This is a genomic window from Paenibacillus sp. YSY-4.3, from assembly GCF_054767475.1.
The window spans coordinates 1-57,671 of the sequence record NZ_BAABMC010000003.1; the positions used below are offsets into that span (position 1 = coordinate 1).

Below are 57,671 nucleotides of genomic sequence, written 5' to 3' on the forward strand. Positions count from 1 at the left end.
GTATGTCCATAAGCGACTCATATGTCTTGCCTTGGCACGCAAATGTTGCGAAAACACCACACATACAGCACTCAACTATATTACACATATTCAATGAATATATTGTATTATCTTACACCCTATCCTTTTGCATGTACCTTGCGCCTACATCAGAACACTGCACCACGCCATATATCTACCCCCTGTACCCGCACCCTTTAGCCTCCCCTAGAGCCCTGCCACTCCTACGCCCTATCTCCTATACCATGTATCCGGAACCTAGTCCTCCCCTTCACCTTGTACCCTTAATCCCTACTCCCCACTCCCCCATCTCTTCTCACCTTCAACTAGTTCCATTCTAAAAAAACACCTCCCCAATCTCGCACCGGTCGAGCTGCTCTCGAACGTGCTGAAATCGGAAAGGCGATCTTACGTGTAAATCCATCTACCGCTCACGTACGAGCTTGCGCTCGATATAGACGACGAGCTGATACATCGCGGTGGCTACAAGTGCGATAATAACAAGGCTGGACAACACCAGCGTGAAATTGAATACTTGGAAGCCGTAGACGATCAAGTAGCCTAGGCCTATTTTGGCGACCAGAAACTCGCCGACAATAACGCCTACCCAAGCCATGCCTACATTTACTTTGAGTGTAGAAACAATGGTCGGGAACGAAGCGGGCAATATCGCTTTGCGGAAAACGTCCTGGCGGCTGCCGCCGAAGGTACGTATCACTTTCGTGTAGTTGGCATCAACTTCATTGAAGCTCGTGTATACGACAAGCGTCGTGACAATGACCGTAATAGACAGTGTTGTGACGACGATCGCAGTAAATCCGGCACCGAACAACACGATGAAAATCGGGCCTAAGGCGACCTTCGGCATACTATTGAATACTACCATGAAGGGATCAAGCACCTTGGACAGAAACGGCGACCACCAAATGATGACGGCGAGCAGTGTCCCAATTAACGTACCTAGCAGGAAGCCGACCACGGTCTCGGATACGGTCATGGCAAGATGCGGCCAAAGCTCCCCGCTGACGACATCTTTCACGATTTGCTGGCCGACCTTAGATGGGTAGCTGAAAATCAGCACATCGATCCATCTCAGTTGTCCGGCCATTTCCCATAGGAGAATACACAGTAACAATATGCTTGCTTGGACTGCGATTACGGCCCGTTTCATTCCGCGTTTGGCCTGCAGATGCTGCTGCCATTTCTGCTCCAGCCAAGTCTCCGAATCCAGATTCCCCCGGTTATGGCGATCCTTAACGGCTAGGAAATTTAAAGGCTTCTCCACACTCATCAGACTCGCTCCCTTCTCTCGGATGCCTCGAATTCTCCCCAAATTTCATGGAACAAGGCATTGAATCCCGGCTCATCCCGCGCATAGAACGGCTGCGCATCACGGATATTCTGCGGAACCTCAAACATGCTCCGAATTCTGCCCGGTTTGGAGCCTAGCACGATGACCCGGTCGCTCACTGCAATGGCTTCGGACAAGTCATGCGTAACGAGGATTCCGGTCTTTCTGCGCTGCTTCAGCGTATCGACTACAAGATCCTCAAGCTGGAGCTTCGTCTGGTAGTCGAGTGCGGAGAAGGGTTCATCCAGCAGCAGCAAGTCCGGATTCGTCGCCAGCGTTCTAGCCAGCGCAACTCGCTGCCTCATGCCGCCCGACAATTGATGCGGGTACAGATGGGCCGTCCCTACCAGCCCCATCCCCTCCAGCAAATCCTCGGCCAGTTCCGCGCTTTGTTTGGTTAGACGATTCGTTAATTCAAGCCCCAGCAGGACATTATCGATAATACTCCGCCAAGGAAATAGATAGTCCTGCTGCAGCATATAGCCTACCTCGGGCGTAGGCCCGGTTACAGGCTTGCCATGGAGCAATACCAGCCCCCTGGAGGGGGCGATCAGCCCGGCCATGAGAGACAGCAGCGTCGTTTTGCCGCAGCCGCTCGGACCGACCAAGCTGATAAACTCCCCGTCCTCCACGGACAGATTCATATCCTGAAGTGCCAGCGCCGCTGCACGGTCCGTTACATAGGCAAGATCAACATCCTGCAGTTGAATGACAGGCACCATACGGTTGATCACCGTCCTCTCCTTATGGCGACGGGGATGTCTGAACGGCGGTTTTCGCATATTTGTTGTTCGCCAGTTCATCCACAGATACCCGTCCTTTTAATTCCCCTGCCCCTTCCATGACGTCCAGCAGATTATTCCATGCCTCCTCGTCGATGGCCGGCGATTCAGCATATGAACCCTGTTCTAGATAACGCTTCACAGAGCTCTCGAGAATATCCAAATCCGTATCCTTGAAAATAGGAGAGATCACTTCGGCCGTTTCCGCTGGCGTATGCTCCTGCACCCAATTTTGCGCCTTGTGGACCGCGTTCGTGAACTTCTGGACGATCTCGTCATTTTTCTTCATGTAGCTCTGCTTTGTCATAAATACCGTATAAGGCAGCCGGCCGCTCTCCGTACCGAAGGAAGCGATGACATGGCCCTTGCCCTCCCGCTCAATAATCGAAGCCTGCGGCTCGAAGAGCTGGACGAACTGCCCCGTTCCAGAGGCGTAGGCGGCAGCGATATTCGCGAAATCGACATTCTGGATCAACTCCAGATCACTTTGAGGATCAATGCCGTGCTTGCGCAGCGTAAACTCTCCGGCCATTTGCGGCATACCGCCCTTGCGCTGCCCGAGAAATACCGCTCCCCGAAGCTGTGACCAGTCAAAATCATCCATCGGCTCCCTGGATACTAGAAAAGTGCCATCTGTTTGCGTCAGCTGAGCAAAGTTGATCACCGGATCTTCCGCCCCCTGCTGATAGACATATATCGAGGTCTCGGCCCCGACCAGCGCCACGTCAATCGCACCGGACAGGAGAGCCGTCATCGTCTTATCGCCTCCGGCTGTCGTCTGCAGCTCCACGTTCAAACCTTCCTCTTTGAAAAAACCTTTCTCCAAAGCGACATACTGCGGAGCATAAAAAACAGAGCGCGTCACTTCCCCGATCCTAACTTTATGCGTCTGTCCGTCCCCTCCGCAGCCGCCAAGAAGCGCAAGGAAGAAGAAAAGTGGCGCAACCCAGCATACGGCATAACGTATATACCTCATTTCCGTCACCTCTTTCTAATTGAAGCTTTAGTAAAGAATATGCGAATGCCCTTGTTTTGGTTATGACATGCACAAAGAAGCCGCCGCTAACGATATGTCATATACCCTTAGCGACGGCCCCTGGTTTGGAGTTTGAAGCCTATGCAGCTTCAATCCTGTATTCTATTGTTTCCATTGATCTAGAGGTCATTGCAGCCCATAGATCGCTTTATACTTCTGCTCCAAATATTCGGCCAAATAATCCGGATTCAAGTCCTCGCCTGTTACCCGTTTGATGATTTCGGCCGGTTTTTGGCTTTTTCCATATTTGTAGATTTGCTCGGTCAGCCACTCCTTGATTGGAGCGAAGTTCCCTTCCGCGATCAGCTCGTCGAAATTCGGCAGCTGTTTGCGCATCGTATGGACGATTTGCGCCGCATACATATTGCCAAGCGCATAGGATGGGAAATAGCCGAAGCTACCGCCGGACCAATGCACATCCTGCAGTACGCCAAGGCTGTCGTTTGGCGGAGTTAGCCCAAGGTAAGCCTGGTACTTCTCGTTCCACACCTTCGGCAGATCATTGACCGACAAGCCTTCATTGAACAGCTGCTTCTCGATTTCATAGCGGATAATGATATGCAGGTTGTAGGTCAGCTCATCCGCCTGGATGCGGATTAATGAGTTCTCAACCCGGTTGATCGCCTTGTAAAATTCATCTACAGTAACGTCCTTCAGCTGCTCTGGAAAATGCTGCTGCAGATCGCCGTAGTAGCGCATCCAGAACTCCCGGCTCCGGCCGATGAAGTTCTCCCACAGGCGGGACTGGGATTCATGGATCCCCATCGAGGCCCCTTCTCCAAGCGGGGTTCCCGCAAGATCAGGGCTCACATTTTGCTCGTATAGCGCATGCCCGCCCTCATGCAGGGAGCTGAACAAGGCAAAGGTCACGTCATCCTGCATATAACTCGTCGTAATCCGGACGTCTCCCTGATTCAGCGTAATCTCAAATGGATGAACGCTCTCGTCCACGCGTCCCGCCTCCAAATCATATCCGATCTGTTCCAGCATGAACAACCCGAATTTCTCCTGCTGGCCTTTATCGAACAATTGATTCATGAAAGAAGCTTGCGGCTGGCTGGATGCCTCGTTGATCGCTTCCACCAATGGCACAAGACGGTCTCTTAGCTGCCCGAATACTTGATCCAGCTTCTCTACCGTCAAATCCGGCTCATACAAATGGAGCAGCGTATCATAGCGCGTCGCCTTCGGCCCCCAGTAATCGATAAATTCACTGGTCTTCTCTACGATTTGCCCCAAATAAGGCTCGAATCCGGCGTAATCGCCTTTTTCCTTGAAATCCTCCCATAGCGTCTCCGCTAGGGCGGTAAGCTCCGTGTATTCCTGGTATTTTTGAGGCGGAATCTTCACGCTGCGGTCATATTCCTCCTGGGTGACCGTAATGATCCGCTGTTTAATTTCATCAAGCTCGCCGAATACGGCCGGGGAATTCAATTCTGTGAGCATTTTTCCCATTTCTTCCGATGTCTGAAGCTTGAACGCTTCCGTCATCAGTACGCCGATCGCCTCGGAGCGGCCCTGCGCCCCTTTCTTCGGTGCACCGGTGCGAAGATCCCAATGCATCAGCGCTACAGCTTCATGATAGCTTTTAATTTTGTGTAGTAGTGCTTGAAATTGTTCCCAAGTTGAAGCGGTTGTCTGATTCATATTGTTTCCCACCTCTATCCAGAAATTTAACTCCTCCTCTTGATGATACTTTTTACAGAACGTATAATCAAATTTTGAAGCCATGTTTTTTGTGATGATTCCGATGCGAATGATCTTATTAGTCGCAACCTAAGTAAAGGAGCTTTCCCATGAAAATGACTCTGGATTCCGCAGCAGACAGCATCATATACGAGTTCCTGGGCGAACGGCCAGGCCATTTGCGCCTCGTTTATGATATGGAAGGCTGCGGATGCGGAATGAGCGGCATCCCGGGGCTGGAGCTCGTAAGCGAGCCAGGTCCGCATGATATCAAAGTGGACTGCGATTCGTATCCCATTTGGATTGACCGTCAACAAGCCGTTTTTTTTGAGGAAAAATTGTTCCTTCAAGGGGATCAGTCCAGCAGAACCTTCCGCTTAGATGGCGTATCCCAACTTTACAAAGCGAATATGCGTCTTGTCGATCGTCGTCAGGAAGTAAGTCAGGAGTAAATTAACAGCAATAAGGAGGCAACAACTATGAGTCAAATCGAAATGATCATGGAGCATAACAAGAAATTCGTCCAGGACAAAGAATACGAAGCGTATATCACGGACAAATTCCCGGACAAGAAAATCGCCATCGTTACCTGTATGGATACACGGCTAGTCGAGCTGCTGCCCAAAGCCATGAACCTGCGGAACGGCGACGCGAAAATCATCAAAAATGCCGGTGCTGTCATTTCCCAGCCTTTCGGATCCGTCATGCGGAGTCTGCTGGTCGCCATCTATGAGCTTCAAGCGGAGGAAGTATTCATCGTCGGTCACACCGGCTGCGGTATGGCTTCATTGAACTCGGAGCATATGATCGGCGAAATCAAGGCACGTGGAATTTCCGACGACGTGCTGAACACTTTGGAGAACTCCGGAATTAAGCTGAGAAAATGGCTGCGCGGCTTCAGCAACGAAAAAGAAGGCGTCACCCATACCGTCGAAATTGTGAAAAAACACCCGCTGCTGCCGCCAAACATCCCGGTTCACGGTCTGCTGATCGATTCCATGACCGGAGAGCTGGAGATCGTGGTTGACGGAAGCGAAGAAAACAGCAATTCATAATCTAATATTTCTATAGCTACCGTGAATAATTATTCTCAATAGTGAATATTTATAAATCAGCTGTCGGCCTCGCGCCGGCGGCTGATTTTGTTGTTATTCGTTTGAATGTGAAACGTATCACTTTGTTATGAATCCTTCATAATGTGTTCATATTGCGTTCATTTAACCGTGCTATACTCTCCGTAAAGTTAGAACGAACTACTGTTAAAGGGGAGACTCCATCATGAAAAAATTGTATTATACGTCCTTCTTCTACGCGATTCTTGGCCTGTTATCCGGCGTAGCCTATCGCGAAATCACCAAGCATAGCGACTTCACCGGGCAGACCGTCCTCGTGGCCCTTCATACGCATATTTTGGTGCTGGGCTTCCTCTTCTTCACCGTCGCCCTGATCCTCGCCAAACTGTTCCAGGTGCATGAAGCAAAATCCTTCGGGGCCTGGTATATCGTGTATAACCTCGGACTTATTATTTCCATCGCCGCCATGGCCGTTCGCGGCATGCTGCAAATCAACGGCACCGACATCAGCTTCCTGTCCCACATCGCCGGACTCGGCCACACGATTCTGGCCGCAGGCATCATCTGGCTGCTGGTCCTGCTGCGGAAGAGAATTCAATAGATTTGAAGCAAGCGGATGCTGAGGACAGCAGCCGCTTGTTTTTGGATTTTTATTCAACTATTCAGACGCTAGCGCTGCATGTGAATTCGTACAAATTAGTTGGCCAATTTCTCTCTTTCAACTATGAATTACTAGTGATACGATAACATTATGATTTCAACGAGAATAAGGACGTAGGTGACTTCATTTCACATGATAAAACTGGATAAAAAAGTTGGACAAGATGTACGCGTCGCTAGATCATTAAGAAAAGGAACGATCGTTGAATTAAGACCAAGTCAAGATCATGTTGGCACCGATGTTTATTATGGCTCAGCATACATTGGGTACATTAATCGGCCCTACGAGGCTCCCTTTGCAAGAATTGTTGCTACTGAAAAATTAGTTACAACCTATAGTTTCAAATTTCAACTGATCCACAAAACTGCGGAGCAGTTAAAAGAGGAAGAGGAACATTTGAAGCAACTTTCCCAAAAGCGGCAACAGGAAAGAGAACAAAAACAACGTGATATTGCCGACCGAAAAGAGGCAATGCTCATACATTCACGCAGCTTCTATACCATTTTACAAAGATGCCTCTTTGCTATTGATAATGGCGCTGGCCCTTCCCTCATTAGTGGTTTCTTTGGGAAGTCTGAAACAACAGCTCAGTATTACCAATGATTTCTACAGGGGTTACTTGATTCAGAAATATCATAGTGCAAGAGATGATAACCTACTTCAATTATCAGAATTGAATAAAAGAGGTGAGTTATATCCCCGGATTTTACAACACAGAGGAAAACTCATTGAGCAACAACGAAATCGGAAACCTATTTCGATTTATTGTTGGAAATGTAAATCAGGAACGGTTGATCGAAAAAAGACTTGTTTCTTTTGTACTTGGGGAAAATGCACCTCATGCGGGGCATGTAAACCTACTTGTATCAAAGAGGGTATATTTTAAAGCAAAGATTCACTAACCATTATTATGGATTGAACATAGAGTGCGGAATGCGCTCAGGCATCGATTTACATATAGTAACCCTGTTTAATTACAAGCAGGTTTCTCAGCAATTGACCCTCCAGGGCTGTTTCGGTAGCCCTTCTTAAGTGTTGTAAACATCTCTATTGCAATCATCAAATACAAGTTACTCCTTTCCATCCAATACCTCGATCATCATCAGAGCACCGATTTTAAAGCCATGGATAAATGACGCGGTGGAATACATAGAGTAAGTCTTCCCATATAAATCGATGATGCCTTCAATGAATCTAAAGTCATTTTCGGAGAATCTCTTCTGACATTCCTCCATGAGATCAGAGGTTTGCTTCGTAAGCTTGCGGTATTCGGGATCTTGTGGATTTATGTACGCGTCTGGCTGCAGCGATCCATTATAGATTTTTTCTATAATGCTATCCATTGACGTTACATCCCCCTTATAAATAAATAATAGTTGATTGCATTCTCTATGTATGAACTGCCATGAGTTGCCTTACACCCAAAATTATACGAAAACTGCATAAAAGTCAATATGCGGTTATTGCATAAGTTAAACTTGGCTTGGGTGATATTCATGTATAAAAGAATAAGAAGTTTACGAGAAGATAAAGATTTGACTCAAACTCAATTGGCTGACTATTTAAATATTACACAGGCAACATATTCGCGGTATGAAAGTGGAAACTTAGATGTTCCCAGCCTAGTACTGATAAAGCTATCAAAGTATTACAACGTAAGTATTGACTATATATTAGGGCAAACTGATAATCCTAAGCGAGCTTAATACAATGAGCAATAAAAAAAGGCAGTTCACTTATGAACTGCCTCAGATGTAACCCCCAAAACTTCGTAAAGGAAACGAGGCACTCTTTCATTACTTCATCATGCTGTTGTTTCTGCTCTTTACGTAGTGGCAAGAAATGAATTTCGGCTCTTCGCATATGAAATGCAATATTCGGTAGACCCACAGAAACTATTACAGTTCAAAGGTAACATGTTCACGATTCCTGCGCCCTCTTGCTCGGAAGTATTCGGGCTCTCGTTTATCAGTATCAAAACCCGAGATCCAACCTTTGGTTTTGAATGTGATTAGTATCTTCTCATTAGTATCGTTCTTTTCTAATTTTGGCCATTTACCAGAAAATAGACCTACTATATCCAACATACCCAATAATCGAAAACAAATTATTGCTTGTTTTTCATTTAAGTCGACAAGATGAGAGAGCAACAAATCGGTTTTATTTGATTCCTCAATCATATCCGATCCAAGGAATTCAATTAGAAGAATGTACGGAACTTCATACTCATCAAGTATAATTTTTTCGATATTTTGAATAAAGATAGTTTCAAACACTATTTTCAATTTTGGACTGCAACGATCATAATAACTTATTAAATATGGAATATCGTCGATTTCTAAATTATTCTTCAAAATGTGTAGTAAGATACTTTCGGAATACTTCTTTCCTTTCACTGTTATTGGTTCAGAAGTATATTCTAGTAATCTCAGTTTGTAAGTATCCTGAATATCTTTATCTAACAGTCTTAGCAACTCGAATAACTCGAAATTTTCATTATTAATAACTTCCATAACATATTGTTCAATATTTGAAAAAATGAAGGATATTAGTTGCACCGGATAATTAGCTCTCATGAACTGCAAATTTATTTCATTCATAGAAATGATATTATACTTAATTAAAGTTTCAAGCTTACTACCAGAAATTCCCTCGAAAGTAAAATCTTCATACTTCCAATTATTACTGCTTTTGATAAAATCCTCATATTTCTCATCCATTAACTCATTACACTGTATAATATCTTCATATAAAGCCTCAACTTCGCTTATTCCAAAGTTAGCTTTAATATTACCGTAATCCATACTTATACTTGTAACATCGCCATTAATGAATTCGATAAGATTATCATCCAGCTTGTTAGCATAACTAAAGTAGTATTGCAAAATATTATATTCTGAATATAGCACGTTCCTATGTTGAAGCAAGGCTGACCAAAATTCTTGATCGACAACACTATCAAGTTTTTCGATTGTTGTTTGAAGATATTCAATATAGGTTAGCTTTGGATTAGCACTAATGTCAGCATTATTAAGAAGTTCAAGAGCGGCATTTTCATCATCTGTAATTATCGAATTGCAATGATCAAAAATTATCTCGATATAATGCTCAATATTGTTCTTTACATACCTAACCAAGCTTTCTTCAGGTTTAGAGCTCACTAAAGTATAGTTTTTATGTTGATAGTTCTCATTTTCCGGAAGTCTATATATCTTGTTTAGAATAAGATAAATCATAGAGATGTTTAATTGATAAAGATTATTTCCGTAAACTGTCTTAAATAGAGATGGGTCTGAAGTTTCATAATCGATTTGCTTGAATTTCACGTCTAACAATCGCAATTTGGAAATGATTTTGGGTATATCTGGCTCGTCAATATTCAAAAATCTCTTATTGTTTGATATATACCTGGTCATGCATTGATCAACGTTAAGTTCAATAATATCTTTATCCGTGGAATAGTATAAAGTATCAAGAGCATATTGTTGTTTATGGTTTTCTGAGAAATGATCGCTAACTAATATTCCCTTCCATACAAGCGGCCAAGCGTGATTTAGTGACTGTATAAATGTCGGTTTTTCTTGACCTCTACTCCAATATTGCCAAATGAAGTCAAATCTCACATTATCCCTTAGTTGATTGAGAAATCTGCTCAAATTCTTATGATTTGACTTTAACAAGTAATCCAATAAGTAGAAATTAAGAGATTCTTCGCTGTCAAAATCAACATCCCTAAGTCGAGAAACCACTAAAGCTGGATCTTTCAATTGGTAAGTAAACTCTTTTGCAATTTCATCAGTCACACTACGCAGAAATATCTTGTCTACTCTGCTAAGACTATGTTCATAGAAATAAGTCATATAATCAGAATAGCTCTCATCAATATAGCCATTCCGAATTAGGTATTTTATTAGCGGAAAATATGGGCTCGATTTAACATCGTTGAAGGAGAATTCTTCTCCGATTTCATTAGTGAAAGTTGTAATGAAAATCTTATTTATATTTTGCTTATTGATTATTTCACGAAGCTTCTTACTTTCTAACAACGTCTTTGTTTCTTGTAATTCGCTGACTTCCTGTTTTAATTTACCGAGCATTGAAACAGATTTATTTTGAGTAGACTGTTTTCTTTCGATATACTTAGCATCTTGGGACATCTTGTTATATTCTTCATTAAAATTGAATCTATACCTATTTCCATGTATATTTCTCCGATAAATATTATCAGGATTATTTTTCATTGCTCGTATAAACGCTGCTCTAGATTTGTAACTTCCCTCTCCAGCGCCATCTATATCCAACAATCCGTCAAATTGAAAAAAAATAACATCAAGTTCATCTATTAGAATACAAACTTCATTTTCTGCAGCCTGAATTTGTTCTTGTTTTTTCAAAATTTCAGTTTCCAGCCTGCATTTTTCTTCTTCGATGAAGTTTGACTTTTTAGCAAACAGATTATGGACAAATCCTCTGCTGAGCTGTAATTCGCTAAAGTCCCTCGGAAAAATGTTTTTATATGCGATCATCGCCAAAAGCTTGTTACAATCCAATTCTGTCGATTGTATACGGTCATGATAAATGACGTATTCATTATAGATATTTTTAAGAATACGCATATCATCAATATACAGGGATAATCCTTGTAAAAAGTCTTGATCAAAAGTTTGGATTATGCCACCTTTTATGAAATGATTTATAAACTGATCATATGAATTTGTACCATCTACAACAGGTACGATCGGAATCATAAAGTCGAAAAACTTGGCTCTATCTTTGGAAGTAAAAATGTCATCACGAAGCAGATAAAAAAATCGTATAATTTTGTCAGTTTTCTTATTAACTAAGAAATTTATTTCTCTTAATTTTTCAAATATCTGATTACTGTTGAATCTGTCTATATCTTCAAATACGATGACTTCGGCATCAGCATTTTCAAAAAGGTATAAAACTTCGTTTAAATATTTATCGAAGTAGGATTCATCCACATCTGAAAATATCTCAATTTCGTTACCTTGAATATTAACCTTTTTAAACATATTTCTGTTGTATTGAATCTTAATCAAGCTAAAAATGCCATACATTAAAATAGCAATGAAACTGATTCCCGCTAAAAAAAGCGAACCTTCATACGTTGTGTAAATCAGTATCTTCTTTATAAATTCACTTGATAAGTTCTGCACGAAACTTCTCCAAGCATTGAATCCCAATAAATATCCCAAAAATATTAAGCTTAAGGTAGTCAATACTGCAACGAACCATAATTTATATTTTGACACTGGCCTCTTAACCTTAAATTGAGTTTGTGGAATCTTATAAGGATTAATTTGGTGGATTAATTGATTAAGTATTTTCCCCTCTAAAACTGCATCATTAGTTGAGTTTTCAATATCTTCATCGTTTTTCAATTCAATATTTACCGATTCAAAATGAGCAAGCGAAATATGTAAAAATCTTTTGTCAGGATGTGCGTACTCGTACGATTCCAAAACGCTACTTTTTCCAGCGCCATAAGGACCCGTTATTGCAACGTTTCTCAGACCCTCCTCTTGGAATACAAAATCCAAAGCTTCCCCATAAATTTTTAAATCAGCGTTTTTTATGGGAGTTAGCTTTTGAAATTTATAACTGTTTGGTTTTATTTTCATCACTCTCCCCAAATTCTGTGGAAATCCTTCAAAATCCCCTTTTTAGTTCATCTAATACTCTTAAATTACCTGAAGGCAATTATTTTAACTTGAAAAATCACTAATCAATTAATCTTTGAATAGGCCACTAGCCCATACTTTAATGATACCACATATTGGAGAAAAGTTGTCTTTATGTCAGACTATGTAGATATAAAGAATGACCGAGCACCTTCAATTCATTTGTTCCATCATGAACATAAACAGGTTCCATCCCTTAATATCTTATCAACATCCTGCAGCTTCCTAACGTTCCCCTATTATCCTTTCCCTCCCCACCAGAAATATCATTCCTCCGCCTCTACAGCCATGATTACGTTAAAATCAGTTTCCCTTCTCCCGCCTCTTGTTGGTTACGATGGATTTTCAAGTAAGCGTGGCGAACATCTTTTCTCTAGCCGATCTTCTTGATGAAGTCATCGACGGATTCTATCGGCCTCCAGATTCCATAGCGGATTCAATCGCCAAGCTGCGGGTATAAAGAAAGCCCTTAAATGAGCGGGACTGACCCCTGTTTGTGAGACAGGGATCAAAACACCTAGCAAGTTTAAGCAGCCAGTCGTCGGAAATCTACCGGCGACTGGTTATTTAGTTTCGCTTGAATTCGAATTGAGTTATAGTAAGTGATGTAGTCTCGAATGGTCTGTACCACGATTGCAGTCGTTGTACAGGTTAACCTTTCGAGATAGAACGTTTCAGACTTTAGCGTGGAATGAAACGATTCAATGGGGGCATTATCACCGGGCGTTCCTTTACGGGACATGCTCATGGTAATGCCTTTTCCTTTTATCGCAGCCTGATAAGCCTGAGATGTATACACGCTGCCCTGGTCGCTGTGAAGCAGCATATTTGACTGCTCTGGAAGTTGATTCAGCGTATCCAAAACCAAAGACGTATCTTGCTTGTCCGCTATACTGTAAGCTACAATTTCCCCATTGTACAGATCCAGAATGCTTGAGAGGTATAACATTTTCCCTCCAAACGGTAAATAAGTGATGTCCGTGACTAGCTTTTGCAAAGGCGCCGCTGTATGGAATTGCCGCTGGAGCAAGTTTTCTGCTAGATGTACAGGTTGCCCGATACTCTTTCGTTTTTTCGTCCTCACGCGGCATTGCAACCCCTCGCGTTGCATAATCCTCTGAACTCGTTTGTGATTCAAACTTTCCTCTGTCCGAAGGAGTGCGGTAATCTTTCGGTAACCATACCGGAATTTATGACGGATGCAAAGCTCTCGGATCTTCTCCACGGTTGTATCTGTGCGCTCTTCCTTCACGACTGCTTTCCAGCGATAGTAGGTAGCTCTAGCGATCCCGAGCCACGTACAAGCCTCAGATACCGTTAAGTCTTCTCGGATGGACTCGACCCAGTCGATGACGACCTTTGGTTCCACCTCCTTTCCAACTCCTTGTACTTTTTTAGCAATTCCAACTGCTGCTTCAGGAATCGGTTCTCTGCTTTTACCTTTTCGAGCTCCGAAGAGTGTTCCGGACCTTTTCCATAGCTGTATTGCTTACCCACGGGCTGCTCCAAACGATGTACTTCGCCCTTTCGATACCACCTCATCCATGTCTTTAGCTGTGTCTTATTCCGTATTCCCAGCTGTTCCATAACCTCTCTTACCGGAACACCTTCCAGCCTCATTTCTATGGCTTTCATCTTTATTTCTAAGGGGTAGCTCACTCTAGTTGCCAACGCAAAAACACCTCCAAGGTTATCCCCATATCTTACGACATGGTTTGATTCTCTTGAAGGTGTTTTGATTTGTCTCACGTTATGGGGTCAGTCCCGAGCACTCATTCAAGGGCTTTCTTTTTCAGTGACTTTTTGAGGTTGTTCATGCATTTTAAAACAACTCCATTTGGGCTATTTTTACTTCTTCAAATACTTTCTCCAAACTTCATTAGGACTAAATAATACGGTTCTCTTATCTTCTCTAAATTGAGGTATGGCCAACACATTTGAAGTCGCCAAGTAATCAATAACACGCAACCAGATTAATATCAGCTCATTTAACTCTAGTTTCCAAGGCTTCTCGCTAAGATCAATCCGGATCCCTCCCCATTCTAATTCTGTCACTACCGCAGGGGTATTCATTAGAAAATCTCGACCAAACATTTCTAACACATAGCCACCAAAGTATGTTCGCATTCCAACACCTAATGGTCCGTTCGAAAGAAATTCGACGGGTACTGGTGAAGATGCTAAGTTCATCCATCTATGAAGACGCTGTTCGTCAGTTTCCCATGGAATAGTTGGAGGCCAAAATTTGCTTGACATCGATTTATGAACCTCAAGGTCAAAATAGATCTAATATTTAGATCAAGATCAAATTGAGCAGTAAATTTTACCGCATTACTCCTGTGCAAATAAACCTCTGATGTCTTGTTATTCATAACTTTTTCTAAAATTTCAGACCGGTTATAATCTATTGTTGTTACTTCTGAGTCCCCCCATTGGGTAGGCACAAATTTATCATATTTATCAAAAACATTTAATAATTGATCCATCACCACTGCTTTATCCTTGGTAACCGAAGGATACATAATTGTATAAAATAGATATGGTTTTATCTTTTCTGCCAATGTTTTTCCTCCAATTTACAGTTTGACCCACTCTCCCCCGCCCGAAAAAAAATGGATCGCGTCTCCATTTATGGGTTACTTCACCTGACTTTAAATCCGTGAAATAGACGTCGCTATCTTTACCTAAAGGCCCGGTTGGGCGAGGTTGTGGGGGTACTCCACTTAAGTTTGGTTTATCACTAGATATAGTAACTACATGACGTCCGCGCGGCGCGCATCTTGTCTCCGCCGATCTGCTCGATGAAGTCGCCGATGAATTCGATCCGGCCGCCTGCTTCCATAGCGGCTTCTATCGCTAGGCTGCGGGTATATTGCATGGCGACGTGCTGGCTGACGCTAGCCGATGTGCTTACGGCATGGGCAAGCCTTGGATGGCCGACCGACAGGCGCTGCATGGCACTTTTGATCTTCCCGAGCTGTTCGCCCAGCCCCAGGTTGTTGCCCAGCTTCCGGGCTGACGTCCATACCTTGCCGAGGTCCGACCTCATCGCGCCCGGTGCCGTTATATTATGAAAAAAAACCTATTCTCACTTGATGTTCAAGTTAAGAATAAGCTTTGAACCTTCTTCAAACTTTCTCCGATGATTTTAACTCAATTCACTATTCTTCTGTTACAAATAATCCATTAGTAAACTCAGTAAAACTTTTTGCAATTAAGCTCATATTTTTGTATGAAGGCAAATTATCCTCTTCATCGATATCTTCCATATCTAAACTCCAATAATATATGTATCCTCTATCATTTCCTGAAAGAGAAATACAAATTTTATTTTCAATAGGGTCGTCCCCTATAGGGAGTAAGTTGGACGGAATTATTTTACTTTCATTAAACTCCATATAATTTCCTTCTAAATTAGGCTCATTAGATTCCGACAAGGGGAAAAGTAACATTAATGATGATGTTTGCTTATCGTCCAGAGTTGAAAATCTTCTTATTACAGGTTTTCCACCATTATACTCCAGTAAAAAGGTTTTATAATCTTCTGGTAATTCAATATTATATTTTCCCTCAAGTGCCTCAATATCCTTGATTCCAGTAGGCTCAAAATTATATTCGAATCTTACGTTCAAACAAATCGCTCCCTTGCTATGTTTATCAATCGTCAATAGAATAAAGTCGTTCCAGTAACTCAGAAAATGTGCTACATATTTGATTTATTGCTTTATCATCAACTTCTTCATGATCGAAAAAAATAATTGTTGGTATCCTTTTCCCCCTGTAATCAAAACAGATGAGATTCCCAAAAGGGTCGCGAGCAAATGGAATTATTCCAGCTGGCAGTACATTTGACGATACATCATAAACTTCCAATATATTCGCTTCATCATTTGTAACGCTTAATAAACATGAAAAAATAGCGTCTTCTTCCTCATTAATATCAAATACATCTGGTTCTGGGTATCCTCCATTGAATTGCATAACGCATTCCTTATAGTCTTTAGGAAATTCTACTCCAAGGTACCTTTCAACTTTCTGCATTTGCTCTTCACTGGCTGGTCCATCAGATTCTAGCCATTCTACTCTTCTCATTTTATCAACTCCGAAATTTCGAGTAGTTCAATATTGTACCTTTGCTCAAAGGTCTCGATTTCTTTGTGTTCGGGGGGGGGGGGCTTAAAACTATATTCAAATCTTATTTTCTAAACAAACACTCCCGTGCTCTACATCACCATTTGTCAATTGGGAAATTAGCCTCCAATGATCAAAATATTCCAATTTCCCCATATACTTTATCGGATATTCTATTCTATCTCATAAGTTAAGGCTTCGGAAACCCAAATAAACAACGGCCATCTATATGATCTAGATGACCGCCCAATGAAACCTTAATCATATTTGTTTTAAAATGATTTCCCTAACACCATTATCAAATTTGGCTCCTTCTATGTTAGCACCCTTCCAGGTAACACCATCAAGGTCTGCATTGGTGAAATCAGCTTCTTGAAAATTACCATTAGTTAAATTGGCGTCAATAAAGTCAGATCCCGAAAAGTCTCCACCTAAGAGATTTGCACCATTAAAGATAGCTTTATCAAAGAACGCTTCTACCGCACTTATATCTGTTAGATTCGCATTCCGGAATGTAGCCTCAATAAGAGTCGTTCCTGATAAATTACCATAAGAAAATTCGGCCTCATCAAAGCAAGTTTCTATACAGGTACTAATCCGGATTTCTGCATGTTTCATCTGTGCTTTACGAAGATTCGCCTCACTAAAGACACAGTCCGCTATATCCGCTTCTTCCAAATTACAGCTTTCAAAATTGGCCTTATCAAATTCACAATCGCGAAATGAAACATTTAACATGGTTGCTGCTCTAAGATTTGTATTATGCGCCATGATGCGATCCGCTTTAAGACTGGATAAGTCTGTAAATGAGAGATCAAGACCGCCTATTTCTATAAAATCTAATATTTCCTCATCTATTCTAGCTTGATTAATGAGTCCCATTATTTTATCTATTTCATTCGAATGCTCCTCCATATATGACACCTACCTATTGTATAAATTAACTTTTTAAATAATCTTCCCATGCTTGATTAGAACTGAATGATACACCCATCCGATCTTCATCAAAACTTGGAATTGCAATCGCTTTGGAGGTGGAGAAATAATCCATCACCTCAAGCCAGATATCCAATACTTCTTCGACATCTGCTTCCCATGGTTCTTCCAATAAATCTATACAAATACCACCCCATTCTAATTCCGTGACTATTGCTGGTGTTCGTTTTATAAAATCTCTACCCAACATTTCTAAAACGTGACCTCCAAAATATGTGCGCATACCTAAACCCAGAGGACCATTTGGAAGAAATCTAACGGGTATAGGCTGCGCGCTTATATTCATCCATACAAGATCACGCTCTCGTTCATTTTTCCATGGGTATTTTGCTGGCCAAAATATATGTGTGCTCCCGAAACGAGGTCTTACAATATTGGCCAATTGATTAGATAATTCAAAAAATTGTGACCAATATTTCCGGGACATAGTTTTATCAAACTTTAAACTGAGATATGACCTTGGATCAGCTTGTACATCTACATAACCCGTGTATTTAATAGATTTATTTCGATGAAGGTAGAGTTCTGATACTTTTCCATCGCTTACCCTTTTTATAGCTTCAGTTCGACAATAATCTAATTTTATTAGTTCACTGTCTCCCAATCTATTGGTACAAATTTCTCATCCGATTCAAATACATCCAGGTAATGATTTATTAACTCCTCACTATCTAATGAGACGGTTGGGTACATTGATATTCCGAACAGAGTCGGTACTAATTTTTCTGCCAACTTCTCACTCCTTGCCTCGGTATATTAATTCATTTTTTATCAAAAATTGATACCATTCATCTTCTTTAGCCCATTAGAATATTTGTATCCAAACACATACTCTTTAAGAAAATCAAAAAATGATCCTAAATTTATTCCTTCATCACTATATGGAATTTCAGAAAACCAGTATACTTTTCCATCCTTCATATTGATTCCTAATGGCTCCGCCATTATCTTGCCAATACATAACCATTCTGTCTCCCAATTAGGCAGGAACTCTAATAAATTCTGAAAATCTCTTATTTTGAGAAAATCAAATAAGACAATGCTTCCTAAAGAAAAACCCGATACTTCTTTTACAAAATCAACATATTGACCGACTCTTTTGGAGTTCAATAAGTCATCGTTTAGACTAAGCATATCTTCTGTAATACCATCTTCAATGATGCCAAATGACATATTAATTGAACTCGTTCTTTATAAGTTTCTAGCATGAAGTATATTATTCATTAATTCAATTTTCATAAATTTTACCTTTACTAATTTTATTAAATACAACACAATTTCACATAATATATGAGCTTTTATTATCAGACATCTAATTATCCTCTAACTATTAGTCCTGTATCGAACTAGTGATAGGTAATTGGCTAATCAAACATACTTATACTATATTGCTAACTGGACGTAAAATTACAAACCTGGTAATAATGATTAGTTTGCTGTTTCCTTACTCTTTAAATAGTCGGGCTTACTTCTGGATGATTTCAAATATCTTTTGAAAACCAAAAATGAAAAAACAGGTCTATCATGGTTATTCCTGACCATAGTCGACCTGTTCCAGTAACGAAAAAATTATGGTATAAAATTCAAGTTTTTAGTTTTCCCAGTATACCCCTATTTCTTCAAACGACGTCAAACTCTCACTCATACCCTCAGGACTCTCTGCTCCAATTATTTCAATTTCATTTTTTGACAATGTGATGTTTGCATTAGGATTATTTACTTTTCTATCATATATAGACTTTAACAAGTTTACTTGCTCTGGTGTCATATCATAGTAGTCTCTCCAAGATTCAATAGCATAGTCATTTTCCGTAAACTGCCTTTCTAATAAATATCCACCACATTGTACCATTCTTACGATATTATCAACTGAAGTAATAGTATCGTTATCACCCCAAAATGCAGTTGTAATTGACGGTGAAATCGTGCCATCGTCATCCTCTTCAAGAAGATATTCTAAAGTTTCATTTTTAGCCAACTCAAGAACATCCTTTGGTGCGCCAGTAAAAAAGTCTAAAGCTGTGGGGATATCAGTTCGAGTATAATTCTCATTTCGAAAAGCACCAACAATATAATTATCTTTAAATGTAATAGTACCTCTTCCTCCCGAGCCATCAATAACACTATAGTTATAACCATCCCATGAATGTTCATATGATAATTCAGGATAATGAGCAACCATTATTGCATGTGCTATCGATGCAAGTATACAGCCGTTCCATAACTTTTTTTTATTTAGTTGACTATTTAACAATACGGGCTTCATTTTTTTCTCCCTTTCGGTTTAGTTGGTGGTGTTTTCTTCCTCGGCTTATCAAGTTTCGAGGGTAACTTATTTGATTTGTCTCGATTTTCTTTTCGAGATAATACTTGAGCATTACTAAAACTGTTAGTACCACCCTTATCTTTAGGATGAATATGGTCTATTTGCCACTCATTTGGATCCGGTGTAACACCTTTTTTACTTTTATGAGGTTTAGTTAAAATTTGGCCAGTATCGTCAGACTTAACAACCCCACCATTTCGTTTCATATTTTCTTCAATTATCTTTCTTTTTTGGGCCGGAGTAAAATCTTTCCCAGGTCCTACATGCTTAGAATCCTGTAGATGTGAATAAGGTCCATTACCTGACTGTGGAGCGCTTTTCTTCTCTGCTTGATGTTTTTTTGGTTTTTGGGGTGCTCCCGATCCATCCTTACTACCCCCACGCTTCCCACCAGAGCCACCATTACCCCCGTTGGTAAAGCCAAAATTGCGGTTAAGGCCAGTAGTGCCCTTGCCCCCACGCCCCTTGTTCGTAGCGATGGATACCCAGGTGAGCGCGGCGCGCATCTTGTCTCCGCCGATCTGCTCGATGAAGTCGCCGATGAATTCGATCCGGCCACCGGCTTCCATGGCGGCTTCTATCGCTAGGCTGCGGGTATATTGCATGGCGACGTGCTGGCTGACGCTAGCCGATGTGCTTACGGCATGGGCAAGCCTTGGGTGGCCGACCGACAGGCGCTGCATGGCATTTTTGATCTTCCCGAGCTGTTCGCCCAGCCCCAGGTTGTTGCCCAGCTTCCGGGCTGACGTCCATACCTTGCCGAGGTCCTGCCTCATTGCGTTCGGCGCCATGCTGGCGGTCTTTTTCACCGCCTGGAAGGCGTCCACCGCCCGGTCTACGCCCTTCATCAGCTTCTGGCCTGCCATGAACGTTTCGACGCCGCGCTTCACGAATTTCGCCCCAGTCGCCGCCCATCCGGCAAACGGAATGGCCGCCGCTGCGGACAATGCCGCGTTCGCGTAGTCGCCGCGAGCCAGGTAGATCCCTGCGTTAACGAGGTCGGCGATCTCTCCGAGCCCCGGGATCAGCCCCGCGACATCCAGACCGACCTGAACCACATCCAGCGCTTTCTCCCAGAAGCTCTTCTTCTTCTCGGGCGGCTCTACTTCGGATACAAAAGGCGCCTCCGGTTCCGGCTCCAAATCTTCGACGTATACCGGACACTTCTGCAGCCCTTCCAGAACGATTTCCGTCCCCTGGATGTCCGTATCTCCGTCCATGACGATGCTGCTGTCGCCGCACACCAGATAGATCCCAGTCTCCGCTTCGATCTTTATTTCCTTCTCCGAAGCAAGCTCCAAATCCTTCTTGCTCGCCATGATTATTCCAGAGTCGCTCTGAATCAGAACGCCCGATTCATCCTCCAAAGAGATGAACAGGCTCCCTTCCGTAGCGGTTAGCGTTAGTTCGCTGCCCCCGAACTTCATTTCTTTGCCGTAGTTGGTTCCCCAGTACTTGACGCTGGGGTCTTCCATCTTCGGCGAAGGCTGGCCCCCTCGGCGGATCGAACTCATCGCGATCGCTTCTTCCTCCCGCGGGCTTGGAAAATACACCTTCACCGAATCTCCCTGCTGCGGCATGCAATAGAAACCGCTATTGCCCTCGGCGGTGTAGACGGAAGAATAGGGCAGCCAGCTTGCTTCTTCCTTCGCCTGCTTCCCGTCCACATCCATATGGACGCGTACCTGATCCTTCTGGACGTCGATGATCTTGCCTTCCAGCGAAGCTCCCGCCAGCGGCGTATTGAGAATTTTGTTCTGCCGAATGCCTCTCTCCGGGCTAAGTATGTACTGATGCCGCAGCTCTCCTCCGGAGAATCGCGTGACCGCGGTCGAGATAACCAGTTCCTGTCCCGCGAACTCCAGGATATCTCCTAATGGATACCAGTTCACAAGGTCTACCACGTAGCGGGTGAAATCACTCGGATGCAAATTCGCAGCTCCGTCGCCACGTGCCTCTTCCAGGGCGCTTAAATCGCGCTGGATCGTATAAGGGACATCTTCCTGCAGCGGATGAAGCCGGCCCACAGGGAGTCCCATCCACAGCTTGGGAGATGCTGCCGCAGATTCCGCAATGACAACAGCCCCGAACCGTGAAGCTACCCGCTTGAGAAATTGCCAGTCGGTTTCTTTATACTGCAGCGTAAATTGCCCAATGCGCTGATGACTCATGGCATTATCGATAAAATCCGATCCCGGGTAAACCGATAGAACAGACTCTACCAATTCACTGCATTTCATCTCCCGATTCTGGTAGGAGCGGGTTCTAGCCTGAACATCCATCAGAGCCGAGTAGGAAACAGCCGTCAACTCGACATAGTAAATGCCCCGCACGACACGAACGGCGATCGTATCCAGAATCCCCTGGAACAGAGTACGCTTTGTCTTTCCCTGTTCATCCATCTCTTCCAAAGTAATCGGGTCCTGACTTCTAGCCTCTTGAATATATCGATCCTTGTCTTCCTCCGGCACAATCCCGGTTAACCACAGCTTGGCGTGCTCACCTACGTTCCGCTCTAGTCGCAGCTCGCTGATTTGTTGTATGCGGTAAGGCCACACGAGCCGCACTTGGCCATATCCTGCTGCTGCCTGTGTCGACTCTGCTTGCACATCATTACCTCCTGTCTATCGTTGGTTTAATATAGCTGTTATTGGTAACAAAATAAATCAATAACCCTCTTCGTCCCTGCCTCACCCAACCGACGTTCCATCGAGCTCCTGGCCGTCATCCTCAATCTGAATGAGTCCGCCGTGTATGCAAAATGTCGTGCAATCACTGAGCAGCGCTGGCTCTCCTTCAATCAGGACGTCTTCTTTGCCCCCGGCCCATTTCTCTGCAATGATGGGAACGCAAGGCGCTTTTTGCAAACCCTCGATATCCATTTCCCCGGTTTGAACCGCCGGATTTAGCATGCTGAAGCAGTTGCCAAAAGGAATGATATTGACCATAGCCTCATAATCCGCAACGTTCATTTGCGCCTTCTCCTTCAAATGCACGCCATGACATAGCGGCGTCTTCAGCCGATTCAACTGCGTCCCACAGCTGCAGCTTAAGATCGCACCGGCCACGACATAACTTTTCTGTTCTTCACCCGCAGTTTCATTTGGGGAATATGCACCGACAATTTCCATCTTCGAACAACCTCCTCGCTCAATTCACTTCAAATTTCTCAACTACCGTAAGTAGATTCGCTGCTTCCAGTCCCCGCCCGCTCAACGCGCGTTAGCCGGATTCCGTCAAAATCTCTGCGCAATATGCTTTCCGCCAGTGCCAGATGAACCAAAATCTGCGTCTCCGCAACACCGGCTACTTGGAACAGCATCTGCGAATTGAACTGCTCTCCCCCTACCACGAGTCGACGAAGCGCCCCATCCGTTCGAAACTCGCTCTCCGCGGACAAGCAATCTACCCGAGGCGGAATCATCAGCCAGTACGTCTGGCTATGCTTGCGCCGGAGATCCAGCAAGCGCACCGTGAAGAACTTCATCTGCGGACAGAACTTTTCGACTAATAGCTTCAGCCGGGTCGATAACAAAGGCAGAGGATGCTCCAAATAATCCGGGTATTGCACCCGCTCGGCCTCCTGGATTGGAAATTGCAAGCTGGCTTCATGAAGCGCATGGCAACCTTCCTCCGTCAGCATTTCTTTGGTGATCTCCGCAAAAACACCCACAGGAACAGCCGGATCATGCACACGTTCATCCATGCTCAGCATGTACAAATCAAGCTCCATCGAGATTCAACCCTCCCTCGGCTTCGGCGAAATAGACATGCAAGGCTCGCCGCCCAGCCTGAATACTGGATGCGGCAATGTTGTCATCGATGAGCGCTCCCTCCAGGATGGCACCGGTAAAATCGACATCCGTTAATACCGCATCCGTAAAATCAGCGCCCTGAACATTGGCTCCAATAAAGCTTGCTCCAGTCAGGTTCGCACCGACAAACCGGGCTCCACGCAGATTCGCGCCCGTAAAATTGGCATGGGATAAATCAGCTCCGGCAAAATTCACACCAATAAACCCGGGAATGTCCCAATCCTCCGTGCCAGCGGTGCCGCTCATCCCTTCCACGAAACTGAAATCCGCCCCTTGCAGTTCGCAATGCTCAAAGCTGGCTTCATGCAAGTAGGACCCTGCGAAATTCGCGCCTGCAAGCGTACATCGCTCAAAGCGCGTGCCGACAAGCATGCATTCCGCAACCTGGCTGTCCTTCAATCGCGTATCCTCGAACCGCGCATAGCGAAAATCCAATGCGCTGTAATCCCCGTCAGCCAAGTCCAGCTCACGGTATACTTCATAGGCGTAATCGGCTTCTTTTCCCGCCTCGAGCCATTCCTTCACCTCTGCGCTGTCCAAATTCCGCTCATCCAGCTTATATACGACCTCGCTGTGATCCAAATACTCGCCTACGCGGATTTCGAACACTGGCTCCTTATCGAGCTGGAGAAATTCCTCCAACTGCACGGCTTCGGGCATGGCCTGACGAATCAATGCGACGACATAACCATGAACATAGACGGCTTCATGCTGCATTTCCCGCTCCACATCCATCTCGCTGATCTGTCCCGCATATTCCCGTCGTCTGGACATGACGGCTTCCTTCCACTTCTCTAGCGGCAGGTAAGCCCATTTGGCTTCATAACCGCATCTGACGGGCTGGGGATCCAAAAACCAGTTCTCGTCCTGCGCTTCCCCCAAATACGTCATATTTCCGTTTTGCATCGCCGTCCGCAGCATCGAATAGGTCAAATAGCCGATGCTCCCCTTCTTGCCCGCAGCCTGATGCTCCAGCAGTTGCTGACACCAGGCTCGAAACGAAGCGATGAACTCTCTGACCAGCTCCGGACGCCAGCCTTGATAAGTCTGTTCCAACTGCTCGAGCATGATCTGCCGCTGTGGACGGATCACCTCGTCGCGAAAATGAATCAGCGCACTTTCGTTCCTCAACCTGATCGCTCCTTTCTTGTCCTTCCTGAACCGGAGAACCGGGTTTAATTCGTCTTCAGCTCCAGACCCGAGATGACCGTGCGCCCGTCCATTTCGATGGTACTCGTCTCGCTGCTCGTCAGCGTAATTTTATCCTTAGCCGATATCGTGATGTTCTGCTCGGCATTCATCAGAATGTCCTCTTTCGCGACCAGCTTAATTTCCTTGCTGCTGGATATCTCGATGCCGCCGCTTTCGCTCAGGCGAATGAATATTTCGCCGTCCTTCCCCGTGATAACCACTTCCTCCGGCGTCATCATCAGCTCCTTGCCAGCGGCTGTCCGGAAATATTTATGATCCGGGTTGCCCAGCTTGTTCGTCTCGCCTTCGTCGGAATTTTGCCGTACCGAGCTGCTGGCCACGCCCTCCTCCTCCCGGTTGCCGGGAAAATAGACGCGCACATGGTCGCCGACCTCAGGCATGCAATACCAGCCGCTGTTCCCTTCGGCCGTATATACCGAGGCATACGGAAAGCAATGCGCATCGCTGGCCTGCTGAGCATCATCGATCGCTAAGTGAACTTTGACCGTATCCTTCTGTACGGCAATGACTTGGCCCTGAATCGAGACGCCGATAATTTGATCATTGTAAAAAGGATTCGGCCGCAGACCCTCCCGGGAGCTTAAAGTATAGAGGTGCGTCAGCTGACCTTGCTTCATTTCGGTAAATGCCCCAATAACATACAGCAGGGACCCTTTGAACTGTACGGTGTCCCCGAGTTGGAACACCCGCTCCGACTCTACTTCGTAATAGATATAGTCGTTCTCCTGGACCTTGGCGCTTGTGTTCTGCGTCGTGTGACGATACGGGTCCATCCGCTTCGTAATTTGATAGTGGCTCTCCTTAATAGCTCCTTTGATGCTGCCATCCGGCAAGCCGAAGAAGAACTTGGGTTCGTCAAAGACGACCGAGGGAATCAGCACGGTACGCAGCCGCGAGGCCAACCGGGTCAGAAACTGCCAATCCGTCTCCAAGTACTGCATTGTCAACCGGCCGATTGCCCCGCCTCCGGTAGCCTCGTCGATAATATCAATGCCGGGATAAGGCGCTTTGACGGTGTTCAGCAGGTCGGGATACGTCATGCTTTTATTCTGAAAGGAACGGCTTCTTTTTTTCACATCCAGCTCAAAAGTATGCGACACCGCTTCGACTTCCAAATGGTACACGCCCCGAACGGCCTTCACGGCAATATTCCGCACAATGCCGCAGAATAGCGGGGACAGTGTGCCTTGTTCGTTGCGCTGGCTAATTTTTACGGTGGTTCTGGCATCACACATGAGCACATAGCTGTCCTTTACCTCCTCAGACACGATGCCCGTAAATTTCAAACAAGCGTGATCATTCACTTTCTTCGCAATCGTCAGCTCCAGCAAATTCACCAGCTCAAACGGGCTGACTACCAGACTATCGTAAGTAAGCGCGGCCTCCGTCATGCTTCTGCACCTCCCGGTCTCGATTCTCGAAGCTCAGCCGAAGCATCTGCGTCCGACATGCGCAGGGATGCCATCATGCTCTTGGCAACCGGCCTCCAATCGTTCATCTCTTGGTCCAGACAGTTGAAGGTGCACATCAGCGCCCGTCCTTCGAGGGACAGGAAAAACATGAAGTTATAAATGCTCCCATTCATCACCGGCGTGACGAACTCGCAATAACCGACGGTTGCTTCAGGCGCCTGTACGACGCCGTCTTCGTACCACTTGAGTATTTTTTGCGTCCGGCGGAGAATCTGTGTGATGCCTTGCGTGAATTCCTCAATCTCCCTGCCCCGCACCGGAGTCGCAGTATGGTTGAAGGCGACATTAATTGTGCTAAGCGCATTGGTGTAGATCAACTGGGGCCTGCGTTCTGACGGGTACTTCAAAGCTGCCATTTGCGGGGTCATCGGCTTGAACATGCTGGGCATAACCAAAGACAACTGATCTTCGAACAAAGAGTATCGCTGAAAAGACAGCGTCTCCCGCCCAACCTGCACAAACGGCTGATCCAGCTTCACCTCGGCAAAATCCTGCCAAGTCTTCCCGGCCGCCGCATTCTCCTGTGCCTGCTGAGCTTGCTGCCTTTGCAGCATGGCTATCATCGTTTCATCCAAATGCTTCACAAATCTTCGCTCCTTCCGAATTTAAAAAATTTTGAGACTTTCTATTGTTATCGGAAGAAAACGCTATTTTCTTGAATATTTTCCCTTTAAAGATTGTAATTTGGATAGCTCTTGCCCGATCCTCTATCTGCTATCTCCGAAATAGAAAAAGAGACTAGTGCAGTTATAGCTGCTAATAGTCTCTAGAATTGAACTAATGAACAAATGACGGCGGGCTGCATTCCTTAACGGACAGCAGATGCGTTATTCGCGCAATTTCCCGATTTTTCACGAGCTATCGGACACAGAAGACCTTATTTACTCAAATAACACCTGTTTCTAGCCCAATAGGATGAAATAGCGGAACAATGGTCCGTAAGCAGATAGTCAGCGTGAAATGAGAAGCACCCGAGCAAAAAAAACACGACCTCTTAGTCTCAGACTAAGCCGATCGTGTCCTGTTACGGTTAGCGGGAAAGCCGCCTCTCTTCTATCATTTGCGTGGATTCGCTTCTAAATGCCTCCAGATCATGTTCGACAAGGATAACCTGGGTATGATCCAGCAAAATATAGGCCGGAACTTGGCGGATGTCCACTTCATCGCGAATTTGCTTGCCCTCACCCGAGTCTATGGTTAATACCCCTGCTTGATTGAAATAGCCAGGGTACTCGCGTACCATCTCGTTGAGTATGTAAGTTTGGTTGATATAGTCGGTCTCCTCCGCCAGGATCAGCAGCGAGAAGGCGTATTTCTCCTGGGATAGATACGGAATAAAAACATCCTGGACTTTCCTGTCGTTTGAGCCGAGCAATGCAGAAATAACTATGAGCAAAATGATAACGAGGCCCGCCTTATAGACACGTACTAATTGCCTTGTTTGCATTCTCAATTCAGGTCTGTCCCCTTTTTTACCAAAATACGTCATGTCACACATATTATATCATCATCTAGCCAAAAAGAAGACGCCGAGAATTCGATCTCAGCGTCTTCGCCAACTTATGGTGCCCTATTGTTACTTCCACTTGTTGCGTTCTATCATCATTAATATGTTTTACCTCAATCTATGTTGTCTTATCTCCCTAAGCCGGCTTATCCCCACTCCACCTATGGTGAAGGGTTAAAGTTCTGCAAGCCGTACCCGTATGGGAACAGCGGGTTTCCAAATGCCTTGATAGTAAGATTTGGCCTGAGGATTGTCATGGTAGATCGACTGCCGAAAGACGTTCGAAAGGATGTTTAGTCTTCCTTGGATGAAAGTTAGGAAGATTCGTCATCTCTACGAATAACCTCAACAGTCAAACCTGGTATTCCTCTCAATAACCAATCTTTCTCTAATTCATGAACATAAATTTCATCAAAAAGCACATGATTCCCAATATGATTCCAATGTACATCTAGAAAAATAAATCAATAGTAATATACTCCCGTAAATTATGTTAATATTATGGGTAATATTACCTGCTGGGGGAGAAGAAAGATGAAAGCTCTTAGAGTTATTAGTGCAACGATATTATTTATTATTGCTGCTATATTCTTCATATTATTTATGCTTGATGTGTTGATTCCCGAACTTGAAGACGGCGGTATTTTTATCATTATTGCGGTTGTTTTTTTTGTGGGCGGGCTTCTTGTAAAGGGAAAATCAAAAGCAGCTCTTGCTAGACAAGCAAAGAAAATGGAATTAAAGAAACTGGGTCTTATTGTATCAACGAAACTTCACCATGTTGCAGGTCTTCCGATTACCCAATATACGTATTGTGATCTTTATTTAACCAAAGACAACCTTACTGTTGTAGGTGGCGGCACAACATTTAATCTGGCAATTCATCAGATTAGAGCGGTAGAAGTAAAAACAGATATAGAAATGACTCAAATCATAACACTAGGGGAGATAGTAAGGGGAAAAGCTGAATATTATTTAAACATTAACTATTCAAATTCATTCGGCGGAATATCTACATTAATGTTTAACGGTGGTAGAATTAACTGGAAGGTTAATAAAATCGCCAATAAGATCAAACCTTTGATAACAGAAAATAACTTTGAAGCTGTTCAACTTTAATGTTCATTGAAACGCTCGAGTGTGGGCGTTTTTTATTTTTCCCTAAATAAGGCATTCGAAATTCGATCGTCATGCGTGCCGTTAATCGATTACTTTCTTGCCAATGAGAAGACGCCGAGAATGAATTCTCGACGTCCTAATTTTAACTTATCGTGAAGGATTAAAGTTTTGCAATCCATATCCATAGGGGAAAAGAGGATCACCAAAGTCGGTCGGCACCTGCTGGTTGTTGTTGATGTAGCTGCGAATTTGGGCGCGTTCGGCTTCGGTTGCCCCGAGGTCATAAGGCAGATCCCATTTCTCCAGCTGATTGTTCACGTTATCCGTTCCGATCTGATCGACAGAGCGCGGAAGCTGGAACGGAAGCTTGCCTTTCGGCAAGTAGTCGCCGAACAACAGCTCCGAGGTTGCCGTGCCCCCGCCGTTCCCCGGACGGTAAACGACGACGACGGCCGCGCATTTGTCGAGAATATCCGTCAAGACATAAGGTCTTGGCATGACGACGACAGCGATGACCGGAATGCCGCGGCTGTGGAATTTATCGATTTCGGCGATTTGGTCCGCAGGGATGGTTGGCTGCTTATCCGGCCATTCCGTGCCGTGGGTATAGCTCTTCTCCCCGATCACGACGATGGCTGCTTTCGCCTGCGCCGCATCATTCAGCACGACGTTGACGCCTGTTCCCGCCCGGTCTTTGATGCCTTGATAGTAAGATTTGGCCTGAGGATTGTCATGGTAGATCGACTGCCAAATGACGTTCGAAATATTGTCGGTCGCGAAATCATCGCTCGTTGCCCGCGGTCCTGCTACGACAAGAGTATCTCCGTTATTTACCTTTAACGGAAGAACACCGTTGTTCTTGAGCAAGGTCAGCGATTGACGAGCCGCTTCATTGACGATGTTGTTGCTTTCGGCGCTGTGCCAAATCGTGGTCGGGTAGTCCGGGTCGCCGTATGGATTCTCGAACAGGCCCAGTTTGAATTTCAGCTCCAGCACTCTGCGTGTCGCTTCATCAATTCGCGTCATTCCTACTGCGTTGACAAGCGTATTGAAATCCGTGCCCGAAGCCACGGCTCCGCCCATAACGTCGCTGCCTGCGCGAATGCTTCGCACGGAAATGTCGGTGGCCGAGGCCAGCCAATCCGTCATGACTACCCCCTTGAAGCCGATCACATTCCGCAAATAGTCCAAGGTCGGTTTGCTGACGCCTGCCCCTTCGCTGCTCGGATCAAGGAATGGCGCTGAGCCATAGCCAGGCATGACCGTTCCCGGGTTCGCATCCATTGCGGCATACCACGGTTTCATATGCCATTTGATCGTTGTGCTATCATATACTACCGTCTGCTCCCCGCCAGCGCCTTGGCTTGGCCAGTGCTTGACGGTGATCATAATCGATTTCGGGTTCACCTCCGGGCCGCCCTGCATGCCGGCTATCATCGCGCGCATCATCGCCGCGGAATAATCGGCATTCTCACCCGTTCCTTCCTGAACGCGAGGATAGAGAACCTTCGTGTTCACTTCGGCCACAGGCGACAGCGTTCCCGTGAAGCCCCAAGCTTTTTGCTCGCGGCGCTGCAGGTCGCCAACTTGCCAGGCAAGGTCGAGATTGCGGGTAGCCGCAAGGCCTAACCCGGTCGGGAAGACCGTCTTCCAGCCATGGATTTTATCTCCGGTAAAAGCAATCGGAATCCCCAGCCGCTGCGTACGCGAGACTTTGATTTGCGCATCCGTCATGAAATTGGTCGTGCCGTAAGAGAACACATATCCTGCTTTCTCATTCAGTCCATCGAGTGATTCAGGTGAGAAGAACAACTGGTTGATTTTCTCCTCCGTCGTCATCCGCGACATTAAGTCGTCCAAGCGTACGGAAATCGGATTGCGCCAGTCCTCGTAAGGCTCGATGGTGCCGTTTTTATTCAAATCCCGGCTGCCGTTAATCATATTTACACCGTCATCCACTTGCTCAATGTAGGGAAGATACACGCTGAACTGCCCAATGTCGGACTGGCTCTTATTGCCGCTTCCATCCACAGCCACTACGTACCATTTATACGTCCAGCGGTCTACCAATGATGGAGCATTCACTTGGGTACCCGTCACTTCGGCTACCTTCGTATACCGGTCGAGCAAATTCCCCGAGGCATTCCAATCATAGTCGTTTCTGGTCAGGTTCACCCATACTTCGTATTTCGCAGCCCCAGCCTTGGGCTCCCAAGTCAAAGTCGGCGTGCGGGTCGTCGTCACCATTTGGCCGTTCACTGGCGATACCACTTTGAACGCCGTAATGGTATAGGTACCTGTTGCAATATCCGAATTGGTCATATCGGCCTTGATGGCCATCGCCTTGATCGTCGTCGTGACCGGAACCTGAATCGGTCCGGTATAAGTTGCGGAAGCCTGGGTCGGTGTGGAGCCGTCCGTCGTATATTTAATCGTTGCTCCCGCCGTGGTGCTTGTCAGTGTTACGCTTTGCGCTGACGTGTAAGTGCCTGGTGCTGGAGTGAACACAGGGGCAGATGCTTTGGGCGGCAACGGCGTCGTTTGGCCAAATACTTCGAATTCCCACAGCGAATAGCCGTAATCCGTAGTCCGCTCTGTCCCATGCATCCGTACATATCTGGCGGTTACAGGATCAAAGGTAATGTCTTCGGTATTTCCCGTCCCGTAAGCTTGGGTGTACGCATCCGTCCAGTCGGATGCGTCTGTGGAGACCTGGATTGTATACGATCTGGCGCTTGCCGTCTCCCAATGCAGCCTTACCCCGGTCACCGTATTATTTGCGCCGAGATCTACGTAGATCCACTGGGGATCACTGAATTCCGACTCCCAGCGCGTCCCGCTGTTGCCATCAAATGCAGCGCCCGCAACATTCCCGGCGATGCTGCTGGATGCCATCGCTGGCTTGTTCAGCGCCAAGTTGCTTGCACCGGAATCGGAGCCTATCGTATATGTTGCGGAAGCCACTGCGGAATCCGCCAAGTCAGCCTTGGTGGCGATCGCTTTGATCGTCGTCGTGGCCGTCACGGAAATCGGTCCGGTATACGTCGGTGATGTTGAAGAAGGCGTGGAGCCATCCGTCGTATACTTGATCGTCGCCCCAGAGGTTGCCGTTGTAATCGTTACGTTCTGGGCCGAAGCGTAAATGCCGCCGCTAGGCGTAAACACCGGCGTTGCCGCGACCGCCTTGTCGATAATATCCACCTGTACGGCAGTGCCTGAATGCACCGTAAAGGTAAGCGGATTTCCTTGCAGCGGATTGCCGTTCTCATCGGTTGTTTTGAACAGCACCTGCTTCTGTTCCACCATATAGTTTACACCCAGAGTCACCGTCGTTCCGGTGTTATATTTCAGGGTGTGATTCACGCTCGTATTCTGTGTTTTTAATGTAGTCACATTGTTCAAATCCGCCGGGCTCAGTCCCATCTCCAAGTACTGGGCATACGGGCCCGTCACTGGGATGCTGATCTCTCCTTGCGCGGTGCTGAAGCTGAAGTCCAGCCAGTTCAAGTTCCAGCCGTTGGTTACGGCATACACTCTCAAAGTCTGGCTGCCCGCAGGCAGCTGAACATTTGCCGACACTGTCTCCCAGTTCTGCCAGCCACCCGTATTCGGGATCGTTAACGTGGCTAGCACCTGTCCACCCTTCTGGAGCTGCAGCTGGGTTCCATCATAGGGGCTGGAAACGCGGAATTCGACTAAATAGCTTCCGGCATTTTCCACATTGACGCTGTAATCCATCCAGTCCCCGGCATCAACATAAGCTATATGAAATCCGCCTTCTGAGCTGGCTTCCAACTCGATGCCGCTCATGTCGATAAAGTCCTCGGCTTCAATCCGTCCTGGATCTCCCGGAGCCGCCTCAGACGGCGTTATAATCGCAGAAAAGTTAAAAAGCAAGGATAGGCTCAATAGCAGTAATAACAGTTTTTTTCTATTCATGAATTAGGGCCTCCCATGTAGATTCATTCTATTTGAAGTAATATTGCAATTCATTGTTCCAAAGCCACCGGAACCGGTTTCGTTCATGAAGATTAAAGATTCGTCCGCATCACCCTAATTTCATCATTAATCAACATTTTTACCCATCAATGATAAATAAAGTGATATAATCTATCAGGCAATCAAATGAACCACCTCCTTCCATATATATCGTCCATTTCTCTCTAAATATTTGAATTTTATGAATATTAAGTAAGTAAGTAGACAAAAAAATAATGCGATCTATGTTCAATGCGGCCTGATCCCATTTTATCCAGCGCTATTTCGGAATCAGGCCGCTCGCCTCACTGGCCTTAAGCTCTCTTTTTACGCGTCATCACGTCGAAGACAACCGCAATCGCCAGCACAGCTCCACGAATCATATATTGATAGGAAATGCCGACACCAAGCAGATTCATGCCGCTAGAAAGCGATGCCATAACGATGGCTCCAATGATCGAACCCGTGACCTTGCCTACGCCCCCGGCCGCCGATACGCCGCCGACGTAAGCCGCCGCAATCGCATCGAGCTCGAACAGTGTTCCCGCTGTCGTCGTCGCCGATTGGAGACGGGCCGTAAACAAAATACCCGACAATGCGGACAGCATCCCCATGGAACCGAAGACGATGTACGTAATCTTTTTGACGCTAATGCCGCTTAAGTTCGCTGCTTCCGGATTGCTGCCGACGGCGTAAATATGACGTCCGAGCACCGTTTTGGTCGTTAAAAAATGATAGACCGCGACCACCAGCAGCATGATGATGACTGTCCACGAAAATCCGTTATAACCGGCCAGAATCCAAGTGATGTAAGCGATAATCGCAGAAATAAACACCACCTTGATCGTAAACATCGGTCCCGAAATGACTTCAAAATTGTATTTGAGTTTATTCCGGCGCTTGGAGACTTCACTGTAAATATAAAAAACGATGATGAGAAATCCTAAGATCAGCGAGAACAAATTCAGTCCGTTCACATAAGCAATCGCAGGCACAAACCCGTTGCCGATCGCATTGAAGTGCTCATCCTTGACGATGATCGTTCCGCTCTTCTCCGTGACCCGCAGCAGCGCCCCCCGAAAGATGAGCATGCCCGCCAGGGAAGCAACAAACGAGGGAATGCCGATTTGCGCCACGAGAAAGCCATTGAACAAGCCTACGACAATACCTAGCCCCAAAATGACAGGAATGGTGAGATAGAAAGGTATTCCCATCTGGGTTAGCAAAATAGCGGCAATCGCACCTAGAAAGCCCGCCGCAAAGCCCACGGATAAATCAATATGCCTAATGACGATAACAAGCGTCATTCCCACCGCCAATACAGCTATATAGCCTGTAGCATCGATCAGATTGCTGATGTTGCGGGACGACATGAACAGTCCGTTCGTCAAAATCGAGAACGTCAGCATAATGATGATCAATGCGATATACATCCCGTAGTCCCGTATATTCGCCTTTACCAACGATCTTGCTTCGCCTAATAATTTCACCGGTCTTCCTCCTATTACGTAGCAAGCTTCATGATTTTTTCTTGATCCGCATCTTCAATGGGCAGCTCGCCCTTAATTCTTCCTTCCGCCATCACATAGATGCGGTCGCTCATGCCCAATATTTCCGTCAGTTCGGATGAGATCATAAGGATGCTAAGCCCCTGGCTGATCAACTTGTTCATGATCGTATAAATCTCGAACTTGGCGCCCACGTCGATGCCCCTTGTAGGTTCATCGAGGATCAGCAGGCTCGGCTGCACAAACAGCCATTTGCCTAGCGACACCTTCTGCTGATTGCCGCCGCTTAAGTTCCCGACCAACTGCTCGACGGATGGAGCTTTAATATTAAGGGACTGCTTGTAGCTGCCGGCGATTTTCACTTCCTCATTGTTGTTAATGACGCCCCGCTCAGAGATGGAATGTACATTCGCTGCGGAAATATTTTGCTTGATGTCCTGAAGCAGAAACAACCCGTCCCCCTTGCGATCCTCCGTCACATAAGCTATCCCCGCTTTTATCGCATCCTTCGGATGGCGGAATGCTGTCTTGGCTCCTTCTACCCACAGCTCGCCTTGCAGCTTATAAGCTTTTGGGTTGCCAAAAATACTCTGCGCCAGCTCCGTTCGCCCCGAGCCCATCAAGCCGGCGATGCCAACGATTTCCCCTTTTCGCACATGAAGATCAACCTCCTTCACGACTTCGCGGCCGAGATTCGGATCATAAGCAGTCCAGCCGCGCACTTCGAGAATTCGGCTGCCAAATTGTCTATCCGTTCTTTTCGGATAAATATCATCAATTTCCCGGCCAACCATGCTCTTAATGATGACGTTCTCCGCAATTTCGTCCTTGGACGCATCCAGGGTGACGATCGTCTGGCCATCGCGCAGCACGGTGACCTTATCCGCGATCTCAATCACTTCCTTCAGCTTGTGGGAAATCATGATGCAGGTGATCCCTTGCTCCTTCAATTCGCGCAGCAGCTTGAGCAGGTTGTCGCTATCATTCTCATTGAGCGCCGCCGTCGGTTCATCCAGTATGAGCAGCTTCACGTCTTTGCTCAGCGCCTTCGCGATTTCCACCAGCTGCTGCTTACCCACGCCTAAATCCTTGATCAGCGTCTCCGGGTTCACGCTCAGCTTCACCTTGCGGAGCATTTCCTTCGCACGCATAATCGTCTGGTTCCAGTCCACGACCCCTCTTCGCTCCACTTCATTGCCGGCAAAAATATTTTCATAAACCGTCAGATCGGGAAACAACGCCAGCTCCTGATAAATGATCGCGATACCGGCTCTCACACTGTCGTTAATGTTGGCGTAGCTCTGGACCTGGCCTTCAAAGACGATATCCCCTGAATATGTACCGTGCGGATATACCCCGCTAAGTACCTTCATCAGCGTCGATTTGCCAGCGCCATTCTCCCCGATAAGACAGTGGATCTCGCCTTTGCGCACCTTAAAATTCACGTTGCTCAGCGCCTTTACACCCGTAAACTCCTTGGAGATGCCGTTCATCTCTAGCAAGTATTCACTCATCGCATCCGCACTCCTACTGGTAGAATTACAAACACTAACAGCATGAGGAATAGTGATAGACAGCTCTATCACTATTCCTGCTTGGTATAGTTAATTAAGGATTACAGTCCCGTAAATTCTTTGGCCTCATAATATTTCGAATCAATGAGCTCGGCCTGCACATTGCCTTTGTCTACGACGATGACGTCGGTTTGCTTGGCGTTTACGTCTATTTTGCCGTTATTATAAGATCCGGTCGTTTCCGGCGATCCGCCGTCCAGAAGCGTTACAGCCATGCCCATCGCATCTTTGACCAACGTACGGACATCTTTGAATACCGTCATCGATTGCTTGCCGTCGATAATGTATTGGATCGATGCTTTCTCCGCATCCTGACCAGTTACCACGAAGCTCGCGATCGCACTGTCGGAAGCAAATACGTCCGCAATCGAACGGGCTGTACCGTCATTTGGAGCCAGAATAGCGACATCTCCCTTATCTCCGGCGGCTGCCGCGGTTAAATGGGTTTGCGCTTTGTTCTTAGCTTCGTTCGGGTCCCAGTTCGTCGTGACCTGGCCGATGATTTTACTCATCTGGTCGCGGGATAGCTCCGCCGTGCTTTGGAGGGTAACGGCTTCGCTGGAATTAGCGATTTTGAACGTACCGTCCGCCACCTTAGGCTGCAGCACTTCCCATGCCCCCTGGAAGAACAGGAAAGCATTGTTGTCGGAAGCAGCTCCTGCGTAAAGGTACAGCGGTTGACCGTTGCCTTTAGCATGATCGACTAAGTATTGAGCCTGCGCCTTGCCAACAGCGACACTATCGAACGTGACATAGTAATCTACCGCATCCGTGTTCGTAATTAGACGGTCATAGGAGATGACTTTAACTCCCGCTTTCTTGGCGGATTCCACCGCAGCAGCGGCTGCGTCGCCGTCTTGCGGGCAAATGATCAGCACTTTGATGCCTTTGGCGATCAAGGAGTCTACGTTTTCTTTCTCTTTCGCAGACGATCCTTGGCTAAACAGAATTTCCGTCGAATAATCCGTGCCTTTCAGAGCATCCTTAAATCTTTGCTCATCCTGAACCCATCTGGGCTCATCCTTCGTCGGCAGGACAATCCCCACATCGACCTTGCCCCCACCCTGATTACAAGCCGCAACCAATACGGTAAGCATGATTGAGACCAGCATGAATGAAATCGTTCTCATCGTTCTTTTCAAACCAATTCCCCTTTCTTGATTTGGTTGATCCTTCCAGTTACATCTTTGAGCATATACCTGTTTCACTACCTAGACAATGAGGCGTTTTTAAGGTTTATTCCTTAATTTCCACACCTTGACAAAAGAAGTTTTGTGTGTTTTTTATAGGGGATTTGGGGGGAAGCAAAAGAGCTGCTTCCAAGGTTTGAAGACCTTGGAGGCAGCTCTTTGGTGGTTGGTGTGGTTAATTGCTATATTTTATCAAACAAGTTTGTGGGTAATGCTCCTAGATAACTGTCTAGTAACTTTGCTTTTGTTTCAAGGATTCGATTGTATAAAATATGGATTAGATTTCGCAAATATGAACCAAACAAGAGACATGAGAAGCAAGAATCCTCCTGCAATAAAATAAACAGTGGAAACATCATAAACGCTCATAATAAAATACGAAAGTAACGGTCCTAGAGCTGCCCCTACATCAACGAAGATAGTATATAATGTCATGGCTTTAATCCGGTCTGTACGTGCTGCTGCATTAGCAGCAAACGTATCGGTAGCCGTTACTAGTAACGTAGAGCTCATTTGGAATATCAGTAAGAATATAAGAAGCAGACCGATTGATTCAAGGCTCCCTAACAGGATAAATAAACAGCCGGCCAAAAATAAAGGAAGCAGCAACAAGCGATATTTTGAGCGACTGGAATCAATTATCCTCCCAAATAGTGGGGCGATGAAAGGTTCCCAGCCCCATCGTATCGCTTGAACTATCCCTGTGAGGGTTGCTGCTCCAATAACTAGGCTGAAAATGTTCCATTCACTAGTATAAGAACGTCCGATCAGTGGGCTTAATGTAGAAGAGAATAGACCAAATATAATTAAGCCTACACTTCCTCCAGTTATTAAGATAAGAAGTAAATAAGAAGATACTACACGGGTTCCAGCTAAATGTGATGAATCTTGTTCTTTATACTCGGTTTGTAAAGGAATCATGAACCACACCAGCGGGAAAAAGAGTACACCAATAATTGAAAATAGGAGTGTCACAAATGAAATAGAGGTCTGGTCTACAAGGAACCCGCCACATAACATGCCACATAAAGAGCCGAGTCCCCATAAACCATTATAAAGACCGATGTATCTCCCTCTATTCGTATCATTGCTGATACTTACCACACTTAAAAAGCCGCCTAAACGGAGAAGAGACCACCCCACTCCCCAGCATGCACGCATAATGAGCAAAACCCAAAATTGATGCAATAAACCGTGGGAGGCTGTTGTGATGATAGCGATGCTTAAAGCTAACAATACACCTGTCCTTAATTGAAAATGCTTATAAAACAACCCCACCAGTGGGTTAATTGGAAGTCGAATAAAGCGATTGATCGAAAGTAAAATACCAATCTGCCACACTGCATTTAATCCAAATTCTCTCCAATAAATCGGGAGAACAACAAATAACATAGCATCTCCAAGAACAGCTACCCCGGTCAATAGAGCGATTCCAATCACCCTATTTTTATTTTTCATATTAAATTCACCTTCTCCATCTTGCTTTATTTTGGAGTTATAACATTCAAATCCAAAATAATCTTCCTCAGTTTTTGGATAGCTGTTCTTCTATGATCATTTCGTTCGAACTCTTTAGGTTCTATTTCAGCAATAGTTTTTCCATGGGAAAGCTCAAAAATTTGCGAATATCCTGAGTCCCTGCTTCCCCTTTGTTCAAGTGTTATCTTTCCGTGCAGCTTAGCCTCCACTGTAATATATTCACCATTGGGAAAAATAGCAGCAAGTGCACTTTGAAAGTAGGCATTACGATTGCTGCAATTTTTCATTTTGTTTAAAATTTGCTCTGCTCTCACATCATCCGTACCATCCATCCATCTTGCGGTTTTAACACCTGGAAAGCCATCCAAAGCCTCAATAAAAAGGCCCGAATCTTCTCCAATAATTATTGACTCACCATCGCCAGGTACTGCTCGAGCTTTTAATAAAGCATTCGCCTCACAGGTATCGCCGGTTTCCTCTACATCAGATATATTGCCGTTCTCATAATCTTTTAACGTTAAGATTGGAATATTTAAAGAAATAAGGCCTTCACTTAACCATTTTTTTTTGGAATTGTTCCATGTTGCTAGTATTATCCTCATTTTTCTCTCCTTTATCTTTATTGTTTGACTATCCTATGTAGTTTTCTAGTTAAGTACATTTTAAATACAGACTCACATATTACTTTTTGAAGATAAAATGTAAAATAAATATATATATTAAAACTAGATATTATAACAGTTTTATTAACTGAGTGTTTATTCAATTTCCTTTTAGTGTTATATTTTGGTTATCCATCTTACTCTATCCACTTCATTCGATTCATCTAGCGCGTTCGCCATCCCTGCAATTACCCCTATCAATTCTTCTGATCGTTATTTTCCAGCAGGATGAGCCCCATCTCCCCTATTTTTCGACCCTTTTTGGCATTTTTCATAAAAATAAAGTTGTTTTTTGTATAAATAAGGTATATTTTAGAATAATGTGAATTTATGGATTCTATTTCATTAACGCTTTTAAGTCTTCACTAGATTTGCAAGCGCTAACAATTTGCCTTTGAAGGGGGTGATGACAAGCGTAAGTGAAACTGCACAAGGGCAAAGTTCCTAAAAACATTCATGTACATGGAGGTAATAATGACAATCAAGAAAGCGATTTATAAGCTAATGACGTACACTTGCCTGTTGGCCTTGCTGACGACATCCTTTGCATTCACTTCCGACAATGCTAATGCAGCCGCACCCTGGAGAAGCGCGTTATATCCGGCAAATTGGACTCCGGGGTATAAAGACGGGCAAGGCCGGTTTCTTCATGACTTTTCCTATGCAGGCTATTGGAGAGGCGAAAAAAGCATCCCTACCAATCCGCCTGGCTCCACTTATAACGTCGTAACCCAATACGGGGCCGACCCAAGCGGGGCGACCGATTCCACGAATGCGATTCAGAACGCCATCAATGCGGCCGGTAACGCCGGCGGAGGCATTGTGTATTTACCGGCAGGTACATACCGGGTTAAACCGCAAGGAAACAACGCAAGTGCGCTTACCATTAATAAAAACAATATCGTGCTCCGCGGCGCGGGTAAGTCGTCCACTTTTATTTTCAATGATTCCACAAGTATGCGGAATAAATCAGTCATCCGTGTGGCGCCGTCCAATAATGCGGACTGGTTTTCACCTACCAATTCCGCTACCTATATCCGCAGCGATATACAGACAGAAGCCGTGAAAATCCCTGTCAACAGCATCAGTGGGTATAATCTCAACGAATTTATCATCGTGCGCTCCGATGCAACCAATGCGTGGATTGCGGAGCACGGCATGACTGGCAAATGGAATTCATCGTTAATGGGACCTACGTTCTACCGAAAAATTACCGGGATCGACGCTTCTACCAACACGCTTACAGTCGACATCCCGATCCGCTATACGCTCAAAACCAGATATGGCGCGCGCGTCTATAAGGTAGGCGAAGCCATTTCAGAGGTAGGGATCGAGAACTTCTCCATTGGCATGAGGCAGCATACGGGCTCAGGCTGGGGAGATCTGGATTACAATAAGTCCGGTACAGGAGCCTATGATGTGCATGACTCAAAAGCAATCACGTTCGTAAATGCCAAGAACAGTTGGCTGGACAACGTTAACTCCTACAAGCCGAGTTCCAATAGCGGGGATTATCACTTGTTGTCTTACGGTGTGACCATCATGCAATCCCGTTCCCTTACGATCCAGAATACGCACTTCCAAAAACCGCAATATAAAGGCGAAGGCGGAAATGGATATATGTACTTACTCCGGGGCAGCGATAATCTGATCCAAAATGCTACAGCTACCAACGCCAGACACAGCTTCACTTTGTCGAGCATGTGGACGAGCGGAAACGTCATTCATAACAGCACATCAAATTATCCGCGTCTCGCTTCGGATTTCCACATGCATCTGGCGATGGCCAATTTATTTGATAATATGACCATGAATGGAGACTATCTCGAGGCGGTATATCGGCCGTATGGAACGGTTGAGCATGGATGGACAACTACCCAGTCCGTATTCTGGAATACCAACGGAACAGCTTATCAATCTGGCCAGTCAGCCATTGTAAAATCCATGCAATATGGCCACGGTTATGTTATTGGTACACGAGGATCAGCAAGCGGCGTGAGTTATGCGGTCTCTCCTTCCGATCGCTCCGCACCGCAGGATTTTGTGGAAGGCATCGGCACAGGAACGGATTTGATGCCGCAATCCTTATATCAAGACCAAAAGACGAAGAGAATTTCCGGTGGAGGACAGCCTTCTGTTCCCGGTCCTGTTCCTAATCCTAATCCCAATAACCTCCTGACTAATCCAGGTTTTGAATCAGGGAATGCGTCAGGATGGACAGATTGGCATGATGGATCATCGACAGCACAAAAAGTAGATACGGACCTCCCCATGGAGGGCAGCTACAAATTGACCCACTGGGCTTCCGCTAATTACAAGCAATTAACGTCTCAATTGTTGACCGTGCCAAACGGCTCCTACTCTGCTAGCGTATGGGTTCGCTCAGGCGGTGGACAGAATAATTTAAGGCTATTTGCCAAAAACTTCGGCGCTGCCGAACTAACTGCCGATATGGGAAGCAGCCCGATACCGGACTATACGAAGTATACGATCGATAACATCCCGATCACCAACGGCCAAATCGAAATCGGTATTTGGACGGATGCGAACGCCAATAACTGGGCGGCTTTTGACAATTTTGAATTAGTGAGAAACAATCCTAATCTTTTGATAAACGCAGGGTTTGAGTCAGGAGATTCTACGGGATGGACGGAGTGGCACGATGGTTCATCAACAGCGCAAAAAGTGGATACAGACCTTCCAATGGAGGGAAGCTACAAATTGACCCACTGGGCTTCCGCGAATTACAAGCAATTAACGTCTCAGCTGTTGACGGTGCCAAACGGCACCTATTCCGCTAGCGTATGGGTACGCTCAGGCGGCGGGCAAAATGTGCTGCGGCTGTATGCTAAGAACTTCGGCGCTCCTGAAATGGCTGCTAATATGGGAAGCAGTCCGATACCGGACTATACGAAGTATACGATCGATAACATTCCGGTCACCAACGGCCAAATCGAAATCGGCATTTGGACGGATGCGAACGCTAATAACTGGGCGGCTTTTGACAATTTTGAACTAATAAGAAAATAGCCTGATTAGGAATGCCAGCAGCAGGAATGTTATAATTGAAGAGATCAAAATTCCATCAGTCCATTTCACGGAAGGAGGAGCATTGATGAACACACAGCAATTCGAGCGAATCCATAAGGGAAAGGGCTTTATAGCAGCCCTGGATCAAAGCGGAGGAAGTACTCCAAAGGCTCTCCTGCAATATGGGATTAAAGAGGACAGTTATTCTAATGAAGAAGAGATGTATCAATTAGTTCACCAGATGAGAACGCGCATTATCAAGAGCAGTGCGTTTGACTCCCGGTACATCTTGGGGGCTATTCTTTTTGAGAATACGATGGATCGATTGATTGACGGGAAGCATACGGCCGATTATCTATGGGAGGAAAAGGGCGTTGTACCTTTTCTAAAAGTCGATAAAGGCCTTGCTGAGCTGGAAGACGGGGTTCAACTCTTGAAACCCATCCCGAACTTAGACGACCTGCTGGATCGGGCGGTCAAGCGCAACATTTTTGGAACGAAAATGCGTTCGATCATCAAGGAAGCCAATTCTGCCGGTATCAAAAAAGTCGTTGAACAACAGTTTACCATTGGCAAGCAAATCATAAATAAAGGACTGGTTCCGATTATCGAACCGGAAGTCGATATTCACAGTGCAGATAAAAGAGCTTCGGAAACCATTTTAAAGGATGAAATTTCCGCTCAACTGTCTGCCCTGGATCAAGACGCAAAGATCATGCTTAAGCTTTCCATTCCAACGGAAGACAATTTCTACAGCGATCTAATGGAAGATCCGCACGTTGTACGCATTGTGGCTTTGTCCGGCGGCTACACGCAAAAGGAAGCCAACGAAAAACTGGCGCATAACTATGGATTGATCGCCAGCTTCTCCCGGGCCCTTGCCGAAGGACTTACCGCGGAGCAATCGGACGATGAATTCGACGCCATGCTGTCCAAATCTATAGAAGAGATTTATGAAGCATCCATCAAATAAAAAGGATTATTTAACACCCCCGAGCTTGAATATAGCTCGGGGGCGTTGCTTGTTTGATTTCGTTTCATGCACATAATCGGGTTAAAACGGGAAAAAATAGTTCTGACAAAGCTAAATATGGAGAGTAATAAGATGATATCTAAATGGATCGATTTTATCAAATACAATGGGCTGGTATGGAAACCCCCTTTAGCTGCAGCACTGTCCTGGGTATTCGCGGAATGGGCCGGATCTAAACATCCTTATTTAGCTCCTCTGACGGTCATTTTGTCCATTCAATTAACCGTAGACAAGTCTGTGCAATTTGCATGGCAGCGGGTGATCGGAACCGTAGCTGGCGTTCTTTTCACTGCAGCTTTAGCGCCATATATTGGTTTAAGCGCTTGGAGTATTGGACTGCTTCTTCTTGTTGGCGCCTTCATCGTAACTAGGCTGAAATTGGAGCATGCCCTCTTAATCCAAGTTGCTCTAAGCATTTTATTAGTGCTGTACTTTCATAACAAAATGCCCAGCTATCCCCTGGATCGAATACGCGATACGGTTATCGGCGCTATCGTCGCCTTACTCATCCAGATATTCATATTCCCCCCCGATTCCGTTAATAAAGCTCAAACAAAGATGAACCAATTCGCGGGCCATCTATCCAATCACTACACGAACGCTGCGCTTTGGGTAAAAACAGGCTCCCCCTTAAGTGAAGCCAATACACTGCATACTGAATTGCAAAACTTATTCCAAGAGCTTCATCAAACGACAACCGAGCTGAATAAAGCAGAGCAAAGCTTGCGTTTCAATCCGCTAGGCCGTAAAAAGCGCCTTGCCCTGAAAAAATTAAACCGGCAAATGGATCAACTTCGCTCCGGGTTTGCCAATCTTGCCGACATGATACGAATTTTCACGAGTTGGTCCGCAAGCGGCAATTTTTCGACGGAGGATCAACATATTTGGACCGAGCATTTGAACGCATTAGCGAAGCTAATTTCGGAGTGGAGAAGTACGTTGGTTAACCCGGCGGCCTGCAGCTTGGTTTCCAATGATCCGGCACTGCAAATACAAACGCCTGCCCATATGGAGAACTACCAGTACCCGATAGCGTTATATACAAACGCCGAACAAGTCGTTCAGGATTTCCGTATTGCCGCGACCTTTTCCAATAAATTCTGATAATCGTTAGCGTTATCTACATCCATGAACAGGTCTGGGTTTGGAAAATCGAGGATAATCCCCGCCCCTTCCTTTCGAATAAGATTGCTGGCCCCCCGGTCGCCTTGCAATTGCAGCAACTCCGGGAACATTCGCTGGGCAAAAATAACAGGCGGTCTTGCCAGCCCGTCATAACTTGCGGCCGCGAAACCAATGCTGCTGTTGGCTTGCTGCGCTTGAAAGCAGACAAGAAGTTCATTGATTATCACATCCGTAATTAAAGGCTGATCCGCCAGCATGATCATCACGGCTGCCGCTTCCATCGCAAGCGCAGCCTTTACGCCGCAACGAAGAGAATGCGCTTGGCCTAGATTGGCTTCTGGGCAGTGAATCGTGGACCATTTCTGTCTGAACGTGTCCCGGTAAAATGCATCATCAATCCAATCCCCTGCAGCCTTGTTTCGTATAACCAAAACATAATCCAGTTTAGAGCTCAGAGCCGCAGCCAGCGCATAATTTCCCAATTTCATCGGACCGAGCGGAAGCCGAAGTTTATCCGAGCCCATTCGGGTACTTTGGCCAGCCGCCAAATAGATGCCGACAATCTGATTTCCCCTCATAGAGAACCACTTCTAAGCTTTCTTTTTGTTCTGTAAGTGTAGATGATTTCTGCGAGAATGCTCACTGCGATTTCTTCCGGTCCTTCTGCACCAATCGCAAATCCTACGGGAAAATGGACCTTCATCTGAACTTGCCCCTCTCGCAATAAGCGCTCCGTTCTAGATTTCGATCCTAGGATACCGAGGTAGTCTAATTGCCGCTCAGAAAGTAACTGAATCAGCTGTTTGTCCCTTCTGAGATTATGCGTCATGACAATGGCATAATCGTCGGATGTAAAATGAATCATCGGTACCGTTTCTTCAGGAAAACCTATTAATATGGTTTCGGCATCAGAAAAATAACGCCGCTCGCAATAATCAGGCCTCCAATCGGAGACGATGACGGAAAAACCGGTATTTGCGGCAATTGCGGCGAGGGGTCTGGCATCTGGTCCGGCACCAAATAGAATCAACCGCGGTTTGGGATAATAGGTATGAACAAATACATCCGATTGCAGGGTTGCGATGTACTTCATACCGCTTCTCGGCAATTCCTCGTACGACGTCCATTCCAGAAGCGATGGCGGAAATTCTTCCCTCCACTCCCCAAACAGTTGCTGATCTCGGGTCAAGTATCCATAGTCAATAACCGATCCATCTGTGTCAAACCTTTTGATGAGCTTGACTTCGGACCGATCATCCAAATATTGTTTTAAAGTGCTCAGATGCTCTGCCAACACATCATTTACCGGTTCCAAAGTGACATGAATAACACCACCACAGCCCGATTCTTCCCCCCAGGACAGCGGGTCCGAGGATTGCATGTCGAACACGAAGCTGCGCGAAGCCCCTGAGGCCAAAATATCCGGCACGCTGAGCGACAGCGTCGTCTCCAAGCAGCCCGCGCTGAGTACCCCTATTTGCGAACCATCTTCAAGAAACAACATGGAGGTTCCTTCTTTGCGATAGGCGCTCCCTTCCACATGAACAATCGTCGCAAGCACGCTTCTCAGATCGGTATGCTGAATCGTTTCCAAAATACGATGAATTTCTTCCAAACCTGTCCCTCCTCGGGCTCCCAAAAATTCTTCATTTATCAGAATAGAGTCCAAAGACATCCTTTACGACTTGATGAATTTCTTCATAGGAGGTACACCTGCAAATGTTAGATTCCAGCCATACTCGAACAGTTTCTTCATGGGCATGGGGATGAACATTCCGGAGGCCTTCACAGTTCATGATGAAGCCAGGGGTACAGTAACCGCATTGAAATGCCTGATTTTGGGCAAAGGCGCGCTGTATGGCAGAGCCCGCTAACCCCTCAATCGTAATGATTTGCTTTCCCCAGGCTTCCGCAGTGAGCATCAGGCATGATTTCATGGGCTGGCCGTCTACCAGAATCGTACACGCGCCGCAGTCTCCGTTATTGCAACCCGGCTTGCACCCAGTAAGTCCGAGGTTGTCGCGAAGCGTATACAGCAGGGTCTCCGCAGCCCTCACTCGGACATCTCGCTGTTCCCCGTTCACCTGAAGTCCGACCTTATAATTAGCGGCATCGAAGGATGACATGCTTTCACCTTCTTTCCAATCTATCTACTACGTCAGCCATCGTTTGCTTCAACACAAATTTCCGGTAAGAGGGTGATCCCTCCACATTATCCAGTAATGGAGCCGGAAGTTTGCCGATGGCCAGTTCAATTCTTGCCACAAGCGGTAAGGATGAATCGTTCAACGCCTGTTCGATTTCCGCGGATCGAAAAGGGAATGAGCACACGCCGCTGTACGCGGTGCGTATCTCATCATTTTTTCTAAGCGCAGCTACTGTAACGAGCGGGTAGCCGACATTGCCAATTTCCCGTTTTTTGAAATGCACGAAAGGCAGCCATAAATAAACGCGATCAATTAGAACTTGGACAAGAAATTCTCCGCTCTCAAGTCTCATTTGTTGATTGAAAACCTGATGAATAGAAGTCACTCTGACCCCATGCGTTCCTGCGATAACCATTCGGCTATTCGCTAACAGCAAGGGAAGGACGGCCTCCCTATAATGAATTTTGCCGCAGATGTTGCCTCCAAGCGTGATTTTATTCCGAGAGGTTTGGTCAGCGACTCCCAGTGCCGATGCACTGAGCAGTGGAAACGGGTTGGCCTCGGACAAAGCCGATAACGTAACGCACGCTCCAATAACCAGCGTATCCTTTTGCATTGCAAGTACATTACACTCTGGAATGGACTTCAAATCGATCACAGCTCCCGGTTGAATGGAGTTGGCTCGAGCAAATGTAATGACTTCCGTCCCTCCGCCGTAATACATAGGCCTTTTCCCTTGTCGTTGCAGAAGCTGATACAAATCCACAGCCGCCTGAATGGTAGTAGGATTGTAGTATTCAAAATCAAACGGAATCATGGATTGTCCTCCATATCATCTCCGGCGTCAGGGGCAGCTGATTAAGTTCTGCGCCGGCAGCTGTTGACAAGCTGTTCGCCAATGCCGCGGGCATGCCAATCAAGCCATGCTCACCGATTCCACGCAGTCCGTATGGCGCTTCCAGATGAGGTGTCTCGACAAAATCAACGATATATTCGGGCTGTTCTCCATAACGAATGAGTTTGTAGGTTCGAAATTGACGATTCAATATTGCCCCTTTTGGATTGAAGCGGAAAGCCTCCCGGCTAGCAAGACTCAAGCCCATACTCATGCCGCCCGTAAGTTGAGCACGGGCGAAATTCGGATTGATGACATGGCCAGCATCGATGACCGTGGCTGCTTTAACGATTCTATATGTGTAATCCCTTGTATTTAACTCCACTTCGACGGCCTGTGCGCCTACCGTCCACTCGGGTCCAGTATTTCCTCTGCCGGTAATAGGGTCCAATAATGTTAAATTGCGCATCGCGTAGCTCCCGCGCCCGATAACCTGACTACCGATCGTGTTGCCGTTCGGGAAAGTGTATCCGTAGGCGATTTGTTCGATGGCAAGCCCCGTCTCAGGGCGAGTTTTGCGGAATACCCTGCCCCCTCCGACATCCAGGTCAGCCGGCGAGCATTGGAGTACGATAGATGCCAAGTTTTTTAACTGCATGATCGCATCGTCAGCGGCCTGCAAAATCGCATTGCCAACCAAAAAGGTGCTGCGGCTAGCCACCGTTTTCCATAACTCCGGATCTTTATCGGTATCTATGTCCATACGAATCTGTATCTTCCGATCATCCATGCGGAATCGTTCCGCCAATATTTGAGTAAGAGCCGTCCTGGTGCCTTGGCCGATTTCCACGGCACCGCACAGCAGATTAATGCTTCCGTCCGGATTAATTTTGATAATGGCTCCCGCCCCGGCATTTATTGGCGTATTTGAATTTTTCCAGAAGCAGCATATCCCCTTCGCCTTGATGAGATGGCCGTTTATTTCGATTCGTGGACGGTCGTTCCAATGGATTAACGTCTTCAATTTGGCAATGCATGTTGGTAAATCGCCGACATTGCTTCTATTCAGCAGGGTTTGCGTCGGGGTTGTATCCCCCGGCCCGATGGCATTCATATAACGAAGCTCTAAAGGATCCATATTCAATCGATCCGCCATCATATCCATAGCTCTTTCAATAGCGAACGTCAGCTCGGGATGTCCAAATCCGCGAAAAGAAGTTGAATAGGGATGATTCGTATACATACATAAAGAATCACACTGAACGTTATCGATCCGGTAAGGCCCCGTGCAGTCGGTCGCTCCCGCACGGCTCATGATCGCCCCCCGGTCCGAATAAGCTCCGCCATCAAACAGATGCAGAATTTCGACGGCCATTATTTTACCTTCCCGGGTGCAGCCAAGTTTAATCGTGGAATCCAATCCGATATGAACCGGAGAAGTGACCATGTCGAGCTCCCTGGAATTCACCAATTTGACAGCTCTTCCGCCTACGGCAAGCGAAGCCAAATAAGCGAGATACTCCAACTGAATTGCCGATTTCCCGCCAAAACTTCCTCCTACTAATGGAGTGTGAACGGTAACTTTATGAAGGGGAGCTTGAATAAAACGGCTGATTGCCTTTTGGATCACATAGGGGGATTGCGAAGTGGAATGTATGTTGACTTTGCCGCCGGGCGAAATTTCTGCCATACTGCATCGTACTTCCATCGCGGCGTGATCCGATTGAGGCAAACGGACCTGGACAGTAATGATATGATCGCTATTCCTCCACCCTTCCACCATATTCCCCTTGCGGATCCTTGTCCGGTTGGCGATATTCGTTCCCGGCTCCGGATAGACCTGTTCGCTTCTTTCGTATGAGGCCACGGCCATACGCTCATGAATGAGCGGCGCGCCGATCCGCAAAGCTTCGCTTGGTGAAAGGACGACAGGCAAAGCCTCATAGTTCACCTGAATCTGAAGCGCAGCCTTCTCTGCAATATATTCTTCTTCCGCAACAACCAGGGCAACAGGCTCGCCATAATATCTCACTTTGCCAATCGCGATGGGCGGCCGATCTGCCAACGGCGACCCAGTCAATACAGGATAATACTCTCCGGTTATGACGGCCTTTACGCCCGGTATCCTTAAGGCTTTCGACGTATCTATCGATTTAATCTTCGCGTGGGCATGGGGGCTGACAGCTATTTGGGCATGCAAAAGCCCAGATCTCGAAAAATCGTCAATATAGCGGGCCGCCCCTGTAACTTTTTCGACGGTTTCCTTTCTGGGAACGCTTGTTCCAAACGAACGACCGATCTTCGCCCCCTCCTTTAGCAAATAATCCTCCTATATGTATATGTGCCCCTTACATTTATTATTGTTATATAATTTCGCATAGCAAACCAAAATGCACACGTTTTGAATCAACATGGAAGGTATTCTAAGCTTTATGTGAGGATGAGGTGAGTATGATTTCCAGATATGAAGTTTCCAGCTTAAAGAAAGGGCTGCAAGTATTGAATCTTTTGAGGGCCAAGCACGCTTTGACGCTAACCGAAATTGCCGAAGAGCTGGACATGAATAAAACGACCATTTTTCGCCTATTGCACACCTTGGAAGAAATGAATTACGTGCTAAAGGTAGACAAGTATTACCGGGGTCAGACGGGGATTTTCGCTTTCGATTCAGTGCCTGTTGCTGCCGTCGATGTCGAATGGTCTAAACTGCAAATCCTCTATAAATTGTTTATGTACATCCATTATCCAGATCAAAACACAGACAAGGCCGAAGCGATCGGGGCACTAAAGCAGTTAAAAGATGAAGGAAAAATCCGCGCCGTCGGAGTTTCGAATTTTTCACTGGAGCAGCCTCTATTCCGTATTTTCCGCTCGCATCAGGCCTATTGACCGGCAAAATATTCGATCGATGACAAGTTCCATGATTTTCGGGCAAGTTTGCCGTACTTCCAAGGGGATGCCTTCACCCAAAACCTGAATAAAGTGGAGCGCACACGTCCAATCGCCGATGCCAAAGGCGCCGAAATCGCCCATGTCGTGCTGGCCTGGTACCTGGCGCAACAAGCGATCGATGTCATCATTCCGGGAGCAAAAAACTCCGAGCAACTCTTAAACAACTTATAAACCGCCGATGTTCTGCTAACAGCCGAAGAAGTTCAAGAGATCGACCGTATTTTTGCATAAAAAATATCAAGCAAAGCTAGGCCCGGTCAACTAGACACGGCTCTTCATGTTTCGCTATCATCCTACGCCATTCATGCAACCTTACCTTCAGCTCTTGCGTATCATAATTAGCACAGGCTTAGAATGAGAGGATGTTGTCTCATGAACATTTCGGTTTCACCCAAACGAATAAAGGCCTCCACCCTCTTAACGATCGTTGGCATCCTACTCTTTTTCATTTTCGTTGTTCCTTTTTTCCATTCCTATTTCAACGAATCTGTGTTCTATTTCGAGCAGCATAAATATAAACAAGCACATGAACAAGATCATGTTACCGAATATCGCAGCTTATCCGGGCCCACTATCGAAGTGCAAACAGAAGGCAGTAATCGTAGAGTAATTATTGAAAATGAGGAGTATTTCATTGATAAGCTAGGTGATCAGTTTAACATCAAGTATGAAGTGACTTATCCAAACGGGCAGCTGTTCGAGGTCAATGACCATGGCGGTCTGCTTATGAGCTATGACGAGAACGGAGATTGGTTTGTCCAAATCACCGCATTTGACTCAAACGGACAAAAAATTTTGCCAAAAGGCGAAGTTGAACTCCTTCATCCCAGCGGGCTTGTCACCGTTGCTTATTCGGAATACCACGAGAAGCAAGGCGAACCGATTTTATTTGTTTTTTCCATTCTCTTGTTCATTTACGGATGGTGCGGATACCGATACGAGAAGTTCCAAAACTTCCTTTTCAAAATTTCGATGTATTGGGTTTGGGTCAGAGAGGCTGAGCCAAGTGATTTCTATTATTTCATGTGTAAAGTAGGCGGAATAGTAGTAATGATCATGTCTGTCGTCGTATTCTTCACATCTTTATAAGCAACAGCCGGGTCAATCCGACCCGGCTGTTTATATTCGCCTGCATCTGTTCTTTGTCTGTCCTCGTCTCCTGCTTTCATCCATGATCCATACTTAATCCTTGCGGCCAAGAAGTTTTTTTATCATTTCTGATAAAGTGTTTTGTTAACAGTGATCGTTAGATTATTTTATTCCTCGACGTACATTAATTTTATTAGTTTTAATGTTTTGGCTATTCCTTTATATTTATTTGCTTTTGAAAGATAAAACATATCAATTAATCCTTTAAATAGTAACGATAAGAAAGATAGAAGTGAAACCAATATTACTAATAATAATATAATTAATCCAATTGATTCATTGAGATCATAAACTTTGCCAATTAGATTTTCCCATAAGGGGAATACTATTACTAAGAAAAAAGAAATGGGCCACCATAGAGTCGAAAAAGTATGATTGCCTTGTTCCTCATAGTATTCAATTAGTGTATTAAGATCTCTACCCTCTATATTGATTCCAGGTTCTCTAAGTTTTATTGCTAACATATTGCACTTGTAGGCAGCAATAAATTCTTTATCAAAATCAATAATCTTGTCTTTTAAGAGCGGTGCATACTCAGGGAAATTCTCTTTTAAATGTTTTGAAATCGATTGAACTAATTTCCTACCCCAGAATGATACTCCTAAAGGTACCAGCAGGAATATAAAAATATATAGAACATCAAAAGCTGGAAGCGCCAGTGTCAACACACACATTATCAAGAAACATAACAGAAATCCTTTGATTTTAGTTTTAATTTTTTTCGATAACAAACTATACAACGATAATTCTTTATCGTAATAATCAAACAGTCTATTGGCTTTTATTATAAACCCTACAGAATCTTTCATATTTATTTCCTCCAATTAGTATTACTTTCTATATACGTAAAGAGAAGAATACCAGTTCCAATAATTTCATTTTTTAGAAACAAGAATTAAGTAAACGACTCTGAAGACATCCTATAAGCTAAATAGCGGCAAATATATTGACTTGATGGATCATCAAAAATACGATTTTGCCTCTAAATAGATCGAAAATGGAACTGGTTAGAAACTGCGGCATACGTAAGAGCGAATACCTTATCTTAATAACAACTTTCGATTTGCAATCAACCTAAAGCTCCACAGGAATTATTGAGAGTGTAATGATACTCTTACTTGATATTATGAAATATTTTTAAGCCACAAGAATACCTTGGATCGGGTTAGGAAAGGGATCTATCCAATTAGTAATGAACATTCGCTGTCAAAGGCTATTGCAGGGGTCGAAAAACAGATTCAAGATGAATCTACTGTTGGATGAATTTTTTTGTGTTAGACTATCATCGTGGTAGTAATAAGCAGGGGGGAAATTCGGGTTGAGTTTAACAAAAGCAGAACTCAAGTAGACTGTGTTCTGCTTTTGCTTTTTAAGGCATCATATCATTGTATAGTTTCATGATGGGCATCGTTTCAAGCATCTCTTTCATTTCTAAATCAAATTTCGAATATACCCTCTCGGCCTCGTTTTTGCTTTCCAATAAAACACTTGTACCAAAATGTATATCGGTATTTTCTTTTAAAGAGAACCTATCTTTAATATCTAGGAGTTGATCTTCTTCTTCTGATTTTAGAAAACCATGCAGTCTTTTCGAAATCTGCAAACGATTAATTAAGTTTAACGCGTATTCTTTTGATAAACCATCCTGATGTTCTTTGAAATAATTCTTAGATAAAATATAGTCTGCTGTGTAAAGTAAATCATCTTTTCCTGATTTGTCATAAGCATTGATACATTGTAAGCAAAAATTAGTTGTTACATTTGTAGAAATTTCATTAAAGTAAGGATTAAAGTTGTCAAATGATTTTCTGATTGCATGAAAATCTATATTAATTCCCTTAGTTAGCGAATCATCATTTAAAAGAACGAACAAACTATGATCACATTGATCGGGTTGTTCATAGGAAAGAATGGCCTTTCCATTAATATGTTTTTCTGAAAAGAGGTTGTGTAGAATGCCATCATAATACATACAAACTATCACTTGATCTCCAACTATCAAGTTAATTATACCCTGGCCAGTTCCTTCAGGAAGTTTTCTTTTTAAATCTGAAATATCCTCATTTTTCGAAGCTCTTATTAAGAAGGATAACCCTACACCTAGTTGCATCCCCATTGGCGATTCGGAGAAAATTGTATCTAGATGAATATCAAAATAAAGATAGGCTTCTTCTAGTTCTTTAATGAATGAAAAGTGATTTTTCATGGACTCAATAAAGTTTAATGATTTTTCAGAGTATTCATTTAGTGAAAATTCTCCAAATGGCAACTTTATTGATTCCCTCTGAATGAGTTTAAGTATTAAGGGCATTATCTTCAATTGTGAGGCCAAAGAATGGAACTTTGATATATCGATTTTTAATTTTCGATCTTTGAAAGTCATACTTAAAGTATTTTCAAAAATAATAGTAAAAGTCTCCGAACTAAACGTTGTTGAAATATTAAATGTATAGCTCTTTCCATTAATTTCGACATCCATAGTCGAACCTCCAGTGATAGATGAAATTCGTCCTACACTGATAGGGATTTGAAGTTTTCCAATTACTCCATACATAAAAAAATCATGTTCAAATACTTCTTGAATATCCATCTTCGAGGGATTGTATGTAAGACTTCTCATATTGTATGTTTGAAATTGGTTATTAATTAATGCTTTACCTTCCTCAATAAGCGTAATAGGTTGATGAATTTGTTCATTAAGAAATGCTCTGCATATCTTGTCTATATTTGTTCCTTCGATAGATTTCAACTCAATAGTATTCGATTTCAAATTCTTGCTTTTACAATTTTTAATAATGTTAGAAAGATCTAGTGGTAACAATTGCCTATAGAATATTTTGTTTTCTTGACCTTTTATTTCAACAACAAAAATAACAGCTCCGCCTTTTTTATAATAGTTTTTATAGTGAGCGATTTTAAGTCGAAGGTTTACCTTATCATTAGAAAAAGACTCCACGTTAGTACCTTTTACCTGTACCGGGACAGAACCATAGAAAGATTCAGCTTTTTCGGAATCATCAATAAATACATTAATTTCACCATCAAATGAGATGCCTTTATCCCCTTCAGTGATGTCTGCCCTTAATAAATAAGGTGGTTTGTTGACTTCATTTCGAATAGCATGTACCGCTAGTCGTTCTATCGTTGTCTTAGATAATTTCACCATAAGTTCACCTTTATAGTTTCTCATAATGAGTAGTAAAAAACGAATTAGATGTAATTATTAATTATTATAGTATTGAGGGATGAATGTTGGAAGACTCTTTGGTAGATATTCGAACCTTACTCCTTAAACCGTTTCTTAGGGCTGTATCGCCAACTTGCCTAGAAAGCTGACGAGAACGTTTTTAAAATAAATACTGCCTATACAAACTGAGTGCTGAAAGGAGCTTATTTGTTTCAATTAAGTGTAGCGACGACGCAGTAGAAATTCATGGGTTTATACTAGAGATGCAACTTAATATCAATTACTCCTCCTCTTCTGTTAAATTGTCATTTATATACTCATACCCTTATCCTAGGAACCCCACGATACCAGCCGTGGAAGATGTGGGCGGAAACGCATGCCGAACGCGCAACAAGAGGGATACATTACAAAACCCGGGAACTAGGCGCAACTGCCGGGTTTATTTCACGCTTGTTTTCTTCAAATCTTCTGCAACCATAACACCAGGATTATTTACCCAACCGAGTATGTCAATGCTGCATCCCTTTCCTGCCCTTCTTCGATATTTCCGATACAATCAATCGGACACCCAGACCATACGTGCCTAAAATCAGGCTTGTGCCGTGTTATATGAGCAAAAGAAAAAGCACATGAAAAGATGCCTTTTATATTAAGATTTTAAGTTTCTTAACTCACTGTAGATCCGATCTTCAATCAATGTGAAGGTCGATCTTAGTTTTTCTATTTCCATTTGCCTTTTGGCGGCTTCAGTTGCTTTATTATGAAATTCTTCGATCAATGGGTTGAGCATTGCTAACAAAGAAGTCTGTTCTACCGAAGCGTTATCTGCTGCCTCGTACAGCGATACGAGAATTCCCCTTTTCACATCCAAACTGAGTGATTTCTCTTGCATTTTTTTCGCTTCGCCTTCAAATTGGCGAGCTCATTCGAAAGTTCTATACTCCAATTTTCCAGTGTTTTTAATATCACATTTCGACATTAGGAAGGTTTTTCCTTCCTAATGTCGAAAGTCCTAGTTCAGAAGGGAGGTGTATTGTATGCAGTGGGTTTCTGTTAGTTCCTCAAATCTTGATGCGGTTGCATATGATGCAAGTTCATCTACATTATTTGTTCGTTTCAATGATGGCAGCACTTATGCATACGATGGCGTTCCAGCATCTATTCATAGTGGACTGATGAACGCCTCGTCTCATGGTAGTTATTTGGCCGCTCATGTAAAAGGAAGCTATCCTTATCGTCGAGTTTAGTCTTGGTTGATCAAAATAATAGCCGGTCCAGTTAGCTTCATTTCCTTCTGGCCGGTTGTTATTTTGAATTCTTCGTGAGGATTTACTTTAATAACCTCAATTCCCTCGCGCCCTGCTAGTTCTTTCGTAAGTTCCTTTGTGCTTTGATTCATAGCCATGTCCTCCTTCATTTTGTTATTTATCTCCAAACACATACTTAAGTATGCGATAGAAATACTAGCTACACACAACTTGCTTACTACGAAACTGTTTTGTTCCTGTCCAGGCCCCCAGATGCACCCATTACACTTGTTAGGTTGCATCGGCACATAACGAGGACGCCGTAGCTTATTACTTTTCTCGGCCATGTCACTGGTTACCCCGGTTCATTGCTAATCTACCGTACGTTACCTTAACGAGACACTGGTGAATCTTCACTATCCATCACACTCTGATCGAAAAAATAAAAAGCCGCTCTATATCGGAACGACTTCGAATTATTTATGTAAGGTTTTAGTTAAAAAAGAGGAAAGCCTACTATCACGCTCCCCGCATTTTTAGTTAAAAGTTTCATTCCCAATAGTCTGCAGTAGCAGCAAATTTCCATTCCCCTTGTTCTTTTTTAAAGATAAAAAGTTGTTTTTCGTCCGATTGTATACCCTCTGAACCCTTTGGATTTAATAAGATCTGCTCATACTCTACGATCACACTTTTTTCACTTTCATTTGTAGGTTTCGGCACATGATCAAAATCTACTTTTTTTATTTTGGTAATTATTTTTTGGAAATCAACAGGACCATAATTTTCTGAATTTTCTTTAACTACAGGAAGACTGCTGAAATCCCCTTTAAATCCAGATTCAATGTAAATATTAAGAATCGTTACAATAGCTTATTCTTCTTCCGTAAAAATACCATCAATAAATGCTGGCTTAATGTCAATGTTCTCTGAAACAACCTTACTTTTGAATGACGAGGCTTCAATTCGATTGTTCTGTCTGGCTTCCAGATAACTGAGTGGACTTCTGACAAGCAGTTAGTAAACACACGATGATCCACATCAACACCGCAAATTTCTTCATAAGTATCTCCTCTTTTTCATTTTCCAACCAACACGACCCATTATTTCCCATAAATATTATAGACCACAAATTATTGATTGTGTTTCGCTGAAAAACTCTATTATTCCAGCAATCTCTCCTAAAAGAAACATGACATCACCATTGGTTATGTTCACAATTACATGAGTTAACCTCTGCGCCGCTCCATCTAATTTATGCCGATCCCCATACAAACCACGGCAATGATGCATAATTTGGCCATCGACGGGAAAATATCCAGCCAACCTTTATCGTAAATGGCAATAATGATATTCCCAGCTGCCAAACTGACCGCCGATATGGGGAGCAGTCTAACACCAAATATACGAGGTATACGTTCAACAACATCCCGGCCACCAACGGGCAATCGAAATCGGCATTAGACCTAATGAGAACACCAATAGCAGGGGCAATAACTCGTGTCCATTGAGATTGATTGTCCCACCTTTTTTTGGCGTACAGCAGCATCATCTATACCTAAATTGTTGCGACGGAATCCCGCAGCATCCTTGAGCTTAAGTTTAAGCCGTGGCTTGCTATACATTTTGGAACCTTGAATCTTATGAAGGAATACGTCGTTGTACACCTTGAAGAATGGCCCTACGACTCCAAATCATTCTTGCAT

The 57,671-nt window shown here is 44.7% G+C and carries 50 protein-coding genes and 3 pseudogenes; 14 read left to right on the top strand and 39 right to left on the bottom strand.

Going from position 1 to position 57,671, the window contains the following annotated elements:
• Nucleotides 1-424 precede the first annotated feature (424 nt).
• The 4 genes from ACYUJT_RS10735 to ACYUJT_RS10750 all read right to left on the bottom strand — a co-directional run bounded on the left by ACYUJT_RS10735 (nt 425) and on the right by ACYUJT_RS10750 (nt 4,816).
• Nucleotides 425-1,171: an ABC transporter permease gene (locus tag ACYUJT_RS10735; RefSeq protein ID WP_460323253.1), complete on the bottom strand. Its 747-nt coding sequence runs from the start codon at nt 1,169-1,171 to the stop codon at nt 425-427.
• Between the two features lie 119 nt (nt 1,172-1,290).
• Nucleotides 1,291-2,073, bottom strand: coding sequence for an ABC transporter ATP-binding protein (locus tag ACYUJT_RS10740; protein WP_460323256.1), 783 nt, complete (start codon nt 2,071-2,073; stop codon nt 1,291-1,293).
• Nucleotides 2,074-2,095: 22 nt separating this feature from the next.
• Nucleotides 2,096-3,109 (bottom strand): ABC transporter substrate-binding protein, encoded by a 1,014-nt coding sequence (locus ACYUJT_RS10745; RefSeq protein WP_460321627.1) that lies wholly within the window; start codon nt 3,107-3,109, stop codon nt 2,096-2,098.
• Nucleotides 3,110-3,295: 186 nt separating this feature from the next.
• Entirely contained in the window at nt 3,296-4,816 is a 1,521-nt protein-coding gene (locus ACYUJT_RS10750; RefSeq protein WP_460321630.1) for a carboxypeptidase M32, read from the bottom strand.
• A 149-nt stretch (nt 4,817-4,965) separates the two neighbouring features.
• On the opposite strand from ACYUJT_RS10750, the gene ACYUJT_RS10755 reads away from it, so the two are divergent.
• From ACYUJT_RS10755 to ACYUJT_RS10770, 4 genes are all read left to right on the top strand, one after another.
• Nucleotides 4,966-5,307 (top strand): iron-sulfur cluster biosynthesis family protein, encoded by a 342-nt coding sequence (locus ACYUJT_RS10755; RefSeq protein ID WP_460321632.1) that lies wholly within the window; start codon nt 4,966-4,968, stop codon nt 5,305-5,307.
• Between the two features lie 27 nt (nt 5,308-5,334).
• The gene (locus ACYUJT_RS10760) at nt 5,335-5,910 is read left to right on the top strand and encodes a beta-class carbonic anhydrase (protein WP_460321634.1); all 576 of its coding nucleotides are present in this window, start codon (nt 5,335-5,337) and stop codon (nt 5,908-5,910) included.
• 223 nt (nt 5,911-6,133) lie between these two features.
• Entirely contained in the window at nt 6,134-6,529 is a 396-nt protein-coding gene (locus tag ACYUJT_RS10765; protein ID WP_460321637.1) for a DUF2871 domain-containing protein, read from the top strand.
• A 192-nt stretch (nt 6,530-6,721) separates the two neighbouring features.
• A complete protein-coding gene (locus ACYUJT_RS10770) occupies nt 6,722-7,192 on the top strand; it encodes a hypothetical protein (RefSeq protein WP_460321640.1) in 471 nt (156 codons plus the stop codon).
• Nucleotides 7,193-7,659: 467 nt separating this feature from the next.
• On the opposite strand, the gene ACYUJT_RS10775 is transcribed toward ACYUJT_RS10770, so the two are convergent.
• The gene (locus ACYUJT_RS10775) at nt 7,660-7,932 is read right to left on the bottom strand and encodes a DUF6809 family protein (RefSeq protein ID WP_460321642.1); all 273 of its coding nucleotides are present in this window, start codon (nt 7,930-7,932) and stop codon (nt 7,660-7,662) included.
• Nucleotides 7,933-8,085: 153 nt separating this feature from the next.
• On the opposite strand from ACYUJT_RS10775, the gene ACYUJT_RS10780 reads away from it, so the two are divergent.
• Complete coding sequence (locus ACYUJT_RS10780) at nt 8,086-8,295, top strand: helix-turn-helix domain-containing protein (RefSeq protein ID WP_460321644.1); 210 nt, start codon at nt 8,086-8,088, stop codon at nt 8,293-8,295.
• Nucleotides 8,296-8,487: 192 nt separating this feature from the next.
• On the opposite strand, the gene ACYUJT_RS10785 is transcribed toward ACYUJT_RS10780, so the two are convergent.
• Entirely contained in the window at nt 8,488-12,228 is a 3,741-nt protein-coding gene (locus ACYUJT_RS10785) for a YobI family P-loop NTPase (protein ID WP_460323258.1), read from the bottom strand.
• Nucleotides 12,229-12,631: 403 nt separating this feature from the next.
• Here ACYUJT_RS10785 and ACYUJT_RS10790 point away from each other — a divergent pair, with 403 nt between their 5' ends.
• Nucleotides 12,632-12,754: a hypothetical protein gene (locus ACYUJT_RS10790; protein ID WP_460321647.1), complete on the top strand. Its 123-nt coding sequence runs from the start codon at nt 12,632-12,634 to the stop codon at nt 12,752-12,754.
• Between the two features lie 66 nt (nt 12,755-12,820).
• Here ACYUJT_RS10790 and ACYUJT_RS10795 read toward each other — a convergent pair.
• From ACYUJT_RS10795 to ACYUJT_RS10875, 17 genes and pseudogenes are all read right to left on the bottom strand, one after another.
• Nucleotides 12,821-13,965, bottom strand: a protein-coding gene (locus ACYUJT_RS10795) for an IS3 family transposase (protein WP_460321649.1) whose coding sequence is annotated in 2 segments (ribosomal slippage) — nt 12,821-13,692 and nt 13,692-13,965 — 1,146 coding nt in all. Because the reading frame shifts where the segments join, the coding sequence is not laid out codon by codon here.
• A gap of 177 nt (nt 13,966-14,142) precedes the next feature.
• Nucleotides 14,143-14,484, bottom strand: a complete 342-nt coding sequence (locus ACYUJT_RS10800) for a hypothetical protein (protein ID WP_460321651.1) — start codon at nt 14,482-14,484, stop codon at nt 14,143-14,145.
• Nucleotides 14,481-14,855 carry a hypothetical protein gene (locus ACYUJT_RS10805; RefSeq protein ID WP_460321654.1) on the bottom strand — a complete coding sequence of 125 codons (375 nt, stop codon included), beginning with the start codon at nt 14,853-14,855 and terminating at the stop codon, nt 14,481-14,483. Before ACYUJT_RS10805 ends, ACYUJT_RS10800 begins: the two co-directional genes overlap by 4 nt.
• Before the next feature lie 179 nt (nt 14,856-15,034).
• Nucleotides 15,035-15,343 (bottom strand): hypothetical protein, encoded by a 309-nt coding sequence (locus ACYUJT_RS10810; protein WP_460321657.1) that lies wholly within the window; start codon nt 15,341-15,343, stop codon nt 15,035-15,037.
• 112 nt (nt 15,344-15,455) lie between these two features.
• Complete coding sequence (locus ACYUJT_RS10815; protein WP_460321659.1) at nt 15,456-15,926, bottom strand: SMI1/KNR4 family protein; 471 nt, start codon at nt 15,924-15,926, stop codon at nt 15,456-15,458.
• A gap of 25 nt (nt 15,927-15,951) precedes the next feature.
• Nucleotides 15,952-16,386 (bottom strand): SMI1/KNR4 family protein, encoded by a 435-nt coding sequence (locus ACYUJT_RS10820; RefSeq protein WP_460321661.1) that lies wholly within the window; start codon nt 16,384-16,386, stop codon nt 15,952-15,954.
• Between the two features lie 300 nt (nt 16,387-16,686).
• Nucleotides 16,687-17,340, bottom strand: coding sequence for a pentapeptide repeat-containing protein (locus ACYUJT_RS10825; RefSeq protein WP_460321664.1), 654 nt, complete (start codon nt 17,338-17,340; stop codon nt 16,687-16,689).
• 25 nt (nt 17,341-17,365) lie between these two features.
• A pseudogene (locus tag ACYUJT_RS10830) lies at nt 17,366-18,114 on the bottom strand (hypothetical protein).
• A 78-nt stretch (nt 18,115-18,192) separates the two neighbouring features.
• Nucleotides 18,193-18,594, bottom strand: a complete 402-nt coding sequence (locus tag ACYUJT_RS10835; protein ID WP_460321666.1) for a hypothetical protein — start codon at nt 18,592-18,594, stop codon at nt 18,193-18,195.
• Nucleotides 18,595-19,012: 418 nt separating this feature from the next.
• The gene (locus ACYUJT_RS10840; RefSeq protein WP_460321668.1) at nt 19,013-19,687 is read right to left on the bottom strand and encodes a hypothetical protein; all 675 of its coding nucleotides are present in this window, start codon (nt 19,685-19,687) and stop codon (nt 19,013-19,015) included.
• Nucleotides 19,684-22,356 (bottom strand): contractile injection system protein, VgrG/Pvc8 family, encoded by a 2,673-nt coding sequence (locus ACYUJT_RS10845; RefSeq protein ID WP_460321671.1) that lies wholly within the window; start codon nt 22,354-22,356, stop codon nt 19,684-19,686. Before ACYUJT_RS10845 ends, ACYUJT_RS10840 begins: the two co-directional genes overlap by 4 nt.
• A gap of 81 nt (nt 22,357-22,437) precedes the next feature.
• Nucleotides 22,438-22,878 carry a DUF4280 domain-containing protein gene (locus ACYUJT_RS10850; RefSeq protein ID WP_460321674.1) on the bottom strand — a complete coding sequence of 147 codons (441 nt, stop codon included), beginning with the start codon at nt 22,876-22,878 and terminating at the stop codon, nt 22,438-22,440.
• Between the two features lie 38 nt (nt 22,879-22,916).
• Complete coding sequence (locus ACYUJT_RS10855) at nt 22,917-23,480, bottom strand: serine protease (RefSeq protein ID WP_460321677.1); 564 nt, start codon at nt 23,478-23,480, stop codon at nt 22,917-22,919.
• Nucleotides 23,470-24,693 carry a pentapeptide repeat-containing protein gene (locus ACYUJT_RS10860; protein ID WP_460321680.1) on the bottom strand — a complete coding sequence of 408 codons (1,224 nt, stop codon included), beginning with the start codon at nt 24,691-24,693 and terminating at the stop codon, nt 23,470-23,472. Before ACYUJT_RS10860 ends, ACYUJT_RS10855 begins: the two co-directional genes overlap by 11 nt.
• Nucleotides 24,694-24,737: 44 nt before the next feature.
• On the bottom strand, nt 24,738-26,165 hold the full coding sequence (locus ACYUJT_RS10865; RefSeq protein ID WP_460321683.1) for a contractile injection system protein, VgrG/Pvc8 family: 1,428 nt from the start codon (nt 26,163-26,165) through the stop codon (nt 24,738-24,740).
• A complete protein-coding gene (locus tag ACYUJT_RS10870; protein ID WP_460321685.1) occupies nt 26,162-26,830 on the bottom strand; it encodes a hypothetical protein in 669 nt (222 codons plus the stop codon). The genes ACYUJT_RS10865 and ACYUJT_RS10870 overlap by 4 nt, the downstream gene beginning before the upstream one ends.
• Before the next feature lie 446 nt (nt 26,831-27,276).
• The gene (locus ACYUJT_RS10875) at nt 27,277-27,699 is read right to left on the bottom strand and encodes a hypothetical protein (protein ID WP_460321688.1); all 423 of its coding nucleotides are present in this window, start codon (nt 27,697-27,699) and stop codon (nt 27,277-27,279) included.
• A 588-nt stretch (nt 27,700-28,287) separates the two neighbouring features.
• On the opposite strand from ACYUJT_RS10875, the gene ACYUJT_RS10880 reads away from it, so the two are divergent.
• Nucleotides 28,288-28,872, top strand: a complete 585-nt coding sequence (locus ACYUJT_RS10880) for a hypothetical protein (RefSeq protein ID WP_460321691.1) — start codon at nt 28,288-28,290, stop codon at nt 28,870-28,872.
• 147 nt (nt 28,873-29,019) lie between these two features.
• On the opposite strand, the gene ACYUJT_RS10885 is transcribed toward ACYUJT_RS10880, so the two are convergent.
• The 6 genes from ACYUJT_RS10885 to ACYUJT_RS10910 all read right to left on the bottom strand — a co-directional run bounded on the left by ACYUJT_RS10885 (nt 29,020) and on the right by ACYUJT_RS10910 (nt 39,203).
• Nucleotides 29,020-32,811 (bottom strand): chitobiase/beta-hexosaminidase C-terminal domain-containing protein, encoded by a 3,792-nt coding sequence (locus tag ACYUJT_RS10885; RefSeq protein WP_460321694.1) that lies wholly within the window; start codon nt 32,809-32,811, stop codon nt 29,020-29,022.
• Between the two features lie 353 nt (nt 32,812-33,164).
• Nucleotides 33,165-34,283 carry a sugar ABC transporter permease gene (locus ACYUJT_RS10890; RefSeq protein WP_460323260.1) on the bottom strand — a complete coding sequence of 373 codons (1,119 nt, stop codon included), beginning with the start codon at nt 34,281-34,283 and terminating at the stop codon, nt 33,165-33,167.
• A 71-nt stretch (nt 34,284-34,354) separates the two neighbouring features.
• The gene (locus tag ACYUJT_RS10895; RefSeq protein ID WP_460321697.1) at nt 34,355-35,872 is read right to left on the bottom strand and encodes an ATP-binding cassette domain-containing protein; all 1,518 of its coding nucleotides are present in this window, start codon (nt 35,870-35,872) and stop codon (nt 34,355-34,357) included.
• A gap of 101 nt (nt 35,873-35,973) precedes the next feature.
• Nucleotides 35,974-37,044, bottom strand: coding sequence for a sugar ABC transporter substrate-binding protein (locus ACYUJT_RS10900; RefSeq protein ID WP_460323262.1), 1,071 nt, complete (start codon nt 37,042-37,044; stop codon nt 35,974-35,976).
• 327 nt (nt 37,045-37,371) lie between these two features.
• Nucleotides 37,372-38,580 (bottom strand): MFS transporter, encoded by a 1,209-nt coding sequence (locus ACYUJT_RS10905; protein WP_460321699.1) that lies wholly within the window; start codon nt 38,578-38,580, stop codon nt 37,372-37,374.
• A 26-nt stretch (nt 38,581-38,606) separates the two neighbouring features.
• Nucleotides 38,607-39,203 (bottom strand): non-canonical purine NTP pyrophosphatase, encoded by a 597-nt coding sequence (locus ACYUJT_RS10910; protein ID WP_460321702.1) that lies wholly within the window; start codon nt 39,201-39,203, stop codon nt 38,607-38,609.
• A 534-nt stretch (nt 39,204-39,737) separates the two neighbouring features.
• Here ACYUJT_RS10910 and ACYUJT_RS10915 point away from each other — a divergent pair.
• The 3 genes from ACYUJT_RS10915 (at nt 39,738) to ACYUJT_RS10925 (ending at nt 44,430) form a co-directional block, all read left to right on the top strand.
• The gene (locus tag ACYUJT_RS10915) at nt 39,738-42,293 is read left to right on the top strand and encodes a glycosyl hydrolase family 28-related protein (RefSeq protein ID WP_460321704.1); all 2,556 of its coding nucleotides are present in this window, start codon (nt 39,738-39,740) and stop codon (nt 42,291-42,293) included.
• 85 nt (nt 42,294-42,378) lie between these two features.
• The gene (locus tag ACYUJT_RS10920; RefSeq protein ID WP_460321707.1) at nt 42,379-43,266 is read left to right on the top strand and encodes a fructose bisphosphate aldolase; all 888 of its coding nucleotides are present in this window, start codon (nt 42,379-42,381) and stop codon (nt 43,264-43,266) included.
• A gap of 132 nt (nt 43,267-43,398) precedes the next feature.
• Complete coding sequence (locus tag ACYUJT_RS10925) at nt 43,399-44,430, top strand: FUSC family protein (protein ID WP_460321709.1); 1,032 nt, start codon at nt 43,399-43,401, stop codon at nt 44,428-44,430.
• Here ACYUJT_RS10925 and ACYUJT_RS10930 read toward each other — a convergent pair.
• The 5 genes from ACYUJT_RS10930 to ACYUJT_RS10950 are packed head-to-tail and all read right to left on the bottom strand — an operon-like array spanning nt 44,388 to nt 49,753.
• Nucleotides 44,388-45,029, bottom strand: a complete 642-nt coding sequence (locus ACYUJT_RS10930; RefSeq protein WP_460321712.1) for a nucleotidyltransferase family protein — start codon at nt 45,027-45,029, stop codon at nt 44,388-44,390. The two genes, ACYUJT_RS10925 and ACYUJT_RS10930, sit on opposite strands and share 43 nt — an antisense overlap.
• Nucleotides 45,026-46,066, bottom strand: a complete 1,041-nt coding sequence (locus tag ACYUJT_RS10935) for an XdhC family protein (protein ID WP_460321714.1) — start codon at nt 46,064-46,066, stop codon at nt 45,026-45,028. Before ACYUJT_RS10935 ends, ACYUJT_RS10930 begins: the two co-directional genes overlap by 4 nt.
• A 31-nt stretch (nt 46,067-46,097) precedes the next feature.
• Entirely contained in the window at nt 46,098-46,577 is a 480-nt protein-coding gene (locus tag ACYUJT_RS10940) for a (2Fe-2S)-binding protein (RefSeq protein WP_460321716.1), read from the bottom strand.
• A 4-nt stretch (nt 46,578-46,581) separates the two neighbouring features.
• Nucleotides 46,582-47,415, bottom strand: coding sequence for an FAD binding domain-containing protein (locus tag ACYUJT_RS10945; protein WP_460321718.1), 834 nt, complete (start codon nt 47,413-47,415; stop codon nt 46,582-46,584).
• Nucleotides 47,402-49,753, bottom strand: coding sequence for a xanthine dehydrogenase family protein molybdopterin-binding subunit (locus tag ACYUJT_RS10950; RefSeq protein ID WP_460321720.1), 2,352 nt, complete (start codon nt 49,751-49,753; stop codon nt 47,402-47,404). The genes ACYUJT_RS10945 and ACYUJT_RS10950 overlap by 14 nt, the downstream gene beginning before the upstream one ends.
• A 131-nt stretch (nt 49,754-49,884) precedes the next feature.
• On the opposite strand from ACYUJT_RS10950, the pseudogene ACYUJT_RS10955 reads away from it, so the two are divergent.
• From ACYUJT_RS10955 to ACYUJT_RS10965, 3 genes and pseudogenes are all read left to right on the top strand, one after another.
• Nucleotides 49,885-50,043 (top strand): annotated as a pseudogene (locus ACYUJT_RS10955) (helix-turn-helix domain-containing protein); the annotation flags it as partial.
• Between the two features lie 72 nt (nt 50,044-50,115).
• Nucleotides 50,116-50,556, top strand: a pseudogene (locus ACYUJT_RS10960) (aldo/keto reductase); the annotation flags it as partial.
• A gap of 201 nt (nt 50,557-50,757) precedes the next feature.
• Nucleotides 50,758-51,474 (top strand): hypothetical protein, encoded by a 717-nt coding sequence (locus tag ACYUJT_RS10965; RefSeq protein ID WP_460321722.1) that lies wholly within the window; start codon nt 50,758-50,760, stop codon nt 51,472-51,474.
• 167 nt (nt 51,475-51,641) lie between these two features.
• On the opposite strand, the gene ACYUJT_RS10970 is transcribed toward ACYUJT_RS10965, so the two are convergent.
• The 3 genes from ACYUJT_RS10970 to ACYUJT_RS10980 all read right to left on the bottom strand — a co-directional run bounded on the left by ACYUJT_RS10970 (nt 51,642) and on the right by ACYUJT_RS10980 (nt 55,613).
• A complete protein-coding gene (locus ACYUJT_RS10970; RefSeq protein WP_460321724.1) occupies nt 51,642-52,343 on the bottom strand; it encodes a hypothetical protein in 702 nt (233 codons plus the stop codon).
• Between the two features lie 560 nt (nt 52,344-52,903).
• The gene (locus ACYUJT_RS10975; protein WP_460321726.1) at nt 52,904-54,697 is read right to left on the bottom strand and encodes a DUF4365 domain-containing protein; all 1,794 of its coding nucleotides are present in this window, start codon (nt 54,695-54,697) and stop codon (nt 52,904-52,906) included.
• A 673-nt stretch (nt 54,698-55,370) separates the two neighbouring features.
• Nucleotides 55,371-55,613: a hypothetical protein gene (locus tag ACYUJT_RS10980; RefSeq protein ID WP_460321729.1), complete on the bottom strand. Its 243-nt coding sequence runs from the start codon at nt 55,611-55,613 to the stop codon at nt 55,371-55,373.
• Between the two features lie 145 nt (nt 55,614-55,758).
• Between ACYUJT_RS10980 and ACYUJT_RS10985 the strand changes: the two genes are divergently transcribed.
• Complete coding sequence (locus ACYUJT_RS10985) at nt 55,759-55,968, top strand: KTSC domain-containing protein (protein ID WP_460321733.1); 210 nt, start codon at nt 55,759-55,761, stop codon at nt 55,966-55,968.
• On the opposite strand, the gene ACYUJT_RS10990 is transcribed toward ACYUJT_RS10985, so the two are convergent.
• Complete coding sequence (locus ACYUJT_RS10990) at nt 55,965-56,120, bottom strand: BC1881 family protein (protein ID WP_460321736.1); 156 nt, start codon at nt 56,118-56,120, stop codon at nt 55,965-55,967. The two genes, ACYUJT_RS10985 and ACYUJT_RS10990, sit on opposite strands and share 4 nt — an antisense overlap.
• Nucleotides 56,121-56,517: 397 nt before the next feature.
• Complete coding sequence (locus ACYUJT_RS10995) at nt 56,518-56,688, bottom strand: hypothetical protein (RefSeq protein WP_460321739.1); 171 nt, start codon at nt 56,686-56,688, stop codon at nt 56,518-56,520.
• Nucleotides 56,689-57,671: the final 983 nt, after the last annotated feature.

Coding starts and splice junctions, on each gene's coding strand:
- ACYUJT_RS10905 (WP_460321699.1), bottom strand. CDS start 38,580: ATGAAAAATAAAAATAGGGTGATTGGAATCGCTCTATTGACCGGGGTA.
- ACYUJT_RS10890 (WP_460323260.1), bottom strand. CDS start 34,283: ATGTATATCGCATTGATCATCATTATGCTGACGTTCTCGATTTTGACG.
- ACYUJT_RS10990 (WP_460321736.1), bottom strand. CDS start 56,120: ATGAATCAAAGCACAAAGGAACTTACGAAAGAACTAGCAGGGCGCGAG.
- ACYUJT_RS10850 (WP_460321674.1), bottom strand. CDS start 22,878: ATGGAAATTGTCGGTGCATATTCCCCAAATGAAACTGCGGGTGAAGAA.
- ACYUJT_RS10835 (WP_460321666.1), bottom strand. CDS start 18,594: ATGTCATTTGGCATCATTGAAGATGGTATTACAGAAGATATGCTTAGT.
- ACYUJT_RS10920 (WP_460321707.1), top strand. CDS start 42,379: ATGAACACACAGCAATTCGAGCGAATCCATAAGGGAAAGGGCTTTATA.
- ACYUJT_RS10775 (WP_460321642.1), bottom strand. CDS start 7,932: ATGGATAGCATTATAGAAAAAATCTATAATGGATCGCTGCAGCCAGAC.
- ACYUJT_RS10945 (WP_460321718.1), bottom strand. CDS start 47,415: ATGATTCCGTTTGATTTTGAATACTACAATCCTACTACCATTCAGGCG.
- ACYUJT_RS10965 (WP_460321722.1), top strand. CDS start 50,758: ATGAACATTTCGGTTTCACCCAAACGAATAAAGGCCTCCACCCTCTTA.
- ACYUJT_RS10780 (WP_460321644.1), top strand. CDS start 8,086: ATGTATAAAAGAATAAGAAGTTTACGAGAAGATAAAGATTTGACTCAA.
- ACYUJT_RS10825 (WP_460321664.1), bottom strand. CDS start 17,340: ATGGAGGAGCATTCGAATGAAATAGATAAAATAATGGGACTCATTAAT.
- ACYUJT_RS10855 (WP_460321677.1), bottom strand. CDS start 23,480: ATGGAGCTTGATTTGTACATGCTGAGCATGGATGAACGTGTGCATGAT.
- ACYUJT_RS10800 (WP_460321651.1), bottom strand. CDS start 14,484: ATGAACTTAGCATCTTCACCAGTACCCGTCGAATTTCTTTCGAACGGA.
- ACYUJT_RS10980 (WP_460321729.1), bottom strand. CDS start 55,613: ATGCAAGAGAAATCACTCAGTTTGGATGTGAAAAGGGGAATTCTCGTA.
- ACYUJT_RS10985 (WP_460321733.1), top strand. CDS start 55,759: ATGCAGTGGGTTTCTGTTAGTTCCTCAAATCTTGATGCGGTTGCATAT.
- ACYUJT_RS10925 (WP_460321709.1), top strand. CDS start 43,399: ATGATATCTAAATGGATCGATTTTATCAAATACAATGGGCTGGTATGG.
- ACYUJT_RS10930 (WP_460321712.1), bottom strand. CDS start 45,029: ATGAGGGGAAATCAGATTGTCGGCATCTATTTGGCGGCTGGCCAAAGT.
- ACYUJT_RS10970 (WP_460321724.1), bottom strand. CDS start 52,343: ATGAAAGATTCTGTAGGGTTTATAATAAAAGCCAATAGACTGTTTGAT.
- ACYUJT_RS10745 (WP_460321627.1), bottom strand. CDS start 3,109: ATGAGGTATATACGTTATGCCGTATGCTGGGTTGCGCCACTTTTCTTC.
- ACYUJT_RS10865 (WP_460321683.1), bottom strand. CDS start 26,165: ATGACGGAGGCCGCGCTTACTTACGATAGTCTGGTAGTCAGCCCGTTT.
- ACYUJT_RS10900 (WP_460323262.1), bottom strand. CDS start 37,044: ATGCTGGTCTCAATCATGCTTACCGTATTGGTTGCGGCTTGTAATCAG.
- ACYUJT_RS10790 (WP_460321647.1), top strand. CDS start 12,632: ATGGATTTTCAAGTAAGCGTGGCGAACATCTTTTCTCTAGCCGATCTT.
- ACYUJT_RS10915 (WP_460321704.1), top strand. CDS start 39,738: ATGACAATCAAGAAAGCGATTTATAAGCTAATGACGTACACTTGCCTG.
- ACYUJT_RS10840 (WP_460321668.1), bottom strand. CDS start 19,687: ATGAAGCCCGTATTGTTAAATAGTCAACTAAATAAAAAAAAGTTATGG.
- ACYUJT_RS10810 (WP_460321657.1), bottom strand. CDS start 15,343: ATGAGGTCGGACCTCGGCAAGGTATGGACGTCAGCCCGGAAGCTGGGC.
- ACYUJT_RS10755 (WP_460321632.1), top strand. CDS start 4,966: ATGAAAATGACTCTGGATTCCGCAGCAGACAGCATCATATACGAGTTC.
- ACYUJT_RS10740 (WP_460323256.1), bottom strand. CDS start 2,073: ATGGTGCCTGTCATTCAACTGCAGGATGTTGATCTTGCCTATGTAACG.
- ACYUJT_RS10765 (WP_460321637.1), top strand. CDS start 6,134: ATGAAAAAATTGTATTATACGTCCTTCTTCTACGCGATTCTTGGCCTG.
- ACYUJT_RS10820 (WP_460321661.1), bottom strand. CDS start 16,386: ATGAGAAGAGTAGAATGGCTAGAATCTGATGGACCAGCCAGTGAAGAG.
- ACYUJT_RS10735 (WP_460323253.1), bottom strand. CDS start 1,171: ATGAAACGGGCCGTAATCGCAGTCCAAGCAAGCATATTGTTACTGTGT.
- ACYUJT_RS10760 (WP_460321634.1), top strand. CDS start 5,335: ATGAGTCAAATCGAAATGATCATGGAGCATAACAAGAAATTCGTCCAG.
- ACYUJT_RS10885 (WP_460321694.1), bottom strand. CDS start 32,811: ATGAATAGAAAAAAACTGTTATTACTGCTATTGAGCCTATCCTTGCTT.
- ACYUJT_RS10895 (WP_460321697.1), bottom strand. CDS start 35,872: ATGAGTGAATACTTGCTAGAGATGAACGGCATCTCCAAGGAGTTTACG.
- ACYUJT_RS10770 (WP_460321640.1), top strand. CDS start 6,722: ATGATAAAACTGGATAAAAAAGTTGGACAAGATGTACGCGTCGCTAGA.
- ACYUJT_RS10910 (WP_460321702.1), bottom strand. CDS start 39,203: ATGAGGATAATACTAGCAACATGGAACAATTCCAAAAAAAAATGGTTA.
- ACYUJT_RS10750 (WP_460321630.1), bottom strand. CDS start 4,816: ATGAATCAGACAACCGCTTCAACTTGGGAACAATTTCAAGCACTACTA.
- ACYUJT_RS10940 (WP_460321716.1), bottom strand. CDS start 46,577: ATGTCATCCTTCGATGCCGCTAATTATAAGGTCGGACTTCAGGTGAAC.
- ACYUJT_RS10880 (WP_460321691.1), top strand. CDS start 28,288: ATGAAAGCTCTTAGAGTTATTAGTGCAACGATATTATTTATTATTGCT.